52 protein-coding genes and 4 pseudogenes (1 of these 56 only partly in view) are annotated in these 55392 nt (G+C 72.0%); 16 read left to right on the forward strand and 40 right to left on the reverse strand.

All coding sequences use genetic code 11. From position 1 onward, the window contains the following. Nucleotides 1-162 precede the first annotated feature (162 nt). Genes ACFWR9_RS19635 through argC form a run of 5 tightly spaced genes read right to left on the reverse strand, consistent with a single transcriptional unit; the run spans nt 163 to nt 5020 of the window. The gene (locus ACFWR9_RS19635; protein ID WP_064726981.1) at nt 163-702 is read right to left on the reverse strand and encodes an arginine repressor; all 540 of its coding nucleotides are present in this window, start codon (nt 700-702) and stop codon (nt 163-165) included. 7 nt (nt 703-709) lie between these two features. Next, a complete protein-coding gene (locus tag ACFWR9_RS19640; protein ID WP_383843572.1) occupies nt 710-1939 on the reverse strand; it encodes an acetylornithine transaminase in 1230 nt (409 codons plus the stop codon). Next, complete coding sequence (gene argB, locus ACFWR9_RS19645; RefSeq protein ID WP_383843575.1) at nt 1936-2835, reverse strand: acetylglutamate kinase; 900 nt, start codon at nt 2833-2835, stop codon at nt 1936-1938. Before argB ends, ACFWR9_RS19640 begins: the two co-directional genes overlap by 4 nt. Further along, the gene (gene argJ, locus ACFWR9_RS19650) at nt 2832-3983 is read right to left on the reverse strand and encodes a bifunctional glutamate N-acetyltransferase/amino-acid acetyltransferase ArgJ (protein WP_383843578.1); all 1152 of its coding nucleotides are present in this window, start codon (nt 3981-3983) and stop codon (nt 2832-2834) included. The genes argB and argJ overlap by 4 nt, the downstream gene beginning before the upstream one ends. Continuing rightward, on the reverse strand, nt 3980-5020 hold the full coding sequence (gene argC / locus ACFWR9_RS19655) for an N-acetyl-gamma-glutamyl-phosphate reductase (protein ID WP_383843581.1): 1041 nt from the start codon (nt 5018-5020) through the stop codon (nt 3980-3982). The genes argJ and argC overlap by 4 nt, the downstream gene beginning before the upstream one ends. A 61-nt stretch (nt 5021-5081) precedes the next feature. Between argC and ACFWR9_RS19660 the strand changes: the two are divergent. Beyond that, a pseudogene (locus ACFWR9_RS19660) lies at nt 5082-5219 on the forward strand (IS5/IS1182 family transposase); the annotation flags it as partial. Between the two features lie 17 nt (nt 5220-5236). Here the strand turns inward: ACFWR9_RS19660 and ACFWR9_RS19665 are convergent. Beyond that, entirely contained in the window at nt 5237-5527 is a 291-nt protein-coding gene (locus tag ACFWR9_RS19665; protein WP_383843811.1) for a hypothetical protein, read from the reverse strand. On the opposite strand from ACFWR9_RS19665, the gene ACFWR9_RS19670 reads away from it, so the two are divergent. Together ACFWR9_RS19670 and ACFWR9_RS19675 are read left to right on the forward strand one after the other, a co-directional pair. Beyond that, entirely contained in the window at nt 5463-5960 is a 498-nt protein-coding gene (locus ACFWR9_RS19670) for a hypothetical protein (RefSeq protein WP_383843790.1), read from the forward strand. The genes ACFWR9_RS19665 and ACFWR9_RS19670 overlap by 65 nt on opposite strands. Then, nucleotides 5875-6231, forward strand: coding sequence for a hypothetical protein (locus ACFWR9_RS19675; protein WP_383843814.1), 357 nt, complete (start codon nt 5875-5877; stop codon nt 6229-6231). The genes ACFWR9_RS19670 and ACFWR9_RS19675 overlap by 86 nt, the downstream gene beginning before the upstream one ends. 132 nt (nt 6232-6363) lie before the next feature. On the opposite strand, the gene ACFWR9_RS19680 is transcribed toward ACFWR9_RS19675, so the two are convergent. Further along, on the reverse strand, nt 6364-7761 hold the full coding sequence (locus tag ACFWR9_RS19680) for an MFS transporter (protein WP_383843584.1): 1398 nt from the start codon (nt 7759-7761) through the stop codon (nt 6364-6366). 104 nt (nt 7762-7865) lie between these two features. Here ACFWR9_RS19680 and ACFWR9_RS19685 point away from each other — a divergent pair, with 104 nt between their 5' ends. Further along, nucleotides 7866-8474, forward strand: coding sequence for a TetR/AcrR family transcriptional regulator (locus ACFWR9_RS19685; protein ID WP_383843586.1), 609 nt, complete (start codon nt 7866-7868; stop codon nt 8472-8474). Nucleotides 8475-9102: 628 nt separating this feature from the next. On the opposite strand, the gene ACFWR9_RS19690 is transcribed toward ACFWR9_RS19685, so the two are convergent. The 8 genes from ACFWR9_RS19690 to ACFWR9_RS19725 are packed head-to-tail and all read right to left on the reverse strand — an operon-like array spanning nt 9103 to nt 17460. Continuing rightward, the gene (locus ACFWR9_RS19690; protein WP_383843793.1) at nt 9103-10524 is read right to left on the reverse strand and encodes an NADH-quinone oxidoreductase subunit N; all 1422 of its coding nucleotides are present in this window, start codon (nt 10522-10524) and stop codon (nt 9103-9105) included. A gap of 5 nt (nt 10525-10529) precedes the next feature. Next, nucleotides 10530-12038 (reverse strand): NuoM family protein, encoded by a 1509-nt coding sequence (locus ACFWR9_RS19695; RefSeq protein ID WP_383843589.1) that lies wholly within the window; start codon nt 12036-12038, stop codon nt 10530-10532. 5 nt (nt 12039-12043) lie between these two features. Next, nucleotides 12044-13894, reverse strand: a complete 1851-nt coding sequence (locus tag ACFWR9_RS19700) for an NADH-quinone oxidoreductase subunit L (protein WP_383843592.1) — start codon at nt 13892-13894, stop codon at nt 12044-12046. Beyond that, entirely contained in the window at nt 13891-14196 is a 306-nt protein-coding gene (gene nuoK, locus ACFWR9_RS19705) for an NADH-quinone oxidoreductase subunit NuoK (protein WP_383843595.1), read from the reverse strand. The genes ACFWR9_RS19700 and nuoK overlap by 4 nt, the downstream gene beginning before the upstream one ends. After that, nucleotides 14193-14762 carry an NADH-quinone oxidoreductase subunit J gene (locus tag ACFWR9_RS19710; protein ID WP_383843796.1) on the reverse strand — a complete coding sequence of 190 codons (570 nt, stop codon included), beginning with the start codon at nt 14760-14762 and terminating at the stop codon, nt 14193-14195. The genes nuoK and ACFWR9_RS19710 overlap by 4 nt, the downstream gene beginning before the upstream one ends. Before the next feature lie 7 nt (nt 14763-14769). Continuing rightward, nucleotides 14770-15714, reverse strand: coding sequence for an NADH-quinone oxidoreductase subunit H (locus ACFWR9_RS19715; protein WP_383843598.1), 945 nt, complete (start codon nt 15712-15714; stop codon nt 14770-14772). After that, the gene (locus ACFWR9_RS19720) at nt 15707-17119 is read right to left on the reverse strand and encodes a hypothetical protein (RefSeq protein WP_383843601.1); all 1413 of its coding nucleotides are present in this window, start codon (nt 17117-17119) and stop codon (nt 15707-15709) included. Before ACFWR9_RS19720 ends, ACFWR9_RS19715 begins: the two co-directional genes overlap by 8 nt. Continuing rightward, the gene (locus ACFWR9_RS19725; RefSeq protein ID WP_383843604.1) at nt 17110-17460 is read right to left on the reverse strand and encodes an NADH-quinone oxidoreductase subunit A; all 351 of its coding nucleotides are present in this window, start codon (nt 17458-17460) and stop codon (nt 17110-17112) included. The genes ACFWR9_RS19720 and ACFWR9_RS19725 overlap by 10 nt, the downstream gene beginning before the upstream one ends. Nucleotides 17461-17675: 215 nt before the next feature. On the opposite strand from ACFWR9_RS19725, the gene ACFWR9_RS19730 reads away from it, so the two are divergent. Continuing rightward, the gene (locus ACFWR9_RS19730) at nt 17676-17891 is read left to right on the forward strand and encodes a heavy-metal-associated domain-containing protein (RefSeq protein WP_383843607.1); all 216 of its coding nucleotides are present in this window, start codon (nt 17676-17678) and stop codon (nt 17889-17891) included. Nucleotides 17892-18111: 220 nt separating this feature from the next. Here ACFWR9_RS19730 and ACFWR9_RS19735 read toward each other — a convergent pair. Continuing rightward, nucleotides 18112-18354 (reverse strand): annotated as a pseudogene (locus tag ACFWR9_RS19735) (MFS transporter); the annotation flags it as partial. Further along, nucleotides 18351-19925, reverse strand: coding sequence for a DHA2 family efflux MFS transporter permease subunit (locus ACFWR9_RS19740; RefSeq protein WP_383843610.1), 1575 nt, complete (start codon nt 19923-19925; stop codon nt 18351-18353). The gene ACFWR9_RS19740 and the pseudogene ACFWR9_RS19735, both read right to left, overlap by 4 nt. Before the next feature lie 109 nt (nt 19926-20034). Between ACFWR9_RS19740 and ACFWR9_RS19745 the strand changes: the two genes are divergently transcribed. Further along, nucleotides 20035-20682, forward strand: coding sequence for a TetR/AcrR family transcriptional regulator (locus ACFWR9_RS19745; protein ID WP_383843613.1), 648 nt, complete (start codon nt 20035-20037; stop codon nt 20680-20682). 80 nt (nt 20683-20762) lie between these two features. On the opposite strand, the gene ACFWR9_RS19750 is transcribed toward ACFWR9_RS19745, so the two are convergent. Next, nucleotides 20763-21602, reverse strand: a complete 840-nt coding sequence (locus ACFWR9_RS19750) for a helix-turn-helix domain-containing protein (protein ID WP_383843616.1) — start codon at nt 21600-21602, stop codon at nt 20763-20765. 158 nt (nt 21603-21760) lie between these two features. On the opposite strand from ACFWR9_RS19750, the gene ACFWR9_RS19755 reads away from it, so the two are divergent. The 3 genes from ACFWR9_RS19755 to ACFWR9_RS19765 all read left to right on the forward strand — a co-directional run bounded on the left by ACFWR9_RS19755 (nt 21761) and on the right by ACFWR9_RS19765 (nt 24288). Next, nucleotides 21761-23206 (forward strand): MFS transporter, encoded by a 1446-nt coding sequence (locus ACFWR9_RS19755; RefSeq protein ID WP_383843619.1) that lies wholly within the window; start codon nt 21761-21763, stop codon nt 23204-23206. Between the two features lie 533 nt (nt 23207-23739). Then, nucleotides 23740-24075, forward strand: a complete 336-nt coding sequence (locus ACFWR9_RS19760; RefSeq protein WP_383843622.1) for a hypothetical protein — start codon at nt 23740-23742, stop codon at nt 24073-24075. A 36-nt stretch (nt 24076-24111) separates the two neighbouring features. After that, nucleotides 24112-24288, forward strand: coding sequence for a hypothetical protein (locus ACFWR9_RS19765; RefSeq protein ID WP_383843625.1), 177 nt, complete (start codon nt 24112-24114; stop codon nt 24286-24288). 24 nt (nt 24289-24312) lie between these two features. On the opposite strand, the gene ACFWR9_RS19770 is transcribed toward ACFWR9_RS19765, so the two are convergent. Continuing rightward, nucleotides 24313-26784: an alpha-L-arabinofuranosidase C-terminal domain-containing protein gene (locus ACFWR9_RS19770; protein WP_383843628.1), complete on the reverse strand. Its 2472-nt coding sequence runs from the start codon at nt 26782-26784 to the stop codon at nt 24313-24315. Nucleotides 26785-26923: 139 nt separating this feature from the next. Between ACFWR9_RS19770 and ACFWR9_RS19775 the strand changes: the two genes are divergently transcribed. Further along, nucleotides 26924-27433: a DUF6314 family protein gene (locus ACFWR9_RS19775; RefSeq protein WP_383843631.1), complete on the forward strand. Its 510-nt coding sequence runs from the start codon at nt 26924-26926 to the stop codon at nt 27431-27433. On the opposite strand, the gene ACFWR9_RS19780 is transcribed toward ACFWR9_RS19775, so the two are convergent. The 4 genes and pseudogenes from ACFWR9_RS19780 to ACFWR9_RS19795 all read right to left on the reverse strand — a co-directional run bounded on the left by ACFWR9_RS19780 (nt 27339) and on the right by ACFWR9_RS19795 (nt 30185). Continuing rightward, on the reverse strand, nt 27339-27959 hold the full coding sequence (locus ACFWR9_RS19780) for a histidine phosphatase family protein (RefSeq protein ID WP_383843634.1): 621 nt from the start codon (nt 27957-27959) through the stop codon (nt 27339-27341). The genes ACFWR9_RS19775 and ACFWR9_RS19780 overlap by 95 nt on opposite strands. 73 nt (nt 27960-28032) lie before the next feature. Then, nucleotides 28033-28278 (reverse strand): annotated as a pseudogene (locus ACFWR9_RS19785) (GNAT family N-acetyltransferase); the annotation flags it as partial. 218 nt (nt 28279-28496) lie between these two features. Next, nucleotides 28497-28691: pseudogene (locus ACFWR9_RS19790) on the reverse strand (GNAT family N-acetyltransferase); the annotation flags it as partial. A gap of 54 nt (nt 28692-28745) precedes the next feature. After that, a complete protein-coding gene (locus tag ACFWR9_RS19795; protein ID WP_383843638.1) occupies nt 28746-30185 on the reverse strand; it encodes a PLP-dependent aminotransferase family protein in 1440 nt (479 codons plus the stop codon). On the opposite strand from ACFWR9_RS19795, the gene ACFWR9_RS19800 reads away from it, so the two are divergent. Then, nucleotides 30184-31110: a DMT family transporter gene (locus tag ACFWR9_RS19800; RefSeq protein ID WP_383843641.1), complete on the forward strand. Its 927-nt coding sequence runs from the start codon at nt 30184-30186 to the stop codon at nt 31108-31110. The two genes, ACFWR9_RS19795 and ACFWR9_RS19800, sit on opposite strands and share 2 nt — an antisense overlap. Nucleotides 31111-31140: 30 nt before the next feature. Further along, nucleotides 31141-31335 (forward strand): DUF1918 domain-containing protein, encoded by a 195-nt coding sequence (locus tag ACFWR9_RS19805; protein WP_122617272.1) that lies wholly within the window; start codon nt 31141-31143, stop codon nt 31333-31335. A 32-nt stretch (nt 31336-31367) separates the two neighbouring features. Here the strand turns inward: ACFWR9_RS19805 and ACFWR9_RS19810 are convergent, their stop codons facing one another. Beyond that, entirely contained in the window at nt 31368-32624 is a 1257-nt protein-coding gene (locus ACFWR9_RS19810) for a glycoside hydrolase family 10 protein (protein ID WP_383843648.1), read from the reverse strand. Nucleotides 32625-32800: 176 nt separating this feature from the next. Here ACFWR9_RS19810 and ACFWR9_RS19815 point away from each other — a divergent pair, with 176 nt between their 5' ends. Beyond that, entirely contained in the window at nt 32801-33673 is an 873-nt protein-coding gene (locus ACFWR9_RS19815; RefSeq protein WP_383843651.1) for a 3-hydroxybutyryl-CoA dehydrogenase, read from the forward strand. A gap of 217 nt (nt 33674-33890) precedes the next feature. Here the strand turns inward: ACFWR9_RS19815 and ACFWR9_RS19820 are convergent, their stop codons facing one another. From ACFWR9_RS19820 to infC, 9 genes are all read right to left on the reverse strand, one after another. Next, nucleotides 33891-34454: an NUDIX domain-containing protein gene (locus ACFWR9_RS19820; protein WP_383843654.1), complete on the reverse strand. Its 564-nt coding sequence runs from the start codon at nt 34452-34454 to the stop codon at nt 33891-33893. Nucleotides 34455-34586: 132 nt separating this feature from the next. After that, nucleotides 34587-35927 (reverse strand): transcriptional regulator, encoded by a 1341-nt coding sequence (locus ACFWR9_RS19825; RefSeq protein ID WP_383843657.1) that lies wholly within the window; start codon nt 35925-35927, stop codon nt 34587-34589. Between the two features lie 459 nt (nt 35928-36386). After that, nucleotides 36387-38909 (reverse strand): phenylalanine--tRNA ligase subunit beta, encoded by a 2523-nt coding sequence (gene pheT, locus ACFWR9_RS19830; protein ID WP_383843660.1) that lies wholly within the window; start codon nt 38907-38909, stop codon nt 36387-36389. Then, a complete protein-coding gene (pheS, locus tag ACFWR9_RS19835; RefSeq protein ID WP_383843663.1) occupies nt 38909-40030 on the reverse strand; it encodes a phenylalanine--tRNA ligase subunit alpha in 1122 nt (373 codons plus the stop codon). Before pheS ends, pheT begins: the two co-directional genes overlap by 1 nt. Before the next feature lie 170 nt (nt 40031-40200). Continuing rightward, nucleotides 40201-41349, reverse strand: a complete 1149-nt coding sequence (locus ACFWR9_RS19840; RefSeq protein ID WP_383843665.1) for an ATP-binding protein — start codon at nt 41347-41349, stop codon at nt 40201-40203. Nucleotides 41350-41399: 50 nt separating this feature from the next. After that, the gene (locus ACFWR9_RS19845) at nt 41400-42248 is read right to left on the reverse strand and encodes a TrmH family RNA methyltransferase (RefSeq protein ID WP_383843668.1); all 849 of its coding nucleotides are present in this window, start codon (nt 42246-42248) and stop codon (nt 41400-41402) included. A 205-nt stretch (nt 42249-42453) separates the two neighbouring features. Further along, nucleotides 42454-42837: a 50S ribosomal protein L20 gene (gene rplT / locus ACFWR9_RS19850; protein ID WP_004002577.1), complete on the reverse strand. Its 384-nt coding sequence runs from the start codon at nt 42835-42837 to the stop codon at nt 42454-42456. A 98-nt stretch (nt 42838-42935) separates the two neighbouring features. Then, on the reverse strand, nt 42936-43130 hold the full coding sequence (gene rpmI, locus ACFWR9_RS19855) for a 50S ribosomal protein L35 (RefSeq protein ID WP_003977225.1): 195 nt from the start codon (nt 43128-43130) through the stop codon (nt 42936-42938). A 108-nt stretch (nt 43131-43238) separates the two neighbouring features. Beyond that, entirely contained in the window at nt 43239-43916 is a 678-nt protein-coding gene (gene infC / locus ACFWR9_RS19860) for a translation initiation factor IF-3 (RefSeq protein WP_383843799.1), read from the reverse strand. Between the two features lie 383 nt (nt 43917-44299). Between infC and ACFWR9_RS19865 the strand changes: the two genes are divergently transcribed. Next, entirely contained in the window at nt 44300-44656 is a 357-nt protein-coding gene (locus ACFWR9_RS19865) for a DUF1844 domain-containing protein (protein ID WP_125493101.1), read from the forward strand. Here the strand turns inward: ACFWR9_RS19865 and ACFWR9_RS19870 are convergent. Continuing rightward, a complete protein-coding gene (locus tag ACFWR9_RS19870; RefSeq protein ID WP_383843672.1) occupies nt 44647-45441 on the reverse strand; it encodes an SseB family protein in 795 nt (264 codons plus the stop codon). The genes ACFWR9_RS19865 and ACFWR9_RS19870 overlap by 10 nt on opposite strands. Nucleotides 45442-45518: 77 nt before the next feature. Here ACFWR9_RS19870 and ACFWR9_RS19875 point away from each other — a divergent pair, with 77 nt between their 5' ends. Beyond that, on the forward strand, nt 45519-46343 hold the full coding sequence (locus ACFWR9_RS19875; protein ID WP_383843675.1) for a hypothetical protein: 825 nt from the start codon (nt 45519-45521) through the stop codon (nt 46341-46343). On the opposite strand, the gene mycP is transcribed toward ACFWR9_RS19875, so the two are convergent. Next, a complete protein-coding gene (gene mycP, locus ACFWR9_RS19880; RefSeq protein WP_383843678.1) occupies nt 46328-47524 on the reverse strand; it encodes a type VII secretion-associated serine protease mycosin in 1197 nt (398 codons plus the stop codon). The genes ACFWR9_RS19875 and mycP overlap by 16 nt on opposite strands. After that, entirely contained in the window at nt 47521-48555 is a 1035-nt protein-coding gene (locus ACFWR9_RS19885; protein WP_383843680.1) for a hypothetical protein, read from the reverse strand. Before ACFWR9_RS19885 ends, mycP begins: the two co-directional genes overlap by 4 nt. Nucleotides 48556-49963: 1408 nt before the next feature. On the opposite strand from ACFWR9_RS19885, the gene ACFWR9_RS19890 reads away from it, so the two are divergent. Then, complete coding sequence (locus tag ACFWR9_RS19890) at nt 49964-51166, forward strand: amino acid deaminase/aldolase (protein ID WP_383843683.1); 1203 nt, start codon at nt 49964-49966, stop codon at nt 51164-51166. Nucleotides 51167-51184: 18 nt separating this feature from the next. Here the strand turns inward: ACFWR9_RS19890 and ACFWR9_RS19895 are convergent, their stop codons facing one another. The 4 genes in view from ACFWR9_RS19895 to ACFWR9_RS19910 are tightly spaced (at most 37 nt apart) and all read right to left on the reverse strand, a layout consistent with a single transcriptional unit that may run on beyond the window. Then, complete coding sequence (locus ACFWR9_RS19895; RefSeq protein ID WP_383843802.1) at nt 51185-52213, reverse strand: DUF2510 domain-containing protein; 1029 nt, start codon at nt 52211-52213, stop codon at nt 51185-51187. A 37-nt stretch (nt 52214-52250) separates the two neighbouring features. Continuing rightward, nucleotides 52251-53033, reverse strand: coding sequence for a 3-oxoacyl-ACP reductase (locus tag ACFWR9_RS19900; protein ID WP_383843686.1), 783 nt, complete (start codon nt 53031-53033; stop codon nt 52251-52253). Continuing rightward, nucleotides 53030-54460 carry an aldehyde dehydrogenase family protein gene (locus ACFWR9_RS19905; protein WP_383843689.1) on the reverse strand — a complete coding sequence of 477 codons (1431 nt, stop codon included), beginning with the start codon at nt 54458-54460 and terminating at the stop codon, nt 53030-53032. The genes ACFWR9_RS19900 and ACFWR9_RS19905 overlap by 4 nt, the downstream gene beginning before the upstream one ends. Nucleotides 54461-54468: 8 nt before the next feature. Then, on the reverse strand, nt 54469-55392 hold the 3' portion of the coding sequence (locus tag ACFWR9_RS19910) for a glutamine synthetase family protein (RefSeq protein ID WP_383843692.1). Its footprint extends 441 nt past the window's final position; 924 of the gene's 1365 nt are visible here — the last part of the coding sequence; its start codon lies off the right edge, out of view; the stop codon is at nt 54469-54471.

A 55392-nucleotide genomic window follows, 5' to 3' on the forward strand; every position in this document is an offset into this window, starting at 1 on the left:
TGCACGCACTCTCGCCGCACCGGGCGCAGAGCCAAGTACACCCAGTACGAGGCTCTACGCCCGGCACGCCGAGAGCACGCACCTGACGCCGCGAGGCCGCCCTCCGGGCGACGACGGGAATTGTCAGACAGGCCCTAGCGCCCCCAGCGCCCCGGCACCCGCTCAGTGGCCGTTCTGCGCCAGCCGCAGCAGATGGTCGGCCAGCGCCTGCCCGCCCGTCGGCTCCCGGCTGATCAGCATCAGCGTGTCGTCGCCGGCGATCGTGCCGAGGATGTCGTGCAGCTCCGCCTGGTCGATGGCCGAGGCGAGGAACTGCGCCGCACCCGGCGGGGTGCGCAGGACCACGAGGTTCGCCGAGGCCTCCGCGGAGATCAGCAGCTCCGCGGAGAGGCGCCGCATCCGCTCCTCCTTCGCCGACTCGCCGAGCGGCGCCCGCGGGGTGCGGAAGCCGCCCTCGCTGGGCACCGCGTAGATGAGGTCGCCGTCGGTGTTGCGGATCTTCACCGCGTTCAGCTCGTCCAGATCGCGGGAGAGCGTCGCCTGGGTGACGGTCAGCCCGTCGTCGGCGAGCAGCTTCGCCAGCTGGCTCTGCGAGCGCACCGCCTGCCGGTTGAGGATGTCCACGATCCGCCGGTGGCGTGCGGTGCGGGTCTGCGGCAGGGCGGGCCCCGCCGTCTGATCGTGCTCCTGCGCCTGGCTCATCGTCGTCTCATTCTCCGGATCGTCCGTCCCCGTGGGCCGCGTGGGCCGCCTGGTCAAGGATGCCGGGCAGGGCCCCGAGGAAGGCGTCCACCACGTCGTCGCCGAGGTTCAGCGCGGGCATCAGCCGTACGACATCGGGGGCGGGCGCGTTCACCAGGATTCCGGCGTCCTGAGCCGCCTGCTGCACCTGGGGCGCGAGCGGCTCGGTGAGCACGATACCCAGGAGGAGTCCGGCGCCCCGGACGTGCCCGGCCAACGGGTGGCCGAGAGCCTCGACTCCGCCGCGGATCCTCTCGCCCTGCCGCTTCACGTTGTCCAGCAGACCCTCGTCCGCGATCGTGTCGAGGACGGCGAGTCCGGCGGCACAGGCGACCGGGTTGCCGCCGAAGGTCGTGCCGTGCTGGCCGGGCTGGAGGAGATCGGCGGCGCGTCCGAAGGCGACCGTCGCGCCCAGCGGCAGTCCGCCGCCGAGGCCCTTGGCGAGGGTGACGACGTCCGGCAGGACGCCCTCGTGCGCCTGGTACTCGAACCAGTGGCCGGTGCGGCCGACGCCGGTCTGCACCTCGTCCAGGACGAGGAGCGCGCCCGTGGCGGCGGTGATGGCGCGGGCGGCCTTCAGATAGCCGGGCGGCGGGACGACGACGCCGTTCTCGCCCTGGACCGGCTCGATGACGACCAGGGCCGTCTCCTCGGTGACCGCCGCCGCCAGGGCCTGCGCGTCCCCGTAGGGCACGTGGGTGACGTCACCGGGCAGCGGCCGGAACGGCTCCTGCTTGCCGGGCTGGCCGGTCAGCGCCAGGGCGCCCATGGTGCGGCCGTGGAAGCCGCCCTCGGTGGCGACCATGTGCTGCCGCCCGGTGAGCCGGCCGATCTTGAAGGCGCCCTCGTTGGCCTCGGCGCCGGAGTTGCAGAAGTAGACCCTGCCGTCCCGGCCGAAGCGCTGGAGCAGCCGCTCGGCGAGGGCGACGGGCGGTTCGGCGATGAACAGGTTGGAGACGTGGCCGAGGGAGGCGATCTGCCGGCTCACCGCCTCCACCACCGCCGGGTGGGCGTGGCCGAGCGCGTTGACCGCGATGCCGCCGACGAAGTCCAGGTACTCGTTGCCGTCGGCGTCCCAGAGCCGGGCGCCCTCGCCGCGCACCAGGGGCAGGCGGGGCGTGCCGTAGTTGTTCATGAGCGTGCCCTGCCAGCGCTCGGTCAGCTCCGCGTTGCCCGCGGCGTCCCCGGTGTTGCTCACGACTCCCCCTGTTCGTCCGGCACGACCATCGTGCCGATGCCCTCGTCGGTGAAGATCTCCAGCAGGATCGAGTGCTGGACCCGGCCGTCGATGACGCGGGCGGTGGTGACGCCGTTGCGTACGGCGTGCAGGCAGCCCTCCATCTTCGGCACCATGCCGGACGACAGGTCGGGCAGCAGTTTCTCCAGCTGGGACGCGGTGAGGCGGCTGATCACCTCGTCCGAGTGCGGCCAGTCCTCGTAGAGGCCCTCGACGTCGGTGAGGACCATGAGAGTCTCGGCGCCGAGCGCCGCAGCGAGTGCCGCAGCCGCCGTATCAGCATTGACGTTGTAGACATGGTGATCGTCCTCGGAGCGGGCGATCGAGGAGACGACCGGGATGCGGCCGTCGGCGAGCAGCGCCTCGATGGCGCCGGTGTCGATCTCGGTGATCTGTCCGACCCGCCCGATGTCGACGAGCTCGCCCTCGATCCGGGGCTGGTGCTTGGTGGCGGTGATGGTGTGCGCGTCCTCGCCGGTGAGGCCGACGGCGAGCGGTCCGTGCTGGTTGAGCAGCCCGACCAGCTCGCGCTGGACCTGCCCGGCCAGCACCATCCGTACGACGTCCATGGCGTCCTCGGTGGTGACGCGCAGGCCGGCCCTGAACTCGCTGACGATGCCGTGCCGGTCGAGCGCGGCGCTGATCTGCGGGCCGCCGCCGTGCACGACGACGGGCTTGAGGCCGGCGTGGCGCAGGAAGACGACGTCCTGGGCGAAGGCGGCCTTCAGGTCTTCGTCGATCATGGCGTTGCCGCCGAACTTGATGACGACGGTCTTGCCGTGGTGCCGGGTCAGCCAGGGCAGCGCCTCGATGAGGATCTGCGCCTTGGGCAGCGCGGTGTGCTTGCGGGTGCTCATGAGGAATACGCGCTGTTCTCGTGGACGTAGTCGGCGGTGAGGTCGTTGGTCCAGATGGTGGCCGTGGCGTCGCCGGCGGCGAGGTCGGCGATCACGTGGACCTCGCGGTAGCGCATGTCGACCAGCTCGCGGTCCTCGCCGACGCCGCCGTTCTTGCAGACCCAGACGCCGTTGATGGCGACGTTCAGCCGGTCGGGCTCGAAGGCGGCGGAGGTGGTGCCGATGGCGGAGAGCACGCGGCCCCAGTTGGGGTCCTCGCCGTGGATGGCGCACTTGAGGAGGTTGTTGCGGGCGATGGTGCGGCCGACCAGGACGGCGTCGTCCTCGCTCGCGGCGTTCACGACCTCGACCTTGATGTCCTTGCTGGCGCCCTCGGCGTCCCGGATGAGCTGCTGCCCGAGGTCGTCGCAGACGGCCCGTACGGCCTCGGCGAAGTCGTCGTGGGCCGGGGTGACGCCGGAGGCGCCCGAGGCCAGCAGCAGCACGGTGTCGTTGGTGGACATGCAGCCGTCGGAGTCGACGCGGTCGAAGGTGACGCGGGTGGCGGCGCGCAGCGCGGTGTCGAGCGCGCCGGCCTCCAGGTCGGCGTCGGTGGTGAGGACGACGAGCATGGTGGCGAGGCCGGGGGCCAGCATCCCGGCGCCCTTGGCCATGCCGCCGACGACCCAGCCGTCCTTGGTGACGACGGACGTCTTGTGCAGGGTGTCGGTGGTCTTGATGGCGATGGCGGCCTTCTCGCCGCCGTGCTCGGAGAGCTGACCGGCGGCCGTCTCCACGCCCGGGAGCAGCTTGTCCATGGGCAGCAGTACGCCGATGAGTCCCGTGGAGCAGACGGCGACCTCGCCCGCGCCGGTCCCGAGCACCTCGGCGACCTTCTCGGCGGTGGCGTGGGTGTCCTGGAAGCCCTTGGGCCCGGTGCAGGCGTTGGCCCCACCGGAATTCAGGACGACGGCGGACACCTGCCCGCTCTTCAGCACCTGCTCGGACCACAGGACCGGCGCGGCCTTGACGCGGTTGGAGGTGAAGACGCCCGCGGCGGCGCGGCGGGGACCGGTGTTGACCACGAGGGCCAGGTCGGGGTTGCCGCTCTCCTTGATCCCGGCGGTGATACCGGCCGCCGTGAATCCCTTTGCTGCCGTCACACTCACGGGGCGACTCCGATCGTCGTCAGTCCGGTGGTCTCGTCGAGACCAAGGGCGATGTTCATGCTCTGGACGGCACCGCCCGCGGTGCCCTTGGCCAGGTTGTCGATGGCGCCGATGGCGATGATGCGGCCCGCGGCGGCGTCGTACGCGACCTGGACCTGAACGGCGTTGGAACCGTAGACGGACGCGGTGGCGGGCCACTGGCCCTCGGGCAGCAGGTGCACGAAGGGCTCGTCGGCGAAGGCCTTCTCGTAGGCGGCGCGGACGGCCTCGGCGGTGACGCCGGACTTCGCCTTGGCGGTGCAGGTGGCGAGGATGCCGCGGGGCATCGGTGCGAGGGTCGGGGTGAAGGAGACGGAGACCGGCTCACCGGCGACCGCGCCGAGGTTCTGGATCATCTCGGGGGTGTGCCGGTGCAGGCCCCCGACGCCGTACGGCGACATGGACCCCATGACCTCGCTGCCCAGCAGGTGCGGCTTGGCCGCCTTGCCCGCGCCGGAGGTGCCGGAGGCGGCGACGATCACGGCCTCGGGCTCGGCGAGGCCGGCGGCGTAGGCCGGGAAGAGGGCCAGGGACACGGCGGTCGGGTAGCAACCGGGCACCGCGACACGCTTGGACCCCTCCAGCGCGGCGCGGGCACCCGGCAGTTCGGGAAGCCCGTAGGGCCAGGTGCCGGCGTGCGGGGAGCCGTAGAACCTCTCCCAGTCGCCGGCGTCCTTCAGCCGGAAGTCGGCGCCCATGTCCACGACCAGCACGTCCGGCCCGAGCTGCTCGGCGACGGCGGCGGACTGGCCGTGCGGCAGCGCGAGGAACACCACGTCATGCCGACGGCCCTGCCCGGCGAGCACCTCGGGCGTGGTCGCCTCCAGGACCCGGTCGGCCAGCGGCAGCAGATGCGGCTGCAGCGCGCCGAGCCTCTGCCCCGCGTTGGAGTTGCCGGTCAGGGCGCCGATCTCGACCCCGGGGTGCGCGAGAAGCAGACGCAGCAGCTCACCGCCCGCATACCCACTCGCTCCGGCCACCGCCGCACGTACCGCCATGACGTCCTCCATCCTTGATGGCATGACTATACGTACTGCTGCACGTTTATGCAATCCGATCTGGACCATCGAACGGACGATGGCCTGGCTCGCCGGCTGCCGCCGCCTCCACCGACGCTACGAGCGCAAGGCCGACCACTTCCTCGCCTTCACCAGCATTGCCTGCACCCTCATCTGCTACCGCAGGCTTACCGAATGAGATGACGTCTAAGGACATCAGTAGATAACAGCCAAGGGACGACGGTCGACGCCCGGCGCATTGGGCGTTGCGGCGCGGTCGATGCGGAGGGCAACGATGGGAAGTTCAGCTCTGACCTGGACGTTTGCTGCGGTTTCCGCAGTCGTGGCCGTCGTGAGCACGGCCCGGTTGGCCGCAGCCGACAGCAGAGAGGCCCGGTTCGCGGCCGCCGGCGACCTCGTCATGGCCGGTGGCATGGCCGCGATGTTCCTGCCCACGACGGCGATCGGCTTCGGGGACCACAGCTTGTGGTGGGTGGCGGCGTTCACCGGCATCGGCCTCGGTGGCCTGGCCTCTGCCGTACACCAGGCTCGGCTGCACGGCTGGCGGCACGGCCGCCGCTGGACACATCACATCATCGGCAGTGCCGCCATGGTGATCATGACACTCGCCATGCCGGGCACTGACTCTCAGCCGGTCTTGGCTCTCGGCGGGCACTCGATGGCCGGGATGGCCCACGGGCATGGGTCCACCGGGACGACGGACGCCATGGCCGCCATGGCCGGCATGGAGGGCATGGAGGGCATGGAGGGCATGGACCACTCTGGGACGGCCGCCCACGGTATGACGTACAGCGCCGCCCACAGCGCCTCGGTCGGTCGGGGACTCCGTTGCTGTGTGGCGTGTCGTACTGATCGCGCTCGCCGTGTACTTCCTGATCTCGATCGTCGCGTCCGTGTGGGCGCGGTTCCGCGGCACTGACCGCCGGGCGGATGTGGGCCACCGCGCGAGCAAGGCCCGCTGGGCGCGGCGGCTGCTCGCCCTGCCCGACGCAGTCGTGTTTTTCGCTGCCTCCCTGGCCATCTCCGTCTGGGACAGGGCCCGGCAGGGAGGAGACAAGCGCCGGGCAGACGCAGCAGCAAGCAAGCGAAGTCGCCGTCGCCCACCGGGTACCTCACCGGGGGCGGCCCTGACGGCCCACGTCGGCATGGGCGGCACGATGTGCGCCATGCTCGTCATGATGGCCGCCTGACCCGTCAGGCGCCGTCCTCCCCACCGACCTGACAGTCACAGCCCCCTCTGTTCAGCCACGCGTCCGGGGAGTGGCCCCGGTCTGCGACGCGGGATTGCCCGGCAGCCGATGGGCGTCCGGCAGCGTCTCGGCTTACTCATTGGTGGACGGGATCAGCCACACTGCGACGGCGGCCGAGACTGCGGCGATGGCCGTGGCCGTGAGGAAGGCGTGGTCGAAGCCGGCTGCCGAGGTGGCGCCGGTACCGGTGGCGATGCTGGCGGCTGCGGCGCTGGAGACGACTGCGGCACCGGCCGATGCGCCGAACTCGTGGAAGGTGCTGACGATCGCGGAGGTCACACCGGCCTCGTGAGGGGCGACGCTGCCCAGCGCGGTGGCCGAGGCAGCGACGAACAACGCGCCCAGTCCGGCCGCGGCGATGCTCACGCCGGTGACCATGACGGCGGTGCCGGACCAGAGCACCGGGACGAGAAATCCGGCGGCTGCGACTACCAGGGCCACCGCTGCCAGGGCCCGGGCTCCGAGGCGTCCCATCACACGGCCGGACGCGGTGGCGGCGGCCATGGTCACAAGCGCCACCGGCAGGAACAGCACCCCGGTCATCAGGGCGCCCTGGTCCTGGTGGTTCTGCAGGTAGAACGAGCCGAGGAAGAACACCCCCACCATCAGGGCCGTGGCCACCGCGATCACGAAGACGCCCGCCACCACCGGCCGCCGGCCAAGCAGACGCAGGTCCATCAGCGGCGCAGCCGCCCGGCGCTGCCAGACGGCAAAGACGGCGTAGGCGATTGCCGAGACGGCGAACAAGGCGAGTGTGCCGGTGTTGAGCCAGCCGTGGTCGCCGCCGCGGATCAGTGCGTAGATGAGGGCGCCGGTGGCCGCGGCGACCAGGGCGGCGCCGGGCACGTCGAGAGATCCGGAGGCCACCCGGGGAAGGTCGGGCAGCATCCGGGCGAGCGTGACGAGGACGATCAGGCCGACGGGGACGTTGACGAAGAACACCCAGGTCCAGCCCGGCCCGGCTGTAATCAGCCCGCCCAGCAGCACCCCGAGGGCCGCGCCGCCGCCGCCGAGCGCCGACCAGATGCCCAGTGCACGGTTGCGTTCGTCGCCGTCGAACAGCCGCACCACCACCGACAGTGCGGCGGGCGAGAGCATCGCGGCGCCTACTCCCTGGACGATCCGGGCGGCGAGCAGCAGGGGCGCGCCGGTGGCGAGTCCGGCGGCAAGGGATGCGGCGGTGAAAACGGCGAGTCCGGCCAGGACCACCCGCTTGGCGCCGAACAGGTCGGCGGCCCGGCCGCCGAGCAGCATCAGGCTGCCGAAGGTGAGGGCGTAGCCGCTGACCACCCAGGTCAGGGCAGCGCGGTCCAGGTCCAGCTCGGCGCCCATGTGAGGCAGGGCGATCGCGACCACGGTGATGTCGAGGATCAACATCAGCTGGGCCAGCCCCAGCAGGCCCAGGATCGGCCAACGCCGTGCATTGGGCGCTTCCGGTGCGGGTGCACTGGTGGTTTCCGTGTCACTCATGACGTCACCCCTCATCGATAAGCCGTACAGTCCTGTTCAGGTTAAGTCACATGTGAGCGTAAGCCAAACAGTGCTGTACGACTTATTCGGGTAGGGTGTGGGCCATGGGCAGCAAAAGCACCACCAAGCGCGCCGACGCCCTGCGCAGCATCGACGCGATCGTTCAGGCAGCAGCCGAGTGCCTGGGGCGAAACCCCGAGGCGAGCCTCAGCGAGATCGCACGCGCCGCGGGCGTGGGCCGAGTGACGCTGTACGCGCACTTCGCCTCCCGGGCGGACGTCGTCGAAGCGGCGATGATCCGCGCCATCGACCGGGGCAACGAGGCGCTGGACGCGGTCGATCTCACCGGGGATCCCCTCGTCGCCCTGGCGCGTTACATCGAGGCCAGCTGGCACCTGGTGGACGAGGCGCGTGCCCTGCTCGTCGCAGCGCAGAGAGAACTGCCCGCAGGGCGTATCCGTGAGCTGCACAGCGGCCCCGCTGCCCGGGTCGAGACGCTCGTCGCCCACGGCCGTGCCGAAGGGGTCTTCCGCACGGATCTGTCGATCGCGTGGCTGGTCAACGTCCTGCACTCGGTGATGAACAGCGCCGCTGACGAGATCCGCGCCGGCCGTCTCACCTCTGACCGCGCCGCCGCGCACATCACCGCCACAGTGCTCGCCGCCTTCACAACACCGGGAAGGCCGGTACCGGACCCCGGTCCCGCAGCATGACAGCGGCGCCCCTCGCAGGTGGGGGCTTGGCAGTGACGCTGATTACGCAAGCCGGAAGACGGATTAGGAGAGGGAACCAGGAGCTCTGAGGCGGGCGATGGCGTCGCGTCGGCCTCCTTCACCTCATGTCCCCGTCCCCTTCCGCCTTTGGCCACGGCGTCCCGTACGCACATTCCTGGCCGGTGCTCGTCGGGGCGTGAGGGGGCGCGCCAAGGCCATCGCTCGAGCGAGAAGGGCGGTCAGCGGCTCCTGCCGACGGACCAGCAGCGCATGCGGGAACAGCGCGATCAGCCGCACGGTGCGGACCGCCAAACAGACGGACATCGGGTCCATGCCGCTCGGAAGATCATGTACCGGTGACGTTGTGGACGACGCCTCGGTCCCGTGGTCTGTCATGGCCTCGATCTGGGCCTGTGGCTCAGCGGCTGCGGCCTCCTCGGCCGTGCCGTGCTGGTGCGTGCCTGCGCTTGCCGACGTGGCGCCGCTGCTCATGCCGTGCCCGGACGACCCTTCCGGGTGACCCATCGTGTGCATGGCGAACACGCCCAGCATGAGCATGACGACAAGCAGGAGGTGCCCGAAGGCCCCACTAGTTGGTTGGCACAACTCGGCGGCCACCCACGGCTGATCAGGGCGCGAGCTGCCCGCCCAGTACGTCAAGGACGGTCCCCGCGACCAGCCCGAGTACCACGGATCCCGTGGCCGCCCCAAAGGCGATCACCGCGGCTGTCCGGGATGTCGTACGGGTGTCACCCGCGGGTTCGCGCGACAGCAACGCCGGTCCGATCCAGCGCAGGTAGTAGAAGAGGGAAGCCACGGTGTTGACGGCTGCGACGACAGCCAGCCAGGTGTAGTCACCGTCGACGGCCGCGCTGAAAACCTCCAGTTTGCCGAGGAAGACTGCCGTCGGGGGCGTGCCCACGAGGCCCAGCAGGCAGACGACGAGCGAGGCCAGCAGGGCCGGGTGCGCCCGTGCCAGACCTCGGTAGTCGTCGATGGCCTGCGCGTCAGGGAGTGCGCAGACGACTGCGAAAGCCCCCAGGTTGGTCAGCGCGTATCCAGCCAGGTAGAACAGCAGCGCTTCCTGATCGAGGTCGGTGCGTCCGGCGACAGCCACCGGGAGCAGGAGATAGCCGACCTGGCTGATGGTGGAGTACGCGAGCAGTCGTTTGACGTCCTGCTGGAAGAAGGCTGCCAGGTTGCCCAGAGTCATCGAGGCGACCGAGAGCACCGCCACCAGGTCGGCCCAGGGCAGGTCGGCGTCGGCGAGCGGCACGGCGGCGAGCCGGTAGAGGGCCGCCAGGGCGCCGATCTTCGGGATGGTTGTGAGGAAGGCGGCCACCGGGGCCGGGCTGCCCTGGACGGTGTCCGGTACCCAGAAGTGGCCGGGAACGCCTCCGGCCTTGAACAGGACACCGGCGAGCAGGGCAAGCGTGCCGACCGCCACCAGTCCGCCCGGTGCCTCAGCGAGCTCGGAGCGCAGCATGGGGTACGCGGTTGCCCGCCCGGCGGCGAGCAGGACGGTGATGCCGGTGAGCATCAGGACGCCGAGGAGCGCGCCTACGACGTAGTACTTCAAGGCCGCCTCGGTACCAGGGCTGTCCTTGCGGAATCCGGCGAGCGCGTAGGCGGGCACGCCGGCCAGCAGGTAGCCGGCTGCGAGCAGCAGCAGGTCTTGAGCTCCGGCCAGTACGAGGGCACCCACAGCGGCGAGCTGGAGCAGGACGTAGAACTCGGTCTCGCGCGGGTCGGCGTGCATGCGCGGCATTGCGAGCGCGAGGACGAGCACGGTGCCGCTCAGGATGACGATCCTGCTGGTGGCCGTGACCGGATCGATGGCGAAGGAGTCACCGAAGGCCGTCTCCACCGGTCCGGCCGCGGCGATCGCGGCAGCCACGATCCCCCCGATGCAGGCTGCACCCGCCAAGGCCCCGGTCAGCCACTGACGGCGACGTGGCAACCACGCTCCGAGCAGCAGGCCGAGCACCGCGGAGGCAGCCAGGAGCACCTCGGGCAGGAGGTCGAGGGGGTTCTCGTTCATCCCGGTCATCTCGTTCATCGCGCGAGCAGCTCCAGCACGGCGCGGGAGGCCGGTTCGATGACGTCGAGGACGAATCGGGGTACGAGGCCGAGAACGACTCCCAAGGCCAGCAGGGGGACGATCGCGAGCGCTTCGTGGAGGCGAAGGTCGGGGAACGGCCGGTCGGCACCGGGCGCGGCGGCGGGCAGCTGCAGCGGCCCGAGGAAGACCTGCTGCAGGGCACGCAGGAACAGGCCGGCGGTGATCAGGATCCCGAGCACGGCAAGGCCGGTGGCGACCGGCTCCGGTCCCAGGCTCCCGGTGAGGATCTGGAACTCGGCGATGAAGCCGGAGAAGCCGGGCAGCCCGAGCGAGGCGAAGGCGGCGACACCGGTCAGCGCGGCGAAGACGGGCGCCCGCTCGGCGACACCCGAGTACGCGGACATCTCATACGTGCGTCCGCGTTCGTACAGCACGCCGGACAGCAGGAACAGCGCGCCGGTCAAGAGGCCGTGACTGACCATTTGGAAGACCGATCCGGTGACGGCCAGGCGGCGGGCTTCTTCCTGGCCGGCTCCGACGGCCCCTGCCGCGCCGATCGCCAGGATGATGTAGCCCATGTGGTTCACGGATGTGTAGGCGACCATCCGCTTGAAGTCGCTCTGGGCGAGGGCGACGAGCGCTCCGTACAGCACGGAGACCACGCCGACGACGACGAAGACGAGCGCGTAGTCGCGCCAGGCGTCGGGCAGGACGGGCATGGCGATGCGCAGGAAGCCGTACGTGCCCATCTTCAGCAGCACGCCGGCGAGGATCGCCGACCCGGCGGCGGGGGCGTCGGTGTGGGCGGGCGGCAGCCAGGTGTGGAAGGGCACGGTCGGGGTCTTCACCGCCAGCCCGACTGCGATGGCGAGGAGGACCAGGGCTCCGTAAGCGGAGCGTCCGGCCAGGGGGTTGGCGCGGGTCAGTTCGACGATGTCGAAGGTGTGCGGGTCTGCGGCCAGGTAGAGGCCGATGAAGCCGAGCAGCAGGGCGAGGGAGCCGAGGAAGGTGTAGAGGAAGAACTTCAGTGCGGCGCGGGCGGCGTGCTTGTGTCCCCATCCGGCGATGATGAAGTACATCGCCACGATGGACAGATCGAAGAAGACGAAGAACAGGATCAGGTCCAGGGCCACGAACAGGCCAAGGCACGTCGTCTGCAGGAAGAGGAACAGCGCCGCGAACTCCCTGACCCGCCGCGTCTCGCGCCACGCGTACAGCGCGCAGGCGAGGAACAGCACGCAGGTGACGGCCACCAGTGGCAGGGACAGTCCGTCGACGCCGACGTGGTAACTGATGCCGGCACTCGGGATCCAGCGGGCCCGGGTCTCGTACTGCATGCCGCCATCGGCCCGGTAGCCCGCCCAGACGATCACGGTCAGCGCCAGCTCGGTGGCGGTGGTCGCCACCCACGCCGACAGGAACAGGACGCGGGGCGCGCTGCGGGGCACGCACAGCAGGAGGGCCGCCATGGCGGTCGGGAGCAGGACGATGGCCGTGAGCACGGCGGTCACCTCACGAGGACGAGGACGACGGCGAGGACGGTGAAGGCGGCGACCGCCTGGGCGAGATACTGGTGCAGCTGCCCCGTCTGCGGTCTTCGCGCCAAGCGGCCGAGCACCCGGGCCCCGTCTGCCACGCCTTCCACGGCGCCGTCGACGAGCCGCTCCACCTGGGCGTTGGTCCATTGAGCCAGCCGGACCGACCCGCGGGCGGTGCCTTCGACGGCGCGGTCCAGCACCCGGTCGTCGAAGGCGGCAAGCGCATCGGCAAGTCTCATGACCGGGCGCACGAGGAACGCGCGTGCCGCGTTCTCCAGGCGCAGCCAGTCCACGCCCCAAGAGGTGATCCGGTGGGGCACGCTGAGGAGTTGAGGGCCGCAAAGCCAGACCACGGCCGAAACGGCGACCGCGAGTGCACCGGACAGCGCCAACTCCCAGATGTGCGGTTCGGGTTGTGCCTCGTCGCCGAGCACGCGCTCGACGGCGTCCCGTACGGGTGGGAAGGACGTGACGGTCAGAGCAGCAGAAGCGACGGCCAGAGCCGCGAGCGGCACTCGCGTCGCAAACGGCAGCGGCTCCGTACGGTCGTCCGTCGCGGCAGCCGGCTGCCAGACGAACCACAGGGCCTTGGCGCTGTAGACCGCGGAGATGGCAGCGGCGGCCATTCCGGTGACGTACAGCGCAGCGGTGTCTTCCAGGGCGCCGGCGAGGAGTACGTCCTTGGCCGCCCACAGTGCCAGCGGGGGGACTCCGGCGAGGGTCAGCGCGGCGACGCTGAAGGTGATCCCTGCTGTGCGGTGCCGCCGGGCCGCGCCGCGCAGGGCGGGAAGTGCTTTGGTGCCGAGGGTCGTCAGCCAGGCGCCCGCGACGAGGAAAGTGAGGCACTTCGCGGCGGCGTGCGCGATGAGCTGGAGGGTCCCGCCGGTGACAGCGCCGGTCCCGGCGGCGAGCACCATGAAGCCGATCTGGGCGCAGGTGGAAGCGGCGAGCAACTGCTTGAGGTCGCTCTGCGCCACGGCGACCATGCCGAGCACGACCGCCGTCACCGCACCCGTCCACGCGACGACAGGCCCGCCCCACCCGGACGCGGACAGCAGTGGCTCCAGGCGAAGCAGCAGATACGCCCCGGCCACGACCATGGTCGCCGAATGCAGCAGGGCGGAGACCGGGCTCGGGCCCTGCATGGCCCTGGACAGCCAGAAGCTGAAAGGAAGCTGGGCCGATTTACCGAAGGCGGCCGCGATGACGCCGACGGTAACGACCGTGGACCAGGCGCCCGTCGTGGCAGGGAGTTCGTCGAGGGCGAGGGAGGGGGCCTGTCCGCTCGCCAGCGCCGCCCCGGCAGCCAGATAGAGGCCGAGGTCGGCGGCGCGGGTGGTGAGGAAGGCCGTGTTGGCGGCATCGCCGCGCTCGGGGTCGCGCCACCAGTAGCCGATCAATGCCCAGGAGGTGGCGCCCATGACCTCCCACGCCATGAGCAGGATTGGCAGTGTGGTCGCGGTGACCGTGGTCAGCATCGCACCGCTGAACACCAGCATCAGTCCGAAGAAGCGGGCACGGGCCTCTGACGGTCCGATGTCCGTGACGCTGAACAGGAGGACGGCCGCGGTCACCGCCGTGACTGTCACGACCATGAGGCCCGACAGCCCGTCGACCGCGAGCTCAGCGGGGAGCCCTTCGAGCAGCGGCGCCTCGGTCCGCGGGTGCTCGAACGCCACCACGACAGCCAGGCCGAACGCGGCGACGGACGTGCCGACCGCGACGCCGGGGGCGTACCGGTCAGCCGGGCGGCCAACGACCGCCAGCAGCATCCCCACCGTGAGCGGCAGCGTGACGAGAGCCCACAGCAGCGCGCTCACTCCTTCAACTCCGCCGCCATGTCGGTCATGTCGACCTCACGCGCTCGGAACAGCGCCGTGACCACGGCGAAGCCGATCGCCATCTCCACCGCCATGACCGTGACCGCGAGGACCACCAGCACCTGTCCGTCGGCGGCCGCCGGGGCGACGTAGCGCCAGACCGCCGCCGCACCGACGATGACGCCACCCAGCATCAGCTCCAGACCCATCATCAGCATCACGATCGACTGCTGGGTGAGAGCGCCGAACAGGCCGATGCTGAACAGGGCTGCGGCGAGCAGCAGAAAGACTTCAAGGTTCACCGGCCCAGCCCTCCCCGTACGGGGTCCTCGGCGGTACGTGCCTTCAGGTCGTCGCCGTACCGGTCGTAGCGGCCCCGGCGAGTGGCCAGGACGACGGTGGCGACGATGGTGGCGAACAGGGTGAGTCCCAGGGTCATCATGGTGAGCATCTGCGGCCCCATCAGCGACAAGCCCAGATCCATAGTGGGATCGTCGGATGGCCTGCCGCGCTGAGACGGCCAGGGGGCGAGCAGGATGCCGACGGCGAGCACGGCGAAGACCGCCGCGCAGATCAGGGCCGCGCCCTTCTTGTTGTGCAGCATGGTCATCGGCATGAGCCCGGCCGGGTTCATCATGTACATCACCATGAAGACGGCCATGATGGCCATCTCGATGGTCATCATCAGCACGATCACGACCCCGAGATAGTCCAGCCCGAGCAGCAGGACCTCACCGCCCACGCACAGCAGCGAAGTCAGCAGCGCGTACGTCGCACGGGCCATCGAGTCGAACCGGAACACCATGACGCCACTGGCCACCGCCGAGGGGGCCAGCACCCAGAAGATCACGTCGTCGAGCACGGCCATCATCTCCTCATCGGTTCAGGATGACGACGGCCACGACCAGCGCCTGAAGCAGCGTCAGCGGCACCAGCACCATCCATGCCGGCTCCATGTACCGATCCATCCGCAACGTGGGCAGCAGACGGCGCCCGGCCACCAGCAGCGCCAGCACCGCCGCGGTTTTCAGCAACGTCCACGCCCAGCCCGGCAGCAGCGGTCCGTGCCCTCCGCCGAGGAACAGCGGCACGCTGAAGCCGGCCGTCACCACGAGCAGCAGCCACCGCCCGCCCAGGAACACCAGCCGGTCCACGCCCGCCAGTTCGGCGGCGGCGCCGCCGGCCGCGTCCCGCGACAGCGGATGTTCGAACGGTCCCCAGAACGCCATCGCGAGCGCGCTCAGCAGATAGACGACGAACGCCACAGGCATCCACACCGCGAACCACAGCCCGTCCTGGGCCGCGACCACGTCCCCGACCCGCAGGGACTCTGCTCCGAGAGCGGCGGTGGTGATCGCGAACATGTGCGGAAGTTCGTACGCCAGCCCCTGTGCGAGAAACCTGTACCCGCCGATCAGCGACAGCGCCGAGTTCGGCCCCCAGCCCGCCAGCCACACCGCCGCCCAGGCCAGCGCCTCCATGGCGTTGAACCACACGACACCGACCGACGGATCGCTCACAGCACGGAAGCCCCACGGCAGTACGGCACCCGCCAGCACCGCGGCCACCGGAACCAGCACCACGCCCAGCTTTCCGAGCGGCCGATCCGCGGCCGTCGTACGACGCGGCTGCTGGACGAGCAGCCGCAGGGCTTCCCGTAACGGGGCCACGGCACGTAGCCCGGCCTCCCGGACGCTGTCGGCGGGACCACGCTCGGCCGACCCGGTGAGGACGGCGTCGAACCCGGCCGTGACCACAGCGGCCACGGCCAAGGCGGCTGGAAGGACGACGGTTGCCCACAGGGGCACGGCGTCAGACATGGGCCGCCCCGGGCACGGGCGCGAGCGCGAGTTCCTCGATGTCGGGGTCCAGGCTGGCGACGATGATCCGTGCGCAGGCGAACTCGGCGCCGGTCAGCAACTCCGGCAGGGTGTCGAGCAGCGCACGCGACGGCGGCTGCGATCTGTCGAGCCGTCCGCGCGGGCCGCTGAGTTCGTCCGGCGTCAACAACCGTTCGTCGTCGAGCCCTTCGAGGCAGCGCTCGATCTCGCTCAGCCACATCCGCAGCCGGTCGTAGGCGTCCCCGTCCGCGGCGAGCGCCGGCCCGGTCACTCCTGCCGCCTGTGCTCTGGACGACGACAATTCCCCCAGCCCGGTGATCGACCAGCGCAGGGTGCGCGATCGCTCCACCCTGCGCAATGCTCCGCGCAGGCTCCTGCTGATCCCCTCACGAGACGCCCCCGCCAGCAGCTCGTCCCGCAGCCGGCGGAACCGCGCTGCGACGTCGCGCCAGCCGACGACTGCCAGAAGCCGTCCCGCACTGTCCAGGTGCGACTCGCAGCGCCGCCGCGCGGCACTGCCCCTGGTGACCTCCTCGCCCTGCGCGGCCCGCAGCCACGGCTCGTCCCAGAAGGGCAGTCGAAGGCCGGAAGGCACGGGGAGGTGATCCAGCTCGACACCTTGTACGACGTCTCCTTGCAGGGTGAGTCGGAGAATGAGCCCCATGGGCCAGTCCGTCAGGCCCGGGCCAATGGGCACGTGCAGCTGGTCGAGCCTCAACTCGTCCCGATCGTCGCTCCGTTCGGCCATCGGCAGCCCTGCCACCTCACCCGTGGCGTGCATGTGGTGCCCCATGTGATCCATTGGGCCGGAATGATCTTGGTGATCCATGTGGGCCGCATGGTCGTCAGGTTGGTGGTTTTCGTGGCCCTCATGGTCGGAATGGCCCGCCTGGTCGCCGTGGCCATGATTGGTGGAGTGGTTGTGATGCCCTTGCTCGTCTGGAGCATCGGGCCCGGAACTGCCGTGGGGTACGCCATGGTGGTGGGCAGGTCCGTGCCCGTGCTGCCCGTCGTGCGCCTCACTCGTCGCAGCCTCCGGGCGGTTGCCCGTGTCGGCCTCACCCGGGGTCGCCGCCCTGTCCGTCAGACCGCTCCTCGCCGTGTCGAGCGCGCGTGCGACCTGCCCGGCTTCCTGCACCACGATCCGCACGGCCGGCTCCGGCATCGACCGCTGGATGCCATCCAGCCACTCCGCGCCCTCCGACTCCGGGGCACCGCAGATGACCAACAGGTCTGCGTCGGCAGGGGCGTCCGCCACCGGCCACCCCTGCCGACGCACCTCGGCCTCCACCGCCAGCCGGACTTCCGTCGCACCGGGCAGTGCGACCGCCAGCACCGCCGGGCGTTGCATCGCGGTACGCCGCAGCAGGCTCCTCAGATCCACCTCAGGGCCCCCTCGCGCCAGGCGTAGGCCACTGCAGCGAACAGGATCCCCAGGAAGAGGAACATCTCCACGACGGCCGTGGCGCCCACCTCGGAGACGACCTTCACCCACGGGTACATGAACAGCATCTCCATGTCGAAGGCCAGAAAGATCATGGTGACCGCGTACCAGCGCACGTGAAACCGGGACACCGCGTGCTCGCCCGGCTTGAGCCCCCCGGCGAACGGACCGGTTTCGAGGGGGGTCCGCACTGCCGCCAGCCAAAGCCCCAGTCCGTACAGGGCGGCCAGACCCGCTCCGACCACACCGAGAAGGACCAGCATCGGCTGCCACGCGTCCATCCCGCCCGACCTCCACTCTCGGCGTCATGCCGCATATGGTGCGCGACCGGCTGGTTCAGGCCCTGCAGGCAGGGCCCATGGCATGGAGTGAGGCGACTCAAGTTCTCATCCACCAAGGCCATGAGTGGATGAGGGTGCCACCGGGAACACTCACACCGATGGACGCATTACCCCCTGGGGGTATCATGTGCCCCCTCTTCGGAAGGAGCAAGCTCATGGTTCAGAGCGTGTACGACGTCAAGGGCATGACCTGTAATCACTGCGTCCAGGCCGTCAGTTCCGAGGTGAACGACCTGTCCGGAGTCAAGGAGGTTCAAGTGGATCTGCCGTCGGGCAAGGTCACGGTGACCAGCGAGCAGCCGCTCGATCCCGCCGCCGTCGCCGCCGCAGTCGACGAGGCCGGCTACGAGCTCGGCGGCGAGTGCCGGTGAACCGGCGGGCGAAACTGCTGCGCCGGGCCGTCGGCCATCCGGTAGTCAGGCTCACGGCCGCGGCGCTTCTACAGGCCGCGGCCTCCCGCCTCACCGACCCCGGAGAGGCGCCGGCTCGGAAGGCCTGTGCATGCGGCGATCACGCCCGCCCCGCTACGGCCTGAGCAGCGTCGCGCCCGTTCGGGGCACCGTACTCCGGGCGCGGACACTGCGCCATGACACCGCGCCGCATCAACCCACCGAAGCAGAGGGTGTAGGCGGTGACTACCCAGGTCAGAGCCTCCCGGCCGAGGTCGAGGTCTGCCGCCATGTCGGGGAGGGCGACGTTCACAACGGTGACGTCGAGGATCAGCATGAACTGCGCGATGCAGATCAGTGCGAGGGCTGCCCAGCGGCGGGGGTCCGCGGGCTGGTCGTGGTCGTGTGCGGCCGTATGCGGCGCACCGGCTGGCGAGTGGGTCATGACGAGTCCTTCGGGCGAGTGGTTTCGGTCGGGCCTGCGCCACGGGAGGGCGCGAGCAGGAGAGCGAGGACCGCGCCCGCCGCGGTGACAGCGGCCCCGGCGAACATCGCCGGCCCCATGCCGTCGACGAACGCGTGGCGGGCGGCTTCGGCGAAGGCGGCTCCGGCCTCGCCGGGCAGCCGCTCTGCGAGGGCGAGCGCGGTGCCGAGAGAGTCCTTGGCGGAGTCGAGGAGTCCTCCGGGGAGGGAAGCCGGGATGCGGTCGAGTTCGCCGCGGTAACGATCGGACAGCAGGCTGCCCATGACGGCGACTCCGCTCGCCGCACCGAGCTGGATGGCGGCGCTGTTGGTGGCCGAGCCCACGCCGAGGTCCGCTTCCGGCAGTGAGCCGACGATGGCGTCACTGGTCGCGGTGATGACGAATCCGGCGCCGGCGCCCAGCAGGAGCATGGCCACGAGGGCCCGGCCGTAGCCCTCCGTCGCACCGGTGGTGCCGAGCACCGCCGCGGACGCGGACAACAAAGCGAGTCCGGCGGCCGACACCGTACGCATGCCGAGGCGTGGCGCGAGGACGCCCGCCAGCGGTCCTGCGACCAGTAGGGCGAGCGCGGCGGGGCCGAGCCGCAGCCCTGTCTGCCCGGCGCTGTAGCCGAGGACGAACTGGAAGTGCTGTACGGCCACGAACAGCGTGCCGATCAGCGCGAACGAGCCGAGCAGGACCAGCAGGTCGCCCGATGCGAGCGCACGGTGCCGGAAGATGCGCAGCGGCAGCATCGGGGACGGGGACCGGCGCTGCCAGACGACGAAGGCGGCGAGCAGCAAGGCACCGGCCGCGAACGCCGTCAGCACGGCGGAACTCGTCCAGCCGCGGTCGGGCCCTTCGATGACCGCCCACAGCACGCTCGCCACGGTCAGGACGGACAGCAGGGCCCCGGCCGGGTCCAGCCGCCGGCTCTGAGGGGCACGGGAATTGGGCACGAACAGGGCGGCGGCAATCAGGCCCCCGATACCTATGGGCAGGTTGATCAGGAACACCGATCCCCACCAGTAGTGGCTCAGCAGCCAGCCGCCGACCATGGGTCCGATCACCGTCCCGACGCCGACCGCCGCCGACCAGATGCCGATCGCCTTGGTGCGTTCGGCACCGCTGGGGAAGACGTTCCCGATGACGGCGAGCGTGGCGGGCATGATCAGCGCCTCGCCGACGCCCATGGCTCCGCGGGCGAGAACCAATGTGGTGACGGATCCGGCATACGCGGCGACGACGGACGCCGTTGTGAACAGAACCATGCCGGACATGAAGATCCACTTGCGGCCGAGACGGTCCGCCAGGCTGCCGCAGAACAGCACCAGGCTGCCGGACATCAGCGCATAACTGTCGACGATCCACTGCAACTGGCTCGTGGACGCGCCGAGTTCGCCGACGAGAGTCGGCAGGGCGACGTTCAGCACGGTGGTGTCGAGCCCGACAACCAGCAAGCTCACGCTGACGACGGCGAGGGTGAGCCATCGCCGGACCGGCGGATCGGCGGTCTGCGGTGAGCGGGCCATCGAGTGAGTCACGGAAGGCACGAGGTCCCCTTTCTCGTGCACGGTCTCGCTCGACCGCACATAACTGAACCATACTGTTCAGTTCATGTGAACTCAACCGTTCAGTTCAGATGGGTGCTAGGGTCGGCTCATGAGCGTGGACAGCGTCAAACAGCCCCCCAGCGGACCCCGCGCGGAGCTCAAGCGGCAGGCCATCGTGCGGGCCGCCCGCGACCTGTTCCTGCAGGAGGGATTCGGCGTCGGAATGGACACCATCGCCGCCGAGGCCGGCGTGTCCAAGGTGACCGTCTACAACCACTTCGGCAGCAAGGAAGCTCTGTTCACGGCGGTCATCACGAACGCGCTCGACGAGCCTCTCGCCGGTGAGTCGTCGGCCGCGCTGGAGGGCCTGGCCGAGGCCGAGGACCTTCGGGCCGCTCTCGTCGAGGCCGCCCGCGCCTGGGTCCAGGCCGTCCGCACCAACCACGAGGTCACCGCTCTGCGCAACCTCGTCGCAGCCGAGCTTCACCGCTTCCCCGAGCTGGGCGAGGCCTGGAGGCACCGCGGCACGGAAAGTCACCACCCCGCAGTCGCCAACGCCCTGCATGCCCTCACCGAGCAGGGCCGACTGAGGATCCCCGACCTACAGGTGGCGATCATCCAGTTCTACGGGCTCCTGGTCTTCCCTCACATGGTCTTCAGCTCCTACGGCACGCACATCGACGACGACGTGACGGACCGTCTCATCATTGGCGGCGTCGATATGTTCCTGACCCACTACGGTCGACGGGACGCGTAGGGGCCCATCCGCGTCGATGCGCTGGAGCGACGCGACGACAGGGAGCCGGTCCGGCGACGGGGCGACGCAGGGCAGCCTCCTCACAGAGGAGCGGAGGGCCCGCCCGGTCCCCTCTCCTTCTCGACTGGCACCACGCTCGTACAAGAGGCCTCAAACGCAGCGTCCCCGTTGAGGTAGCCCCTCGGGGATGTGCCGACCGTTCGGCGGAACGCCGCGAGAAATGCGCTCGGTGTCGCGTATCCCACGGCGTGTGCGACCCGCGACACGGATCGGCCTTCCGCGAGAAGGGGAAGGGCGGCCCGAAGCCGCATATGAGTTCGCCACCGATCGAAGCTCATGCCCGTGTCCTGGACGAACAGCCGCGTCAGTGTGCGTCGACTCACCCCGATGTCCCGTGCGTGGACGTCAAGGCTGCGCGCATCTGCGGGATCGGCGAGCAAGGCGTCGGCCACGGCGCAAACGCGCTCGTCGACGGGGCGTGGGACCTCGATGGGCAGGGTCGGCAAAGGGTGCAGCAGGTCCAGTACGACCGCCTCGGCTCGCAGCCGTACGTCATCGGGCAGGTCCTGCCGGTTGAGGTGGTGGATCAGGTGGGCCAGCAGGCCGTCGACGCCGACTGGCGTGGGATCTTTCCAGTCCAGAGAGCAGCGGTCCGGTTCAAGGTAGAGGCTGAGCAGCACGGCGTCGCGGGTCGCGCCGGTCCGGTGGATGACCCCCGCGGGCAGCCACAGCGCCCGGGTGGGCGGCAGGACCCAGTACGTGTCGTCGACGGCAACGCCGAGCACACCCCGTGGCGTCCAGGCCAGCTGGTGCTGCGGGTGACTGTGCGGGGCTGTCCACTGCCCCGACGACAGGGGGAAGTTTCCGACGACGATCGCCCCGACTCCGGGTGGGACAGTGCCGGCGGCGGCTTCGGTCATGGGCCCAGCGTATGTCCTCAACGTGATACTGCATGGCCTCGTAGCGGATTGTGGCCAGCTCCGGCCGGTACATAGCGTCGTCTCATGCCGACCAGCCACTCGTTCCAGAGGCGCCAGCGCGGTCCGCACCGGCTGGCCACGCCGACGGGATGCCCGTCATGACATCAACTTCAGCCCCTGCCGCCATCACGGGCCACCGCCGGTCGGCGCTGGCTGTGCTGTGCCTGGTGCAGTTCATGCTCGTCCTGGACGACAACGTGGTGAGCGTCGCCCTCCCCAGCCTCCGGGACGATCTCGGCTTCAGTACCGCGGGCCTGGCCTGGGTCGTCAACGCGTACTTTCTCGCCTTCGGTGGGCTGCTGTTGCTCTTCGGCCGGGTGTCCGACCTGCTGGGCCGACGACGCGTCTTCCTCAGCGGTGTGGCGCTGTTCGGTGCGGCGAGTCTCCTCTGCGGGCTGGCCCAGGAGCCGTGGCAACTGGTGGCCGGGCGGTTCGTCCAGGGTGCGGGCTCGGCCATGGCCAGCCCGGCTTCGTTGTCGTTGATCACGCTCCTGTTCCCCGGTACCGAGGAGCGTGCCGAGGCAATGGGCGTCTGGGGCGGCATCGCCGGTCTGGGCGGCACTATGGGCCTGGTGATCTCGGGTGCACTGACCGGCTTCACCTCCTGGCGCTGGATCTTTCTGATCAACCTCCCTGTGGTGCTTCTGGCCCTTGTGCTGCTCCCGCGTCTGGTCGCCGAGAGCCGGGCCACCCGCCAGGCCGGCCTGGACGTGCCTGGCGCGGTACTGGGCACCGGCGCCGTCGTGTCCCTTGTCTACGGTCTGCTCCAGGCCGGCGAATCGGGTTGGGGCGACCTGGCCTGCGTCGGGCCCCTGCTCCTTGCCGCAGTCCTGGCCGTCTCGTTCCTCGTTGTCGAGTCACGCACGGCGGAGCCACTGGTGCCGTTGGCGTTCCTGGCCTCGCGGATCCGAGCCGTCGCCAACGGCGCGACGCTGCTGTTCTCCGCCGCCATGTACGCGATGGCCTTCCTGCTGATGGTCCACGTGCAGACGGTGCTCGGCTACGGCCCGCTGAAGGCCGGCGTCGCCTACCTGCCCTACTGCGCCGGGATGCTCGCGGGCATGTGGCTCTCCTCCCGCGCGGTGATCAGGCTGGGGATGCGGAGGACTCTCGTTACGTCGTTCCTGATCAGCTCAGGCGGGCTGCTTCTGTTGTCCGGCGTGGCGCCGAGCGACAGTTACGCATCCGGGGTGCTGCCCGGCATGCTCGTCACGAGTCTCGGATGCGGCCTGAGCCTGCCCGTCCTGACGGTCGCGGCGGTTTCCGGCACCACCGAGGAGAACGCCGGTCTCGGCTCGGCCGTCCTCAGCTCCGTTCAACAGGTGGGCGGTGCTGTGGGCGTGGCGGGGCTGGTCACTCTGGCCGCACGTCACAGCGACACCCTGGCCGAGTCAACCGACCCGCTGCACGCCGCGACGGAAGGCTTCTCTCTCGCGCTGACCGTCACTGCCGTCCTCCTCGTGATCGGCGCCGCCCTCATCGCCACGCTGCTCACAAGCCGCGACTCGGGGTCCGCAGTTGACGCGCGCGACACTCCTGCCTGACTGGGGCGGGCGCCGCCGTGTCTTTCTCGAGGCTCTGACCTCGTCCGGGGCACGTAGCGGTCGGCTCGAAATGGTCCAGGGGTGGGGCGCCGTGTGGTGCCCCACCCCCTCATCGACGGCTGCCTCGCCGAGACCGGCCTGATCATCAACCCCTGACCGCAGACGACACCACGAGTTCAACCTCAGTAGCCTGCTGGCCTGGGGGTGCACCCGGGGTTCCGACACCCTCTTCTGGGACACCTCCGTCTCGGCCGATCCGGACGAGTGGACGGTGGTCGTCCGGCACCAGGGCTCCGTGCCGGGGAGCGGCCTGCTGGACTGGCACGCCTACGACCTCACCCTCACCGAGTACCTGCGCCACGCCGTCCGGGACACCTGGGAGCTGCCCTCCCCGCCCGGCCCGCTGATGGGCCCCGTGACCGGCAGCGTCGCCCGCACCGCTGCCGACGGCCGCGCCCTGGACTCCGCCGGCGGCGGTCCCTCCCCGGCTGACCGACGGGCAGCGGCGCTTCGCCCTGGAGACCGGCACCGGAATGGACGCCCTGCGCCTGCTGTCACCGCCGCCCGAGCGCCCCTATCTCGGCGGCGGCACCTGGGAGGGGCTGTTCGCGGAGCTGGGCACGCGGCTGCCGGACGAGTACGTGCGGCTGATGGACCTGTACGGCGCCGGCAGCTGGAGCGAGTACCTGCGCTTCCTCACCCCCCTGCGGACCGGTGAGCGACGCTTCGCCACTCATGTCGAGACGGTTCTCGGCGCGTACCGCTCGCACCGGGACAGGTTCCCGGAGTCGTACCGGCTCACCGCCTGGCCCGAGCCCGGTGGCCTCCTGCCCTTCGCCAACTCCATCGACGCCGACCACCTCGGATGACTCACGGAGGGCGACGACCCCGACGCATGGCCGCTGGTGGTGTGGCCGCGCCACGCCCCTCAGGGGCCGCCCCTGGAGGGCGGCCTGGTCGACACCCTGGTCGCCTGGCAGCGCGGCAGCCTCGTCACCCACGGGCTGGCGGGCCTGGACGAGGACGACGACCCGTTGGAGTTCGCGGGGTTCGAGGCCTGGGACGACCGCGCCTACTGGTGAGACCGTCCCAGGCCGTCCGGCCGGCTACCGCTGCCTGATCCGCAGGAACGTCACCGAATTCGCCGGGAACGTGTACGTGAACTCGCTCGCCACCCCGGAGAACGTCGACCGCACCGGGGTGACCGGGGTGTCCGTCTCCGTGTTCACCGCGTCCTGGTCCGCGGCCAGCGTGGTGACGCGGGCCTTGGAGGCGACCTTCGCTCCGCCGAGGTCGACCGCCGTGCGGGCCGCCGTGGCCTGGGCGTTGACGACCTTGACGATCAGGTCGCCGGTGCGCGCGTCCTCCGTGACGACTTGGCGGAACGGCTCGGCCGGCTTGTCGGTGAAGCTGCCCCACTCCTCGCCGTCGAGGGAGAGAGTCACCTGGCGGCCCCGCACCTTGACGTCGATGTCGTAGGCACGGCCCGTCTCGATCGAGCCGGCCTTCGACAGGAGCGTCGACTTGCCGCCGTCCGCGGCCTGTTCGACGGCGGACCGCGTGTTGTTCCAGCCGCCCAGGTTCCACCAGTAGTAGTTGCCGGTGTCCTTGACGCCGAAGGCGACGAGGAAGCCCTCCTTGCCCGCCTTCTTGGTGGCCCTGACGTGCAGGTCGTAGTTCTGCCAGGCGGGGTCGCCCGCCGTGACCATGGTGTCCTCGGCGGCGGTGTCCGTCTGGACGTAGGCGCCGTCCTGGACGGTCCAGCTGCCCGCGCCCGTGTGGGTCCACTGCGAGGCGTCACCGGCGAAGTCGTCGGACAGGAGGGTCCGCCCGTCCGCCGAGGTCACCTTCACGTCGTCGTACGCCGCGCTGGTCGCCCACGTCGACAGGCCCACGGCGCCGGTGATGGGGCCGCCGGCGTCCGGAGTACTCGTCGCCGTGGACGGGACGACGTGGTCGCCGGTGTTGTTCATGAAGAGCTTCTGGACCTCGTAGTTCGCCGAGCCCCAGGACGCGTGGTTGTTGAACCAGATCATGTCCGGGCTCCACTGCACGTAGTCCTCGTTGGCGAGCAGCGGGGCGTAGGAGGCGAGCTCGACGACGTCCGCGTTGCGTTCGAGGCCGGTCATGAAGGCCGCCTCGGACAGGGCGTTCTTCCAGGCGTTGCCCTGGGAGGCGTATTCGCCGAGGAAGACCTTCGGACCGCTCCGGTCGTAGGAGTCGTAGCGGTCGTTGTTCTGGAGGAACCACTGCGGGCTGTTGTAGTAGTGCTCGTCGACCATGGCGACGCCTGCCTCGCGGTTCAGCTGCCATGCCGTGTCGAAGGTGGTGCCGGAGTCGTCCGGGCCGGAGTTGGAGACGACGGTGATGTCCGGGTACTCCGCTTCGATGGCGGCGCGGAACTCCTTGAAGCGGGCCATGAACTCCCTGGGAAGGTTCTCCTCGTTGCCGACGCCGATGTGGGTGAGGCGGAAGGGCCTGGGGTGGCCCATTTCGGCGCGCTTGGCGCCCCACTCACTGGTGCGGGGGCCGTTGGCGAACTCGATGAGGTCCAGGGTGTCCTGGATGTGCCGCCGCAGCAGCGCGTCGTCGTCGACCGCCTGGTTCTGGCCGCAGCCGGTGACCAGGGCGGGGACGACGGGCAGGGGCATGGCGCCGATGTCCTCGGCGAAGCGGAAGTACTCGTAGTAGCCGAGGCCGTAGCTCTGGTTGTAGCCCCAGAAGTTGGCGTTGGTCGCGCGCTCCTCGACGGGGCCGATGGTGTCCTTCCACTGGTAGCTGCGCTCGCGCTGCCAGCCGCTCGCCTCGCTGTAGTCCTCCATGGAGCCGGTGTTGACGAGGCAGCCGCCGGGGAAGCGCAGGAAGCCGGGGCGCAGGGCCTCGATCTTCTCGGCGAGGTCCTCGCGCAGGCCGTTCGGCTGGTGCTTGTAGGTGTCGCGCGGGAAGAGCGACACCATGTCGAGGGCGGCCGGGGCGGCGGTGGTCACGGCGAGCCTGCCGCGGTCGCTGGTGCGGGTCGCGGTGAAGGTGGCGGTGTACTTGCGCCACTCGCCCTTCGCGGCCACCTCGCGCACCTTCGCGAGCGTCCCGGCGGCGTCCCGGAGGGTGACGGTGAGGGTGGTGCCGCCGGCGGCGCGGGCCCACACCGAGAAGTCGTACTTCTCGCCCTCGTCGACGTGGACGCCGGTGTTGTAGCCGCCGTTGACGACCGACGCACCGGCACCCAGGGAGAGGTAGTTGCGGTTGCGCTCGTTGAGCCGGCCCGCGTCGTCCAGCACCCGGGCCGGGCCGTCGGCCGTCCAGGAGGTGAGCGGCGTGTACGAGGCGTGATCGGCGGTGGAGTACTCGAAGGACCGGTTCTGCACCAGCTCGGCGTAGAGGCCGCCGTCGGCGGCCCGGTTGATGTCCTCGTAGAAGACGCCGTACATCGTGTCGTCGATCGCGGCGCCCCGGGCGGACGGGTCGACGGTGATCGTGTAGTCGGCGGCGGCCTCCGCGCGTGCCGGGGACGGCAGCAGGGCCGAGGCCGTCAGGAGGGCGGTGACGCTGAGACCGAGTCTCCAGCGGGTGCGTGACATGGATACTCCGCGGCTCTCACTAGGTTGTTCGAGATATCGGACGTTGGTCAGCACTTCGAACGGCAAGATAGGGAGGTGACCGGAGTGCGTCAATGGGTCACGCAGCAACCAGTGGGCCGGGGCCGGAAAGCGAGTGGAAATGGGCGAGTTGTGGCCGGTGCCGGACGTGCTGGCGTATCTCGCGGGCCGGTGGCGCACCGAGCGCACGGTGCGGGACCTGGCGAGCGGCGCGGAGGGCCGCTTCGAGGGGACCACCGCGTTCGACGCCCTGACGGAGGGCGGGCTGCTGAGCCGGGAGTCCGGCGCCTTCACCTGGCAGGGCGTGACCCGGCCCGCGGAACGGACGCTGCGCTACGCGCCGGGGAGCGCTCCGGGCACCGCCGACGTGCGCTTCGCGGACGGCCGCCCCTTCCACGGCCTCGACCTGACCTCGGGACGCCATGTGGCCGGCCATCCGTGCGCCGCCGACCTCTACCGCGGCGAGTTCACCGTCCAGGGCCCAGGCCGCTGGCGGACGGTGTGGCGGGTGGGCGGCCCGGCCAAGGACCTGCTGCTCACAACGGATTATCTTCGTGAAACGCCGGATGCGCGGCCCACTGCGGAGGGGTTCCCTCGAAACGCAGACTCCAGCGGCCCGCCCGCCCCGTGACCGTGGTCGCCGACAGGGGCCGCACGTCCAGGTTCCAGTAGGTCGCCGGCGGCGCCCGCAGCGCGTAGACCAGCGCGGCCCGGATCACGGAGGGCTCGGCCACGGCGACGATGCGGTCGCCGTCCTCGCCCGGGCGGGTGTCGAGCCAGCCGCCGACCCGGCTGATGAAGACCAGCAGCGACTCCCCGCCGTGCGGGGCCGACCACGGGTCGGCGAGCCAGGCGTCCACCGTCCCCGGCTCGCGGGCCATGGCCTCGGCGAGCGTCAGCCCGCGCCAGCGGCCCATGTCGCACTCCCGCAGGGCGAGTTGGACCAGCGGCGCGCAGCCGAGGGCGTCCCCGGTGGCGCGGCTGCGGGGCGTGGGCGAGCAGTAGCGCAACTCGGCCGCCGCCAGCGGCAGCAGGCTGCCCGCGGCGCGCAGCACCTCGTCCCATCCGGCCTGGTCCAGCGGGCGGTCGTCGTCGAAGCGCTCAGCGAGCAGCGGTGAGCTGCGTGCGGAGGCGACGAACGTGACCCGAAGCGCCATGCCGTGATGGTGGAGCGCAAAGGTGACCAGGTCAAGGGGTGTTACCTGGGGGCTACGCAGGATGCACCGCTGGTCACGGCCCGGAGGTGGGCGCCATCCACTGGTCGGGCCGGTCCAGCGCGGTGAAGCCGAGCTTCTCGTAGACCCCGTGCGCGTCGTGCGTGGCCAGCAGGATCCTGCGCAGCCCGTACGCCCTCAGGTGCTCGCGCACCGCCGCGACCAGTGCCGAGCCGAGGCCCTTGGCGCGCATGGCGGGGTCGACGTACACGTCGCACAGCCACGCGAAGGTCGCCAGGTCGATGATGACCCGGGCGTGGGCCTGTCCGGCGGATCAGGCCGCGGGAAAGCTGCGTTGCCTGATCGGCCCCGGTGAGCGGGGTCTGGTGCGTGCAGCTGCGAGGCGGAGGAGGGCGACAGGGCGGAGCCCTGGCAACCGACGACAACGCCGCTGGGGGTACCTCCCACGCCCTTAAGGCAGTGGGGGAGCGCGTGCCGGACCCCGCGTCCGCGGCAGGATCCGCCGGACAGGCCCAACGCCACCCGCTCCCCCGACAGGGCGTCGTAGACCCCGAAGTCGAGTGAGCCCTCGATGGCCCGGTCCTGCTTCTCGCGGGGCCGCCCGAGGGCCCAGTACGCGTCGGTGGAGAGCCGGTGGTGCACGCGCTCCGCGCCGATCCGCCGCGGGTCGGTGGACATCTCGTAGCCCTCGGGCAGTCTCGGGGTGTGGGTCATGCCGGGATGCTCGCAGGGCCGGTGAGACCGCGTCGACCGGATATCGCACCGGGGTCAGCCACCCCACATCTCCGTGCAGGCGGTGCGCAGCCGGCGTACCCCTTCGGCGATCTCGCCGGCGCCCGCCACCGCCGCGAAGCTCAGCCGGAGGTGGGCGGCGGGGGGTTCGGCGCTGAAGTAGGGACGGCCCGGGGTGATCGCCACGCCCGCGCGCAGGGCGGCCGCGGTGAGCGCGACCTCGTCGGTGCCGTCGGGCAGGCGGAGCCACAGGTGGTAGCCGCCGGACGGGATGTGCGGCAGCGACACCTCGGGCAGGTGCAGCCGCAGCGCGGACGTCATCGCGTCCCGCCGGTCCTTCAACTCGGCGGCGATGGCGCGCAGATGACGCGGCCAGGCGGGCGACCCGACGAGTTCCAGCGCCGCCTCCTGGAGGGGCCGGGGCACGAAGAAGGTGTCGACGACCTGGATGGCCCGCAGCCGCTCCAGGACCGGCCCGCGCGCGGCCAGCGCGCTGACCCGGAAGCTGGGCGAGGTCGCCTTGGTCAGCGAGCAGACGTGGACCACGACGCCGTCCGGGTCGTCGGCGGCGAGCGGCGCGGGCAGCGGTCCCGCGTCCTCGTGCACGAGCCGCCGCACGAAGTCGTCCTCCACGACGAAGGCGCCGGCCGCCCGCGCGATGCGCAGCACCTCACGGCGCCGCTCCGGGGCGAGCACGGCACCGGTCGGGTTCTGGAACAGGGGCTGGCAGACGAGGAGGCGGGCACCGGTGGCCCGGAAGGCGTCGGCGAGCAGGGACGGGCGGACGCCGTCGGCGTCCACGGGGACCGGCACCGGACGCAGTCCGGCCGCCCGCGCGATGGCCAGCATGCCGGGGTACGTCGGGGACTCGACCAGCACGGGGGTGCCGGGCGGGGTGAGGGCGCGCAGGGCGGTGGTCAGCGCGGACTGCCCGCCCGCCGTGATCAGCACCTCCGCTGCCGTGATGGCCCCGCCGATCCCCCGCGCGAACCACTCCCGCAGCTCCGGCAGCCCCTCCATCGGCGGCCGCCCCCACGCACCGGGCCGCCGCCCGGCGCGCGCCAGGGCCGCGGCCATCGCACGCTCGGGCTGGAGCGACGGGTGCAGGTAGCCGCCGTTGAACTCCACGACGCCGGGCGCCGGGGCGGCCAGCGAGACCAGCACGCCCGAGGCGTCCACCGTGCGCGGTACGAGGTCGGCGGCGCCGTCGGCGCTGAGCGCGACCTCCTGCCAGGAGGTGTCCCCGGCGGGTGCGGCCGTGGGGCGCGGCCGGGCGCGGAAGGCGCCGGCGCCGGGCCGGGTGACGACCAGCCCCTCGGCGGCCAGTTGCGCCAGGGCCCGGGAGACGGTCACCGGGCTCACCCGGAACCGGTCGACGAGGGACCGGCTGGACGGGAGCTTTCCGCCGGGTGAGTAGCGGTCGAGCTCTCGTCGCAACTCACTCACCAGGTCAGCGACACTGCTACGCTCTTGCATGAGAGCACAGAGTAGCGCTATCGCACCGTCCGGGATAGCGGTCGGAGATCCGGAGGCGAGCACCGGCGGCCGGTCCTCCGGCACGCTCCAGGCCGCGCTCGGCGTCCTCGCCTTCTCCCTCACCTTCCCGGCCACCGCCTGGGGCCTGGAGGGCTTCGGCCCCTGGTCCCTGATCGCCGTGCGCAGCATCCTGGCCGCGGTGATCGCCGGGGGCTGCCTGCTCGTGCTGCGGGTGGCGTTCCCCGAACGGCGGCACTGGGCCGGCCTCGCGGTGGTCGGCGCCGGGGTGGTCCTGGGCTTTCCGCTCCTGACCACGCTCGCGCTGCAGACGTCGACGACCGCGCACGCCGCCGTCGTGGTCGGCCTGCTCCCGCTGACCACCGCGCTGTTCTCCGCCCTGCGCATCGGCACCCGGCCCTCGCGCACCTTCTGGCTCGCCGCCCTGGCGGGTGCGGCGGCCGTGATCGCGTTCACGGTGCAGCAGAGCGGCGGGGCGCTGACCTCGGCCGACGCCTATCTCTTCGCGGCGCTGCTGGTGTGCGCGGCCGGCTACACGGAGGGCGGCCGGCTGGCCCGGGTGATGCCGGGCTGGCACGTGATCGGCTGGGCGCTGGTGCTGTGCCTGCCGCTGACGGTGCCGATGGCCGCGGTGGCCCTGTCGTTCGAGCCGGTGCAGCTGACGGCGCACAGTGTGACCGGGCTGCTGTGGGTGGCGGCGGGCTCGCAGTTCCTCGGCCTGGTCGTCTGGTACCGGGGCATGGCGGCCATCGGCATCCCGAAGGCCAGCCAGTTGCAGCTGGCGCAGCCGCTGCTCACACTGGTGTGGTCGGTACTTCTCCTGGGCGAGCACCTGACGGTGGCCGCTCCGCTGACGGCCGCGGCGGTACTGGTGTGCATCGCGGTCACCCAGCGGGCCCGGGGCTGAGAGCGGCACACAGGCGAGGAGGCCTCACGCATGCACGCAATGAAGGGCGACCAGCTGGTGCAGCACGGCCGGGTGGTCGGTGAACACGACAAGGTCGGCGAGATCGTCGAGGTCCTGGGCGAGAAGGGCTCTCCCCCGTACCGGGTCCGGTTCGAGGACGGGCACGAGGGCGTGTGCTCGCCCGGCCCCGACACCGAGATCCGGCACCGGGAGATCCAGCTCTAGGGCATCCTCCGGGGCATCGGATCCGGAGCGGCTCAGCGCGGGGCGGCGGCCGGCAGGGTGTAGTGGTCCGCCGCCACCCGCGCCATCGCGCCGCCCCGGTCCTCCGCCACGTCCTTGGCGGAGAAGAAGACGTGTCCGCGCACCTGCGGGTAACGCGCGGCCAGCGCGACGTGCCGGGACAGTTCGGCCGGGTCCTGCCAGGCGGCGGGCTGTGCCGGGTCCCCGGCCTTGTACAGCGCCTCTCCCACGTACAGCTGCGTCCGGCTGCCCTCGGCCACCTCGGCCCACCAGGGGAGCAGCTTCGCGTAGTCCGCGCCGTTCTGGCCGATACTCCAGTACAGCTGCGGCACGACGTAGTCGATCCAGCCCTCGCGCACCCACTTGCGGGTGTCCGCGTACAGGTCGTCGTACGTCTGGACACCCGCCCGGGTGTCCGAGCCGCGCTGGTCGGTGGCCGCGTTGCGCCACACCCCGAAGGGGCTCACCCCGAAACGGGCGGCCGGGCGGACCTTCTTGACCCGTGCCGCGGTCTCGCGCACCAGCCGGTCGATGTTGTCCCGCCGCCAGTCGGCCCGGCTGCCGAAGCCGGCGCCGGCGCCGAAGGTGCGGTAGGCCACGCCGTCGTCGAAGCTCTCGCCCGCCACCGGATAGGGGTAGAAGTAGTCGTCGAAGTGGACGCCGTCCACGGCGTACTTCTCCACCGCGTCGAGCATCGCGTCCTGGACGAAGGCCCGGACCTCGGGCAGCCCGGGGTTGTAGTAGAGCTTCCCGCCGTACGGCACCACCCACTCGGGGTGCTGGCGCGCGGGGTGGGCGGGCACCAGTCGGCTCGGGTCGTCGTGCAGGGAGACGCGGTACGGGTTGAACCAGGCGTGCAGCTCCAGGCCGCGCGCGTGGGCCTCCTTCACCGCAGTGCCCAGCGGGTCCCAGCCCGGGTCGCGCCCCTGGCTGCCGGACAGGTACTGCGACCACGGCTCGTACGGCGAGGGCCACAGCGCGTCGGCCGTCGGCCGCACCTGGAGGATCACCGTGTTCAGACGGTGCCGGACCGCGTTGTCCAGGTGCTCGACCAGTTCCGCGCGCTGCTCCGAGGCGCGCAGCCCGGCGCGGGTGGGCCAGTCGCGGCCGGCCACCGTGGCCAGCCACATGCCCCGCATCCCGGCGGCGGCGCGGCGCACCGGCGGTTTCGACGCGGAGACCGGCGCCGCCGACGCCGCGGGCGCCATGGTGAACGCCGACACCGCCGACACCGCCGCCACCGCGAAGGCACGACGCGAGACACCGCCCATGGGGAGACCTCCTGAACGCTGGGGATCCGCACCCTCACGGATCGTGTGTGGGGCCTCAGCATGCCCGACCCGGGAGACGGATCCGTGACCATTCGGGGGTAACGTGCTCGATCGGAGCAGGCGCCGGGGACCCCGGTGCGCCTGCTACCAGCCTTGAAGTCAGCGAAAGGGACGATGTGACCGGCATCTCGGGAGATATCGCACGCGTCGGCGTGGTGGGCTGCGGCCAGATGGGGGCGGGCATCGCCGAGGTGTGCGCCCGCTCCGGTCTGGAGGTGATGGTCGCCGAGACCACGGGCGAGGCTCTGGAGATCGGCCGCACCCGGCTGTACAACTCGCTGGCCAAGGCCGCCGAGCGCGGCAAGATCACCGAGGAGGAGCGGGACGCCACCCAGACGCGGCTGAGCTTCACCACCGATCTCGGCGAGTTCGCCGACCGTGACCTGGTGATCGAGGCCGTCGTCGAGAACGAGCAGGTCAAGACGGAGATCTTCCAGGTGCTCGATCAGGTCGTGACCCGGCCGGACGCGATCCTGGCCTCCAACACCTCCTCGATCCCGCTGGTGAAGCTGGCGGTCGCCACCTCGCGGCCCGACCACGTCATCGGCATCCACTTCTTCAACCCGGCCCCGGTGCAGCAGCTGGTGGAGCTGATCCCCGCGCTCACCACGTCCGAGGGCACGCTCAGCCGGGCGCAGCTGTTCACCGAGAAGGTGCTCGGCAAGCACGCCATCCGCGCCCAGGACCGCTCCGGCTTCGTGGTGAACGCGCTGCTGATCCCGTACCTGCTCTCCGCGATCCGGATGTTCGAGTCGGGCATCGCCAGCCGTGAGGACATCGACAACGGCATGGAGATGGGCTGCGCCCACCCGATGGGCCCGCTGAAGCTGGCCGACCTGATCGGCCTGGACACGGTCTCCTCGGTGGCGTACTCGATGTACGAGGAGTACAAGGAACCGCTGTACGCCGCTCCCCCGCTGCTCCAGCGCATGGTCGACGCGGGCCGCCTGGGCCGCAAGAGCGGCTCGGGCTTCTACTCCTACGGCTGATTACGCGCAGCTACCCCGTACGAGCCCGGCACCTCAGGTGGTGCCGGGCCCGCGGCTTTCACACGGCGTGTGCGCCCCGGTCCCGCATATGCCGCCCGCACACTCTCCCCACGCGTCCACCAGGCGAGTTGAGTCGAGGGCGGGCACGCCCTGCTCTCCCACCGCACCGAGGAGACCGCCAAGGAACTGGAGTGGCGGTCTGGCAGGCCCTCGGGCGCTAGCCGGCGCGGCCGAGGGCGGGCGGGGTGTCCTGTCCGAGCCTGAGGTGGTGCAGCAGGAGTAACGCGGCCGCCATGTTGGCGGCCGGGACCTCCCCGCGGGCGACCAGGTCGGGAACGAGCTTGAGCGGAATCCACTCCCGGCGGTCCGACTCGAAGTCGTCCACGGGGTGCCCGACGTACGCGCCCTCGTCGGCCCAGTAGACGTGGTGCCGGGCGTCGGTGAGCCCGTTGGACGGCTCCACGCTCATCAGGTGGCGCAGCGGTCCCGGCCGCCAGCCGGTCTCCTCCTCCAGCTCCCTGGCCGCCGCAGCCGCGACGTCCTCGCCGTCCTCGACGACGCCGGCCGCCAGTTCCCAGCCCCAGCTGTCGGTGATGAAGCGGTGCCGCCACAGCAGGAGGACCTCGTTCGCCTCGTTCACGACCGTGGCCACGGCCACCGGGCGCATCCGTATGAGGAAGTGGTCGAGATGCCGCCCGTCCGGTAGTTCGACATCGGCGAGATTGACGCTGAACCAGCGATTTGCGTACACATTTTGTTCGCTCTGTTTCGTCCACTGCACGGTTCTGCCACCTTTCTTGGAGTAGGTGGCAATATCGCAGCAGCAGCGTCCCGGCAGCAGGCGCACGGCGGCCGCTCACGGCGCAGTGGTGGGCGCAGTGGTGGGCGCGGTGTGCCCCGAAGGGCGGGCGGATCACAGCGGTACGCGCAGTGCCCCGTCGATGAGTTCGGCGGCCTCGGCCGTGCCCGCGCAGCCGCTGCGCACCAGGTGCTCGCGCACCGCGCGGAGTCGGTCGCGCAGGCGCTGGGACTCCATGCCCCGGGCCTGTTCGGCCATCTGCACGGCGGTGGCCACCGCCTTGTCGGCGTTGCCCTGGCGCAGCTCGATGGTGCTCAGCATGGCGAGCCGGTGCACCCGGCCGCGGTCGTGCGCCGGATTGTCGACGGCGGCCGCGGCGTGCTCCCCGGCCGCCGCCAGTTCCCCGAGGCTCAACAGGGCCTCGGCCACTTGGACGTTGACCAGTCCGGGCTGGACATAGCCGGTCTCGTCGGGTTCGTAGCCGCGCCGGATGCGTTCGGCGGCCTGCTCGGCCCGCCGGATGCAGGTCAGCGCGCCGCTGCCGTCGCCGAGGTGCGCGTACGCCTTCGCCTGCATCGCGTACAGGTCGGAGGCGAGCGCCGGAGTGATGTGCCGGCCCGCGGCGCGCAGGGCTGCCTCGGCGAAGGCAACGGCCTGCCGGTGCTCGCGCATGAACAGCGCCTGGTTGACCAGCAGCGCGATGACGTAGGCGCCGAGCCCCTGGTCGCCGCTGGCCTTGGCGAGCCGCAGGGCCTGGTGGAAGTAGCGCTGCGCGAGGCCGTGCGCGTCGGAGTCGTACGCGCAGATCCCGGCGACCGCCACCAGACCGCCGGTGGCCCGGTGCAGTTGGCGTCCGGTGGCGTCGGTGTAGCCGCCGCGCAGCAGCGGCGCGGCCTCGGAGTTGAGGAAGCCGACGATGCGGGCGCGGGTCGCCATGCCGCCGGCCTTGCGGTACATCTGCTCGTAGTGGGCCCGCGCGCAGCGCAGCATCTCCAGGTCGGCGGCGGTCACCCGGTGCCGCCCGCCGCGGGAGACGTCCACGTCCTCGGGCGGGTTCTCCCACTCCCAGACCGGCATCACGGCGGGCGTGCCGGTGAGCGCGGGGGCGCCGAGGATGTGCGGGCGCCGCTGCTGGTCGGAGCGCCACAGGGCGGTGGCGCGCTCCACGAACCCGGAGAGCGAGCCGGTGTGCGGGGCGGCCGGTTCGCCCGGCACGCCGAGGCCGATGTCGTCGAGGGTGACGGGGCGGTGCAGGCGGGAGGCGAGGACCTCGCAGATCAGGTCGGGCACCTGGCCGCGCGGGCGCTGCCCCTTCAACCACCGTGCGACGGCGGTGTGTTCGTACCTCAGCGCCAGCCCGCGGGCCCGTCCCGCCTGATTGACGTGCGCGGCCAGTCCCGCGTGCGAGATCCCGGCCTCGTCCAGGATCGCGTCGAGCAGGGTGTTGGGCTGCATGGGTGCCCCCCGGTGCCGCGGTGACTCGGTGCCGACAGCGTAGTGTGCCGGGCTTCACACGGGGTGTGAACGGAGTACGCGCATCCGCAGCGTGTGCGCACTGTCGCGGAGAGTTCCGGGCCGGTTGACTGAAGGGCCTCGAAAGAGGCCGGCCGGGCCGCCGGCTCCCCCTCGTACAGTGCGGCGGCCCGTATCCACGCCGTCCGCCCAGCTGCCTGCCCGACACTCCGTGGCGGGGCGGACGGCTCCGCCGGTTTCGCGGAGAGTTGCGGCGCGTTTTCGGCTGCGGGTGCGTCGTGGTTGCTCGCGCAGTTCCCCGCGCCCCTTGAGGGGCGTCACCTCGACGCCGACAAGGGGCGCGGGCCTGTGACATCTGCGGCTCCGCCGCGTGGGCGCGACCAGCCACCGACTACCCGCGGCCGCCAACCGGCAGAAGCCCCCCGCCCCTTGGGCGCACCGCTAACTACGCAGCACCGCTCCGGCCCGCTCGCCCGCGAGGGCAACCGCCGCATCCCGCGCAGCCGACGCCTCGTCGACCGTCAGCGTCCGGTCCCCCGCGCGGAAGCGCAGCGCGTACGCCAGGGACTTGCGCCCCTCACCCAACTGCTCCGCGTTGTCGTAGACGTCGAACAGCCGGATGGACTCCAGCAGTTCACCCGCCCCGTCCCGCAACGCCGCCTCGACGTCCGCCGCAGGCACGAACGCGTCGACCACCAGGGCGACATCCTGCGTGGCGACGGGGAACGTCGAGATGCCCGGCGCCTGCGGGGTGTCGTTCCCGGCCCGCGCCACGGCGTCGAGGTCCAGCTCCATCGCGCAGGTCCGCGCGGGCAGGCCGAGCGCCTTGAGCACCCGCGGGTGCAGCTCACCCGCGTGCCCGACGACCCGCTCCGTGCCGTCGACCGTGACGATCAGCTCGGCGCAGCGCCCGGGGTGCCACGGCCCGTACTGTCCCTTGCGGAGGATCAGGTCGGCGCCGGCCTCCCGGGCGACCAGGCGCCCCGCCTCGACGGCGTCGGCCCAGTCGGCCGGACGGCCCTTGCCCCACCAGCCGGCCTGCTCCTGCGCGCCGGTCAGGACCACCGCGACGTGCCGCGGCTGGTCGGGCAGCGCGGCGTCCAGCGCGGCGAGGTCGTCCTCGCCGGGCCGCCGGTCGACGGGCAGGTTGGCGGCGACCCGCCGCTCGTCGCGCGGGTGGAAGACCAGGCCGGTCTCGAAGAGCGCCAGGTCGTGCGAGCCCCGGCCGTCGTTGCGGCGCAGCGCGCCGAGCAGCCCCGGCAGCAGCGTGGTCCGCAGCGCGGGCTCCTCGTCGCTGAGCGGGTTGACCAGCTTGACGACACGGCGGGCCGGGTCGTCGGCGTCCAGCCCGAGGTGGTCGAAGACCTGCTCGCTGACGAACGGGTAGTTCAGCGCCTCGACGTAGCCCGCGCCGGCCAGGGCCCGGCCGACCCGCCGGTGCAGCCGCTGCCGGGAGGTCAGACCGCGGCCCGCGGAGGGCCTGGGCAGGGTGGAGGGCAGGTTCTCGTAGCCCTCCAGCCGGATGACCTCTTCGGCCAGGTCGTTCGGGTCGGTCAGGTCGGGCCGCCAGGACGGGACGGTGACGAGCAGTTCGTCCTGGCCGTACACGTCGCAGCCGACCTCCTGGAGGCGCCGTACGACGGTCTCGCGGCCGTACGTGACACCGGCGACCTGGTCCGGGTGGTCGGCCGGGACGCTGATGGTGTGCGGTGCGGAGGGGGCGCTGATCTCCGTGACGCCGGCCTCGGCGGTGCCGCCCGCGAGCAGCACCAGCAGGTCGACGGTGCGCTGCGCGGCGGCAGCGGCGGCCTGCGGGTCCACGCCGCGCTCGAAGCGGCGGGAGGCCTCGGAGGACAGCTTGTGCCGGCGGGCGGTGCGCGCGATGGAGACCTGGTCGAAGTGGGCGGCCTCGACGACCACGTCACTGGTCGCCTTCCCACCGTTCTCGGCGGCACCGTGGTCCGCGATCTCGGTGTCGGCGCCGCCCATGACGCCGGCGAGGCCGATCGGGCCGCGGTCGTCGGTGATGACGAGGTCCTCGGCGTGCAGCTTCCGCTCGACGCCGTCGAGGGTGACGATCTTCTCGCCCTCCTCGGCCCGGCGCACCCCGATGGTGCCCTGGACGAGGCCCCGGTCGTAGGCGTGCAGGGGCTGGCCCAGCTCCATCATGACGTAGTTGGTGACGTCGACGGCCAGCGAGATCGGGCGCATGCCGACCTTCTGGAGGCGCCGCTGGAGCCAGATCGGGGAGCGTGCCTCGGCGCTGAGGCCGGTCACCGTGCGGGCGGTGAAGCGGTCGCAGCCGGTGGGGTCGGCGATCTTCACCGGGTAGCCGTAGGCGTTGGGTCCCGGCACGTCGATGAGGGCCGGGTCGCGCAGCGGCAGGCCGTAGCCGATGGCGGCCTCGCGGGCGACGCCGCGGATGGACAGGCAGTCGCCGCGGTTGGCGGTGACGGCGATGTCCAGGACCTCGTCGACCAGTTCCAGCAGCTCGATGGCGTCCTTGCCGACCTCGGTCTCCGGCGGCAGCACGATGATGCCGTGGCTGCCGTCGTCGCCCATGCCCAGCTCGTCGCCGGAGCAGATCATGCCGTGGGACGTCTTGCCGTAGGTCTTGCGGGCGGAGATCGAGAAGCCGCCGGGCAGGGTGGCGCCGGGGAGGACCACGACGACCTTGTCGCCGACGGCGAAGTTCCGGGCGCCGCAGACGATCTCCTGCGGCTCACCGGTGCCGTTGGCCTGTCCGACGTCGACGGTGCAGAAGCGGATCGGCTTCTTGAAGCCCTCCAGCTCCTCGATGGTCAGCACCCGGCCGACCACGAGGGGGCCCTTGAGGTCGGCGCCGAGGTGCTCGACGGTCTCGACCTCCAGACCGGCCGAAATCAGCTTGGCCTGCACGTCGCGGCCGGTCTCGGTGGCCGGCAGGTCGACGTACTCCCGCAGCCAGGAAAGCGGGACCCGCATCAGATCTCCATCCCGAACGGCCGGGTGAACCGGACGTCGCCCTCGACCATGTCTCGCATGTCCTCGACGTTGTGGCGGAACATCAGCATCCGCTCGATGCCGAACCCGAAGGCGAAGCCGCTGTACTTCTCCGGGTCGATGCCGCAGGCGGTGAGCACCCGCGGGTTGACCATGCCGCAGCCGCCCAGCTCGATCCAGCCCTCGCTGGAGCAGGTGCGGCAGGGCCGGTCGGGGTTGCCGACGGACGCGCCCTTGCAGACGTAGCAGAGCATGTCCATCTCGGCGGACGGCTCGGTGAAGGGGAAGAAGTTGGGCCGCAGCCGGGTCTTCATCTCCGCGCCGAACAGCGACTGGACCATGTGGTCCAGGGTGCCCTTGAGGTCCGCCATGGTCAGGCCCTCGTCCACGGCGAGCAGCTCGACCTGGTGGAAGACGGGGGTGTGCGTGGCGTCCAGCTCGTCGGTGCGGTACACGCGGCCGGGGCAGATCACGTAGACCGGCAGCTCGCGGTCGAGCGCGGAGCGGATCTGCACGGGCGAGGTGTGGGTGCGCAGCACGACGCCGGACTCGGTGCCGCCGTCGGGGCCTTCTACGAAGAAGGTGTCGGCCTCGCCGCGGGCCGGGTGGTCCGGGCCGATGTTGAGGGCGTCGAAGTTGAACCACTCGGCCTCGGCCTCGGGGCCCTCGGCGACCTCGTAGCCCATGGCCACGAAGACGTCCTCGATGCGCTCGGAGAGCGTGGTGAGCGGGTGGCGGGCGCCGGCCGGTACCCGGTCGTGGGGCAGCGTGACGTCCACGGCCTCCTCGACCAGTACGCGCGCGTCGCGCTCGGCCTCCAGTTCCGCCTGGCGGGTGGCCAGTGCCTTGTTGACCGCGCCGCGGGCCATGCCGACCCGCTTGCCCGCGTCGGCCTTGGCCTGCGGGGGCAGGGCGCCGATCTCGCGGTTGGCCAGCGCCAGCGGAGAGGCCCCGCCGGTGTGGGCGACCTTGGCCTCCTGGAGCGCGTCGAGGGAGTCCGCGGCGTCGAAGGCGGCGAGCGCCTCGTCCCGCATGCGCTCGATCTCTTCCGGTTTCAACGCCTCGACCTCGACAGGGTCGTACGACTTATTCGGTGCCGACATCTCTTCCCGTGCTTCCGATTGGCTGGCTGGAACGCCCCGTCTACGGTCCGGAGACGGGGCTGGGACGCTTCGTCTGCGGATCTGGACGCAAAGGTGCCAAAGACCGAGTCTAACGGGGCTGTGGAACGCTGATTACGCCCGTGGGGGTCGTCGGCCGTCTCAGGTGATGCTCAGCTGAGATACGCCGGTGCCGCCACGGGCAACGTAAATCGGAACTCGGCGCCGCCGCCGGGGGCGCGGCCGACCGTGATGGTGCCGCCGTGGGCCTCGACGATGCCCTTGACGATGTACAGCCCGAGGCCGGTGCCACCGCGCTTGCTGCCCCGCCAGAAGCGGGTGAAGACGCGGTTCATGGACTCCTCCGGGATGCCGGCCCCTTCGTCGCTCACCGTGACCGACGTGGCTGCGCTCTCGCCGTACTCCCCTTCGCGGGGGGACGCCGTGGACGTGATGTCAATGGTGACGGTTCCCTCGCCGTGCCGCACGGCATTTTCCAGCAGGTTGCTCAGCACCTGGTCGACCTTGTCGGGGTCGGCCCACAGGTCGGGCAGCGGCCGGCCGAGGCGGAGCAGGAAGCGGTCGGCCTGCTGGCCGGAGGCGACGTACGCCTGGATGTGCCGGCCGACGGCGACGCCGATGTCGACGGGCTGGCGGCGGACCTCCAGCCGGCCCGAGTCGATCCGCGAGATGTCCAGCAGCTCGGCGATGAGCCGGGTGACCCGGTCGGCGTCGGCGTCGACGGTCTCCAGCATCAGCCGCTTCTGGTCGTCGGTGAACCTCTCCCACTTGGCCAGCAGCGTCGCCGTGAAGCCCTTCACGGAGGTGAGGGGCGAGCGCAGTTCGTGAGCGACGGTGGCGATCAGCTCGGCGTGGCTGCGTTCGGTGCGACGGCGCGCCTCGGTGTCACGCAGGGTGACGACGACGCGGTGGACGGGGCCGAGGCGTTCGGCGCGGACGTAGCGGGCGGAGACCAGGACCTCTCGGCCGCCGGGGAGCAGGAGGTTGCGCTCGGGCTGGCCGGCGCGGATGGCGAGGCCGCCGTAGGGGTCGGTGAGCTGCCACCAGCGCCGGCCCTCCAGGTCCTCCAGGGGCAGTGCCTTCTCCAGCAGCCGGCCGAGAGCGTCGGCGGCGGGGACGGCGGTGATGCGGGCGGCGGCGGCGTTGAAGCAGACGACGCGGCCGCGCTCGTCGGCGACGACCAGGCCGTCGGGCAGCTCGTCCGGATCCAGGCCGAGGCCGGCGAGATCACCGGGGGTGCGGGGCGCGGGCGGACGCGGCGCCCCCCGGGCTCCCGGCGCGCTGCTCGTGCCGACACTCATCCCCGTATCCCACCTCTCAGCCGCGCGGGGGCCCTGGGCAGGTCACCCTACTAGGCGTTGGTGACGGAGCGGCACCCTCCGGCGGCGCGCTGTGCACGCGCCGACGCGTAGAGACATACGGCGGCGGCGGTCGCCAGGTTCAGACTCTCGGCCTTCCCGTGGATCGGGACGCGCAGGACGGCGTCGGCGAGGTCGCGGGTCTCCTCGGGGAGCCCCCATGCCTCGTTGCCGAACACCCAGGCGGTGGGGCCGCCCATGGTGCCCGCGTCCAGCTCGGCGTCGAGGTCGTGCTCCCCGGCGCCGTCGGCGGCGACCACCCGGACCCCGGCGTCCCGCAGACCGGCCACGGCCCGCTCGACGGGGACGCCGACGGCGACCGGCAGGTGGAACAGGGAACCCACGGAGGCGCGTACGGCCTTGGGGTTGTACAGGTCGACGGAGGCGTCGGTGAGGACGACGGCCTCGGCGCCGGCGGCGTCCGCGCAGCGCAGCACCGTGCCGGCGTTGCCGGGGTCACGGACGTGCGCGAGGACCGCGACGAGCTTGGGGCGGGCGGCGAGGATCTCGTCGAAGGGGGTGTCGATGAACCGGCAGACCCCGACCAGGCCCTGCGGGGTGACGGTGGTGGAGATGTCCTCGATCACCTGCTCGGCGGCGAGGTGCACGCGCACTCCGGCCTCACGGGCCGCCCCGATGATGTCGGCGTACCGCTCGGCGGCCTCGACGGTGGCGAACAGCTCGACCAGCGTGTCCTCGTACCCCGCGGCCTCCCGCACGGCCTGCGGCCCCTCGGCCAGGAACAGCCGCTCCTTACTCCGAAAGTTCCGCTTCCCCAGCCGCCGGGCGGCCAGGACACGGGGGGACCGGGGGGAGATCAAGTCGGGGGCAGCGGGACGCACTCTTCTCACCTTCACAACTAAATCGACGCGGGCTGAGGCGCCCCTCAAGGGGCGCGGGGCGGCATCGATATGCGGCTCCGCCGCGTGGGCGCGACCAGCCACAACGAACCCGCACCCGAACGACGGGCCGGACGGCAACTGAAGGACCCGCAGGCTTCTACAAGCCTGCGGGTCCTTCAGTCACTCGGCTCAAGCCGGCGCAGCGTCACGCCGCCTTGGGCGCGTTCACGTCGCTCGGCAGCGCCTTCTGCGCCACCTCGACCAGCGCCGCGAAGGCACCGGCGTCGTTGACGGCCAGCTCGGCGAGGATCTTGCGGTCGACCTCGACGTTGGCGGCCTTCAGACCCTGGATGAAGCGGTTGTAGGTGATGCCGTTGGCGCGGGCAGCGGCGTTGATGCGCTGGATCCACAGCTGGCGGAAGTCACCCTTGCGCTTCTTGCGGTCGTTGTAGTTGTAGACCAGCGAGTGGGTGACCTGCTCCTTGGCCTTGCGGTACAGGCGCGAACGCTGACCGCGGTAGCCGGAGGCCTGCTCGAGGATCGCCCGGCGCTTCTTGTGGGCGTTGACTGCCCGCTTGACGCGTGCCACTTGTTAACTCCTTGTAGCGGGGCCGCGGGTGATCCTCACGCGGCCCGGTATCGATGGGGTCCCGGTCCTGACGTACGGCGCTCAGTGGCGCCCGTACGTCACTTGCCGAGAAGCTTCTTGATCTTCGCGGCGTCGCCCGGGGCCATCTCGGCGTTGCCGGTCAGGCGGCGCGTCACGCGGGACGACTTGTGCTCGAGCAGGTGGCGCTTGCCGGCGCGCTCACGGAGCACCTTGCCGGAGCCGGTGATCTTGAAGCGCTTGCTGGCACCGCTGTGCGACTTGTTCTTCGGCATAGCGCCGTTCTCTCCTCGTCGGTGGCACTCCGGTGCCCGGTCGTGAAACCGGGCACGGTGGAGCGTCGCTTGTATCGGTTGGTCCTGGGGACTCGCGTCCCCCGGGGGTCACGCCTCGGCGGGTTCCTGGGCCGGAGCCTCGGCGGATTCCTGGGCCGGAGCCTCGGCGCCCTCTTCGTCGGCCTCCGCGGCGTTCTGCGACTTGCCGGGGTTGGCCTTCGCGTCCGCCTTGCGCGCTTCCTGCGCCTGGCGGGCCTCGGCCATCGCCTCGGTCTTCTTCTTGTGCGGACCGAGAACCATGATCATGTTTCGGCCGTCCTGCTTCGGGTTCGACTCCACGAAGCCGAGGTCCTGGACGTCCTCCGCGAGACGCTGCAGCAGTCGGTAGCCCAGCTCGGGGCGGGACTGCTCGCGGCCGCGGAACATGATCGTGATCTTGACCTTGTCGCCCTGCTTGAGGAACCGGACGACGTGACCCTTCTTGGTGTCATAGTCGTGCGGGTCGATCTTCGGCCGGAGCTTCATCTCCTTGATGACCGTGTGCGCCTGGTTCTTGCGCGCCTCACGGGCCTTCATGGCCGACTCGTACTTGAACTTCCCGTAGTCCATGAGCTTGCAGACAGGCGGACGGGCGTTCGCCGCGACCTCGACGAGGTCGAGGTCGTACTCCTGCGCAAGCTCCAGGGCCTTGGCAAGCGGAACAATCCCGACCTGCTCGCCGCTGGGACCGACAAGTCGCACCTCGGGAACGCGAATCCGGTCGTTGATGCGGGGCTCGGCGCTGATGGATCCTCCTCGGTAGCACCACGCGACGGTCTGGCAAACAGCCGCGTAACGTCTGTGTTCGATAGACCTAACCGCGCCGGCGCACGAAAAATGCCCCGGACGATCACAGGCGGGGCTCCTCGAACTACCGGAGCACCGCCGCGTTGACCGCGGGGCGCGATTTCGGGCCGGTCACCGCCGCTGGGAGGGGACCGCCTGACCGGTGACCCGCCGTCCGGAGGACGGCCAGGTGGGAGATCGGAGCCTCCACTTGTGGGCCGGATCCGCTGCCCTGGGGGCGTGCGTGTCCGACCGGTCGTTACACAAGGTTAGCAGCTCGGCGGGGGAAGGGCTAACCGAGACCGAGTGGGGCCGGATCGCCCGCTGCGCCTATCGTGTCCGGCATGAGTGACACCCCGCCTGAGACGCCCGACTTCGACGCCATGACCCGCGACATCGCGGAGGTCCCCGCGGTCGAGGTGATCGTGACGGTCGCCGTCAACCTGATGAGCGCCGCCGCCGTGAAGCTGGGGCTGACCGAGGAGGGCGAGGCGCACAAGGACCTGGACGAGGCGCGCAAGCTGGTGCACGCGCTGGCCGGTCTGCTGGACGCGACGGCGACCGAGATCAGCTCCTTCCACGCGGCGCCGCTGCGGGACGGCCTGAAGTCGCTCCAGCTGGCCTTCCGCGAGGCCTCGCTCGTCCCGGACGAGCCGGGCCAGGGTCCGGGCGAGAAGTACACGGGGCCCGTCTACCGCTGACCCCGTTCCCGCACGTACAAGGGCTCGCCCGGCGGCGTGGACCCGGCCTGCAGCAGTGCCAGGTCGAGGCCGCGCACCAGGCGGGCCCTCAGTGTCTCGTCGGCGGCCAGCCGCTCGGCGACGGCACGGGCGGCCTTCGCCGGGTCGTCCTCCGCCGGATCCAGGACCAGCGCCAGGGTGCCGTCGGCCCGGCCCCGCCCGAGGTGCGCCCGGAGCACGGCCGGCTCCGCGGCCAGGACGGCTCGTACGGCGTCGGCGACGGCCGGGTCGGCGAGCGGGTCGGTCGTCGTACGTCCCTCGGCCAGCGCCAGCAGCACCGCTCCGGTCAGTTCGAACGGCACCGGTCCGGCAAGATCGAGGACGACCGTGTCCGCCTTCTCGTGCGCGGCGGCCTGCAGCGCCTGGTGCACGGGTACGGCGACGGGGCGGGCCGCGGGGTCCCAGCGGGCGAGCGACGCGGTGGACGTGAAGGCGGGCAGCGCGGTGCGGCCGCCGGCCTTCAGCGTGGGCACCGCCATGTCACTGGTCTTCTCGCGGCGCAGCCCGCCCTCCCGTCGCCCACCACCGCCCTTCCAAAGAGCTTCGCGCCCCTCTTGACTGTCCTCCTCCACCTCACCGAGGACGGCCACGACGGGCACCAGCAGCCGGGCGCCCTTGAGCGCCTCCAGCACCGGTGCCAGGGCGGTGCGGTCCTCGGCCCAGGCGGCGAGCGCGGCGTCGAGCCGGGGGTCGGCGGATCCGTCGTCGTCGGAGTAGCCGGAGTCGGGGATGTTCTTGTTCACCACGGTCCCCGACCCTAGTTCAGGGTGTCAGCAGCTCACTGCGGACCCCCGCGAGGGCGAGGAGGCATCGGTGGACAACGGTGGAGAAGGTCGAGTCGGTCGTGGAGCGTGGCGGGCGGCTGGCCGCGGCGATGGCGTCGGTGGCCGTGACGGACGGCGCCGAGGTGTCCGTGGCGGTGCTCGACCCGGCCTCCGGCGTGAGCGCGTCGTACGGCACGGGTCTCTTCGAGACGGCGAGCATCGTCAAGGTCGACATCCTGGCGGCGCTGCTGCTGCGGGCGCGGGACGCGGGGCGGGTGCTGACCGTCGCGGAGCGGACGCATGCCGTCGCGATGGTCGAGAGCAGTGACAACGACTCGGCGTCGGCGCTGTGGCGGGCGATCGGCGGGGCGCGGGGGCTGGACGCGGCGAACGAGCGGTTCGGGCTGACGCGGACCGAGGGCGGCGAGGGGACGCTGTGGGGGCTGACGCGGACGACGGCCGTTGATCAGGTCGCGCTGCTGCGGCAGTTGTTCGTGGCGGACGGTTCCGAGCTGAGTGGGGCCTCACGGGCGTATGTGACGGGCTCGATGGGGCGGATCACCGACGGTCAGCGGTGGGGTGTGTCGGCGGCGGCGGACGGTGCGGACGGTGCCCGTCGTTCCGCGTGGGCGCTGAAGAACGGCTGGCTGCCGCGCAGCACCACCGGACTGTGGGTGGTCAACAGCATCGGGCGGGTCAGCCCGGGCGGTCACGACCGGCTGGTGGCGGTGGTGTCGCGGGGCAGCGCGACCCTGGCGGAGGGGATCTCGCTGGTCGAGGCGGCGGCCCGGGCGGCGGTGTCCGTCTTCGCCGGGGAGGGTGAGGGGAGCCGCCGGGCGGGCGACGCGGGTGGCGGGGCGGGGCGGGATCAGAAGTCGTCGTAGCGTTCGCGACGGCCGCGCCACAGGACCACGGCGGCGACCACGAGGACGCCGCCCGCGCCGCCGGCCAGCGGGGCCGCCCAGGCCGAGGTGGAGTCGTCGGAGCCGTCGGTGTCGGGGCCGGAGCCGAAGTACTTGTCGCCGTACGCCGCCGCGTTCAGACCCTCCGGCTTCAGCTGTCCGGCCGCCTCGATGGCGGCGGCGGGGTCGACGAAGCCGAAGCCGCGGGAGTCGTCGCGCCCCTCGGCGGGGGCGTTGCGGGCGGTGTCCTCCAGCAGGGCCTTGACCTGGGCCGGGCCGAGGTCCGGATGGGCCGCCTTCACCAGGGCGGCGGCGCCGGAGACGAAGGCCGAGGCGGCGCTGGTGCCCCAGCCCTCGTAGTACCGGTGGTCGGGGTCGGCGATGATCACGTCGACGCCGGGGGCGCTGACCGTGGCGTACCAGCGACGGGTGGAGAAGGAGGCGCGGGTGCCGTAGCGGTCGACGGCGGTGGCGGCGATGACACCGGGATAGGCGGCCGGGTAGGAGACGTGGTCGCCCTTCTCGCCGCCGTTGCCCGCCGAGGCGACGACGATCACGCCCTTCTTCAGGGCGTACTGGATGGCCTCGTCCTCGGCGGGTTCGGGGTGCGCGGAGGCGGAGTCGTCGCCGAGGGAGAGGTTGATGATGTCGGCGCCGTTGTCGGCGGCCCAGCGGATGCCCTCGGCGAGGGCGTTGCCGCGGGTCTTGCGGGCCTTGGCGCGGGAGGGGTCGCCGTACTCCAGGATCACGCGCAGGGGCATGATCCTGGCGTCCGGGGCGACGCCCATGACGCCGTCGGCGTTGCCGGCGCCGTGTCCGTGCCCGGCGATGATCCCGGCCATGGCGGTGCCGTGCCGGGCCCAGGCGCGGTCGCCCTCGCCCGCGCCGAAGCCGACCAGGTCCTTGCCGGTGCCGACGTTGCCGGCCAGGTCGGGGTGGTCGGCCTCCACGCCCGTGTCCAGGACGGCGACGGTGACGCCCGCGCCCTTGGTGGTGCGCCAGGCGTCCTGGGTGTGCAGGGCGTCCAATGCCCACTGCTGGGCGCGGATGCCGTCGGCGTGTGCGGCGGGCGCGGGGACGAGGACGAGGGCGCCGGCCAGGAGGAGGCTCAGGGCGCCGCCTGCCCGGCGGGTGCGGCGGGTGTTCACCTGGGGTGCGTTCACGACGGGTGCTCCGTGGCCGGGCCTACGTTCTTGCGCAGGGCGCGTTCGACGCGGTCGGCGAGGCCCTTCGCCTCGTGGCCGAGGCCGGCCTGGGCGGGGGCGGACGTGGCGCCGGACTCCATGGCCTCCTCGGCGGGCTGGGGATCGTCGACGGTGCGGGCGTCGGCCCAGCCGGAGACGGCGTAGACGACGACGGGGGCGTCGGTGAGGACGGAGACGGTCCAGGCGGCCCGCTGCCGGGCGCCGAACCCTGCGGCGGGGGTGTCCTTGGCGGCGTAGGGCAGCGGCATGAGGTCGTCGCGGCCGCCCAGGCCCTCCTTCTCGAACCGTTTCGCCAGTGAGGTCATGGCGGCGGCGTCGGCCTTGGTGAACAGCATGCCGACGGTGGTGACGTGACTCCGGGTGGCGTCGGTGTACGTGGCGCGCAGCAGGCGCCGGCAGCCGACCGGGTCGAGCACCTTGGCGAGCAGTCGGTCGAAGGCGGCGGCGCAGTCGCCGTCCGGGGCGACCGCGACGCGCGTCCAGGTGCGGTCGGCACCGCCGGGTCCGGCGCCCTGCCCCCGCACGGTGGGCGGGAACAGCTGGTCGACCGGCACGCTGTGCCACAGGTCCCCGGCCTCGGCGAACGCGCTGCGCGCGCCACCGTCCCCGGAGTCCCCGGCGAGCCAGCTGCCGGTGACCGCGCCGGTGAGGAGCCCCACGCCGAGCACGAGACAGACGGCGGCGGCGAGGGCCTGCGGCCGCAGCCGGCCGCCGAGCGGGCGGGGCCGGGCGAGCCCGTCGTACCCCTCGGGCCGCCCGAACGACACCCGGGGCCGCCCGTCGCCGGGCACCACCGGGGCGCTCCAGGACAACGCGGGGTCGGGACCGGAGTCGTGGCCCCCCACCGGCTCCGCCGGCACGGGCCGCAGCCGCCGGGTCGTCTCGGAGGGGGTCTCCTCGGGAACGCCGGGACGCTGGGCAGGCGGCCGGGGTGCGCCGACCGGCCGCAGGCCCTCGGCTACACCGGGACCCTGCGCCGTGGGCGCCACCGGGCCGCGAGACGGGTCCTGGGGCGCCGGGGCGCTCCGCGGCGGCGCGCCCGGCACAGTGCCTGCGGGGCGCGCGGCGGGCACCCCTGGGCGCGCGGCGGGCGTGTCCGGGCGCGCGGCGGGCGCCGCCGCACGCCTGACCGGCGTCTCCGGGCGCGCGGCGCCCCGAGTCGGGGCATCGCTGCCGACGGTGGGCGGGGCGTCGGGAAACCGGGCGGAAGCCTGCGGCGCGGCGTCCTCGGGGACCCGGGCAGAGCCTCGCGGCCCGGCGTCACGCCCGACAGAGGGCGGAGCATCCGGGAACCGCGCGGACGCCCGCGGCTCGGCCTCACGCCCGACCGACGGCGGAGCATCCGGGAACCGCGCCGAAGCACCCGGCTCGGCCTCACGCCCGACCGACGGCGGAGCATCCGGGAACCGGGCGGAAGCGCGCGGCGGGGGTACGTCCCGTGTGCCGCGTGAGCGGTCGTCGAGGCGGAGACGGGGGTACGGGGGCTGGGTGCGCCCGGAACCGTCGATGTCCGGGGATGTCTGTTCGGCCGACGAGGTCCGCCGGCCCGGGGTCTCGCCGCTCCCCCGGAGGGCCGACTCGGCGCCGATGTCCCCGGGCGGGGTCTGCGGGCGCCGCCCGGGCGCGGTATCCGACGTGGCCGACGGAAGCCCACCGGCTCCGGCCGCGTCGGTGTCGTACGACGCGGGCGTCTGGGCCGGGCGGGGCGGGATCTGCGGACGGGCCGCCGCGCCCTTGAGATCGGCGGTGCCGGACCCGGACGCGGTGGCCGCCGAAGCCCCCGCACCGCCCGCGACCGCGTCGGACCCCCGCGGGGGCGACGCAGGGCGCGGCGGCGCGGCGGGGCGGGTAGGTGCGCCGGGGTGTCGGGGGGCGTCGGCCGGAGGAAGGTCCGTTACGGGGCGCGGCGGAGTGCCCGAGCCGGACGCGGTGGTCGACCGCGGATGCGACGGAGCGCCGGGGGGTCGGGGGGCGTCGGGTGGCGTTGCCGGGTGCCGTGCCGTGTCCTGTCGGCCAGGGGCGGCGTCGGGGCCCTGCTGGGGCGGTGGTGGGTGGTCGCCCGGTGGGGCGGTGGGGCGGGGCGGATGGGAGGCGCGGCGCGCTTCCGTGCTCATGCACCCCCCGTTTCTCGGGCCCGGGCCGTTCTCCGACGCGGGCCGGTGATGTCTCCTGCCCCGGCCCGGTGTCGGACCGATCCGTCCCGGGCACGCATACCCGCACGGGCGGACCGCCATCCCGGCGCGAGCCCGGGGGCCCGGCCGCCCGGGGTCGTTCCGCCGTGCGTGCGCGTCACTCTACGGCGTGACCCCGCCCGGCGGGGAACCAGTCCGCACGCCCGTGGCATTGGCCCGGAACGTCCCCCTACCCTGCGGTAATCCTGTCTGGCAGGCTGCGGTCATGACTGCGCGCGCCGCCGACCGGGCCCGTTACGACCGGGCCACCGCCCATCTGGACGCCCCCGTGGCCATCGTGGATCTGGAGGCCTTCGACGCCAACGCGGACGACCTGGTCCGCCGGGCCGGCGGCAAGCCGGTCCGGGTGGCCAGCAAGTCCGTACGCTGTCGTGCCCTGCTGGAACGCGCCCTGGCCAGGGACGGTTTCGCCGGCCTCATGTCGTACACGCTGGCCGAGTCCCTGTGGCTGGCCCGCTCCGGTTTCGAGGACGTGTTGCTCGCCTACCCGTCCGCGGACCGCGCCGGGTACGCCGAACTGACCGCCGACCCGAAGCTCGCCTCCGCGGTGACCGTGATGGTCGACGACGCGGCGCAGCTGAACCTCATCGACGCGGCCCGCGACGGCGGCCGCGAAGTCGTGCGGGTCTGCCTGGAGTTGGACACCTCGCTGCGGCTGCTCGGCGGCCGGGTGCGGGTCGGCGCCCGCCGTTCCCCGCTGCACTCCCCCGCCGAGGTCGCCGATCTGGCCCGGGCGGTGGCCCGCCGCAAGGGGTTCGAGGTCGTCGGTGTCATGGCGTACGAGGGCCATGTCGCCGGGGTCGGGGACACGGTGGCCGGGCGGCCGCTGCGGTCGCGCGCGGTGCGGCTGATGCAGGCCGCCGCCCGCCGGGAACTCGCCGAGCGCCGCGCCGCGGTGGTGCGGGCCGTCCGCGCCGTGGTGCCGGGCCTGGAGTTCGTCAACGGCGGCGGCACGGGCAGCGTGCAGCACACGGCCGCCGAGGACGCGGTCACGGAGATCGCCGCCGGCTCCGGCCTGTACGTACCGCGGCTGTTCGACAACTACACCTCGTTCACCGGGCGTCCGGCGGCGCTGTTCGCGCAGCCCGTCGTACGGCGTCCCGGCGTCGGGGTCGTGACCGTGCTGGGCGGCGGCTATCCGGCCTCCGGCGCGGCCGGCGCCGACCGGCTGCCGGTGCCGTACCTGCCCGAGGGGCTGGGCTACGACCCCCAGGAGGGCCCCGGCGAGGTGCAGACGCCGCTGCTCGGCTCGCCCGCCGACGACCTGCTGATCGGCGACAAGGTGTGGTTCCGGCACGCCAAGGCCGGTGAGCTGTGCGAGCGGTTCGACGCGCTGCACCTGGTGGAGGGGGACGCGGTGACGGCGACGGTCCCGACGTACCGGGGCGAGGGGCACACCTTCCTCTAGGCCCCGTCAGTCCGCCCGTCAGTCCGTCGGTCCGATGCCGCTGCCCACGCCGCCGCCCGTGTCCGCGTCGCCGATGGGCCGGATGCCCTTGGTGATCCTGTCCATGTCGGCGAGCGGCGGCCCGTCCTCGCCCGCGTCGAAGACGTAGCGGACGAGGATCGGGGACTCGGTGCCGACGGTGGAGGGGAACACCAGCGACTGCACGTAGCCGCCGGGGCCCTTGGCCGTCTCCACCCGCCAGCGCACGTAGTACCCCGCGCGCCCGGCGACCGCGACCTGCCCGGACGCCACCTCCTCGTGCGACTCGATGCCGCCGAACGGCTTGTTGCCGACCAGGTCGCGGTCGTACGCGTCGTCGGCGGCGTCCTCGATGTCCTGCTGGGCGAGGGTCTTCGGGGAGGACTCGGCGTTCGACGTGACGGTGCGGGAGACGACGAGGCCGTGCCGGCACACGCCGCCGTCCGCCGGGCAGTCGTAGGTGCCGTCCGTGGTCATCATGACGTCGTCCTCGGCGACGTGCTCGGGCAGGACCCAGCCGTCCGGTAACGGGAAGGTGACGCCGTTGAGCTGGTCCTCGACCACGGCGGGGTCGTCGGCGGAGGGTTCGGAGGCGCTGGGCGACGGCTCCTCGGTCACCGGCGCGGGGTCGGTGGCGGTCGCGGTGACGGGCGGGGCCTGCGTCTCGGGGCCGCCTCCGTCGTCCTCGCCCAGGACGAAGACACCGGTGACGATCGCGGCGACCAGCACGGCCGCGGCGACGGTGAGGGCCACGGCCTTCCCGCGTCCTGTGCCGCCCGGCTGCCCCTGCCCACCGCCCGAGAACAGCGGCACGGTCGACGGCCGGCCGGGCTGCGCCTGGGGCACCGGGTGCTGGGCCGCGGCCGCGCCGTACCCGGTGGTCGCGGGTGTGCCGTATCCGGTGGTCCCCGGTGCGCCGTACCCGGTGGCCCCCGGCGCGCGCCGGTGCTCGGTCCAGGCCGTGCCGTCCCACCAGCGTTCCTGGTGGGTGGCCGACGGGTCGCGGTACCAGCCGGGCGGCGGCGTCATGCTCATTCCGGCACTGTAGGACGGAGCGCGCGGTGATCTACAGCGGTGTGACGTACGCCCCGGAAATCCCGCCGTCCACCAGGAAGTCGGTGGCGTTGACGAAGGAGGAGTCGTCGCTGGCCAGGAACGCGACGGCGGCGGCGATCTCCTCGGCCTCGGCGAACCGCCCGACCGGAATGTGTACCAGGCGGCGTGCGGCCCGCTCCGGGTCCTTGGCGAACAGCTCCTGGAGGAGCGGGGTGTTGACCGGGCCCGGGCAGAGCGCGTTGACGCGGATGCCCTCCCGGGCGAACTGCACGCCCAGTTCCCGGGACATGGCGAGGACGCCGCCCTTGGACGCGGTGTACGAGATCTGGGAGGTGGCCGCGCCCATCCGGGCCACGAAGGACGCGGTGTTGATGATGGAGCCCCGGCCCTGGCGCCGCATGTAGGGGATGGCGGCCTTGCAGCACAGGTAGACGGAGGTGAGGTTGACCTCCTGGACGCGCTTCCACGCCTCCAGGCCGGTCTCCAGGATGGAGTCGTCGTCGGGCGGCGAGATGCCGGCGTTGTTGAAGGCGACGTCGACGCTGCCGTAGGTGTCGTACGCGGTACTGAACAGTGTCTCGACCTGTTCCGGGTCGGTGACGTCCACCCTGACGAAGGTCCCGCCGACCTCCTCGGCCGCCGCCTTGCCCCGGGTCTCGTCGACGTCGCCGCAGACGACGTGCGCGCCCTCGGACGCCAGCCGACGGGCGGTCGCGAGGCCGATGCCGCTGCCGGCTCCGGTGACGACGGCGGTACGGTCGACAAGCCTGCGGCAGACGATATCTTCGCTCACTGTGCGGGGCCCTCCGTGCTCGACGAGGCGGTGCTGATGAAGACGTTCTTGGTCTCGGTGAAGGCGGTCAGCGCGTCCGGGCCCAGTTCGCGGCCGAGCCCGGACTGTTTGAACCCGCCGAACGGGGTCCAGTAGCGCACGCCGGCATGGGAGTTGACGGACAGGTTCCCGGCGCGGACGGCGCCCGAGACGCGCAGGGCGCGGCCGACGTCCCGCGTCCACACTGAGCCGGACAGGCCGTAGTCGGTGGCGTTGGCCAGGCGGATCGCGTCGGCCTCGTCCTCGAAGGGCAGCACGACGGCGACGGGCCCGAAGACCTCCTCGACGGCCACGCGCGCGTGCGCGTCGACGCCGGTGAGGACGCTCGGCGGGAACCAGAATCCGGGGCCGCCCTCGGGGGCCTTGCCGCGGATGCCCTCGGCGCCGTCGGGGACGTAGGAGCGGACGCGGTCCAGTTGGGCGCGGGAGATCAGGGGGCCCATGTCGGTGCTCTCGTCGGCCGGGTCGCCGACCCGGACGGAGTCGATCGCCGGGGCCAGGAGGGCGAGGAAGCGGTCGTACACCGGGCGCTGGACGAGGATGCGGGTGCGGGCGCAGCAGTCCTGGCCGGAGTTGTCGAGGAAGGACATGGGCGTGGCGGCCGCGGCGGCCTCCACGTCGGCGTCGGCGAAGACGATGTTGGGGCTCTTGCCGCCGAGTTCGAGGGTGACGGGCTTGAGGAGCGCGGCGCCCTTGGCGGCCACCCGCCGGCCCACGGTCGTGGACCCGGTGAAGACGATCTTCGCCACGCCGGGGTGCGCCACGAGCGCGTCGCCCGTGACGGACCCGTGTCCGGGCAGCACCTGGAACAGCCCCTCGGGCAGTCCCGCGTCCAGGGCGAGTTCGGCGAGCCGCAGCGCGGTCAGCGGGGTCGTCTCGGCGGGCTTGAGGAGGACCGCGTTGCCCGCCGCGAGCGCCGGTGCGGTGCCCCAGGCGGCGATCGGCATCGGGAAGTTCCAGGGGGCGATGACGCCGACGACGCCGAGGGGTTCGAGGATCGTCACGTCCAGGCCGCCCGCGACCGGGATCTGCCGTCCGGTGAGCCGCTCCACTCCCCCGGCGGCGTAGTCGAGCAGGTCGCGGACGTTACCGGCCTCCCAGCGGGCGTTGCCGATGGTGTGCCCGGCCTCGCGGACCTCCAGCCGGGCCAGTTCCTCCAGGTGCTCGTCGACGGCGGTGGCGAAGCGGCGGAGCAGCCGGGCCCGTTCGCCGGGGGCGAGGGCGGCCCAGGCGGTCTGCGCCCGCGCGGCCCGTACGACGGCGGCGTCGACGTCGGCCGCGGAGGCGGCGGGGACGGTGGCGACGACCTCTTCGGTGGCGGGGTTCAGCACCCGTAGCACGTCGGGCAGTTCGGCGGAAAGGTCGGACGGATCAGACAGGTCGGACAACGGGTGCCTCACATGCGTTCGAAGGAGCGGCGCAGTTCCCAGTCCGTGACGGCGGCGTCGTAGGCGTCGACCTCGACGCGCGCCATGTTGCGGTAGTGGGCGACGACCTCGTCCCCGAAGGCGGCCTTGGCGAGCGTGCTGTTCTCCCACAGCTCGGCGGCCTCGCGCAGGGTGGTGGGGACGTGGGCGAAGTCGGCGGTGTAGGCGTTGCCCGCACAGGGTTCGGGCAGTTCCAGCCGCTGTTCGACGCCGTGCAGTCCGGCCGCCACCATGCCCGCCACCGCCAGGTACGGGTTGACGTCGCCGCCGGGCAGCCGGTTCTCGAAGCGCAGGGAGCGGCCGTGGCCGACGACGCGCAGGGCGCAGGTGCGGTTGTCGTGTCCCCAGGCGACCGCGGTCGGCGCGAAGGAGCCGGGCTGGAAGCGCTTGTAGGAGTTGATGTGGGGGGCGTAGAGGAGGGAGAACTCGCGCAGCGCCACGAGCTGTCCGGCGAGGAAGTGCCGCATGACCTCGGACATGCCGCCCTCCTGGTCGCCGGCCATGACGCCGGCGCCGTCCTCGTCGGCGAGGGAGAGGTGGATGTGGCAGGAGTTGCCCTCGCGCTCGTTGTACTTGGCCATGAAGGTGAGGGACATGCCCTCCTGGGCTGCGATCTCCTTGGCGCCCGTCTTGTAGACCGCGTGCTGGTCGCAGGTGACCAGGGCCTCGTCGTAGCGGAAGGCGATCTCGTGCTGGCCGGGGTTGCACTCGCCCTTGGCGGACTCGACGGTGAGGCCGGCGCCCGCCATCTCGTTGCGGATGCGGCGCAGCAGGGGTTCGATGCGGCCGGTGCCGAGCACCGAGTAGTCGATGTTGTACTGGTTGGCCGGGGTCAGGCCGCGGTAGTTCGCGTCCCAGGCCTGTTCGTAGGTGTCCCGGAAGACGATGAACTC

This window comes from Streptomyces sp. NPDC058534, assembly GCF_042717365.1.
Classification (GTDB): Bacteria; Actinomycetota; Actinomycetes; order Streptomycetales; family Streptomycetaceae; genus Streptomyces.

What these genes read in the sequence shown, in the direction of transcription:
- ACFWR9_RS19635 (WP_064726981.1), bottom strand. Translation starts at nt 702, where the DNA reads ATGAGCCAGGCGCAGGAGCACGATCAGACGGCGGGGCCCGCCCTGCCG.
- ACFWR9_RS19690 (WP_383843793.1), bottom strand. Translation starts at nt 10,524, where the DNA reads ATGACCGGGATGAACGAGAACCCCCTCGACCTCCTGCCCGAGGTGCTC.
- ACFWR9_RS19775 (WP_383843631.1), top strand. Translation starts at nt 26,924, where the DNA reads ATGGGCGAGTTGTGGCCGGTGCCGGACGTGCTGGCGTATCTCGCGGGC.
- ACFWR9_RS19755 (WP_383843619.1), top strand. Translation starts at nt 21,761, where the DNA reads ATGACATCAACTTCAGCCCCTGCCGCCATCACGGGCCACCGCCGGTCG.
- ACFWR9_RS19890 (WP_383843683.1), top strand. Translation starts at nt 49,964, where the DNA reads ATGACTGCGCGCGCCGCCGACCGGGCCCGTTACGACCGGGCCACCGCC.
- ACFWR9_RS19780 (WP_383843634.1), bottom strand. Translation starts at nt 27,959, where the DNA reads ATGGCGCTTCGGGTCACGTTCGTCGCCTCCGCACGCAGCTCACCGCTG.
- ACFWR9_RS19810 (WP_383843648.1), bottom strand. Translation starts at nt 32,624, where the DNA reads ATGGGCGGTGTCTCGCGTCGTGCCTTCGCGGTGGCGGCGGTGTCGGCG.
- ACFWR9_RS19680 (WP_383843584.1), bottom strand. Translation starts at nt 7,761, where the DNA reads ATGAGTGACACGGAAACCACCAGTGCACCCGCACCGGAAGCGCCCAAT.
- ACFWR9_RS19825 (WP_383843657.1), bottom strand. Translation starts at nt 35,927, where the DNA reads ATGCAGCCCAACACCCTGCTCGACGCGATCCTGGACGAGGCCGGGATC.
- ACFWR9_RS19840 (WP_383843665.1), bottom strand. Translation starts at nt 41,349, where the DNA reads ATGAGTGTCGGCACGAGCAGCGCGCCGGGAGCCCGGGGGGCGCCGCGT.
- rpmI (WP_003977225.1), bottom strand. Translation starts at nt 43,130, where the DNA reads ATGCCGAAGAACAAGTCGCACAGCGGTGCCAGCAAGCGCTTCAAGATC.
- ACFWR9_RS19670 (WP_383843790.1), top strand. Translation starts at nt 5,463, where the DNA reads ATGTTCCTGCCCACGACGGCGATCGGCTTCGGGGACCACAGCTTGTGG.
- argB (WP_383843575.1), bottom strand. Translation starts at nt 2,835, where the DNA reads ATGAGCACCCGCAAGCACACCGCGCTGCCCAAGGCGCAGATCCTCATC.
- ACFWR9_RS19745 (WP_383843613.1), top strand. Translation starts at nt 20,035, where the DNA reads ATGAGCGTGGACAGCGTCAAACAGCCCCCCAGCGGACCCCGCGCGGAG.
- ACFWR9_RS19760 (WP_383843622.1), top strand. Translation starts at nt 23,740, where the DNA reads ATGGACGCCCTGCGCCTGCTGTCACCGCCGCCCGAGCGCCCCTATCTC.
- ACFWR9_RS19795 (WP_383843638.1), bottom strand. Translation starts at nt 30,185, where the DNA reads ATGCAAGAGCGTAGCAGTGTCGCTGACCTGGTGAGTGAGTTGCGACGA.
- pheS (WP_383843663.1), bottom strand. Translation starts at nt 40,030, where the DNA reads ATGTCGGCACCGAATAAGTCGTACGACCCTGTCGAGGTCGAGGCGTTG.
- ACFWR9_RS19865 (WP_125493101.1), top strand. Translation starts at nt 44,300, where the DNA reads ATGAGTGACACCCCGCCTGAGACGCCCGACTTCGACGCCATGACCCGC.
- ACFWR9_RS19770 (WP_383843628.1), bottom strand. Translation starts at nt 26,784, where the DNA reads ATGTCACGCACCCGCTGGAGACTCGGTCTCAGCGTCACCGCCCTCCTG.
- ACFWR9_RS19800 (WP_383843641.1), top strand. Translation starts at nt 30,184, where the DNA reads ATGAGAGCACAGAGTAGCGCTATCGCACCGTCCGGGATAGCGGTCGGA.
- ACFWR9_RS19750 (WP_383843616.1), bottom strand. Translation starts at nt 21,602, where the DNA reads ATGACCGAAGCCGCCGCCGGCACTGTCCCACCCGGAGTCGGGGCGATC.
- ACFWR9_RS19725 (WP_383843604.1), bottom strand. Translation starts at nt 17,460, where the DNA reads ATGGACGCGTGGCAGCCGATGCTGGTCCTTCTCGGTGTGGTCGGAGCG.
- ACFWR9_RS19895 (WP_383843802.1), bottom strand. Translation starts at nt 52,213, where the DNA reads ATGACGCCGCCGCCCGGCTGGTACCGCGACCCGTCGGCCACCCACCAG.
- pheT (WP_383843660.1), bottom strand. Translation starts at nt 38,909, where the DNA reads ATGCGGGTCCCGCTTTCCTGGCTGCGGGAGTACGTCGACCTGCCGGCC.
- ACFWR9_RS19685 (WP_383843586.1), top strand. Translation starts at nt 7,866, where the DNA reads ATGGGCAGCAAAAGCACCACCAAGCGCGCCGACGCCCTGCGCAGCATC.
- ACFWR9_RS19710 (WP_383843796.1), bottom strand. Translation starts at nt 14,762, where the DNA reads ATGGCCGTGCTCGACGACGTGATCTTCTGGGTGCTGGCCCCCTCGGCG.
- ACFWR9_RS19805 (WP_122617272.1), top strand. Translation starts at nt 31,141, where the DNA reads ATGCACGCAATGAAGGGCGACCAGCTGGTGCAGCACGGCCGGGTGGTC.
- ACFWR9_RS19730 (WP_383843607.1), top strand. Translation starts at nt 17,676, where the DNA reads ATGGTTCAGAGCGTGTACGACGTCAAGGGCATGACCTGTAATCACTGC.
- argC (WP_383843581.1), bottom strand. Translation starts at nt 5,020, where the DNA reads ATGGCGGTACGTGCGGCGGTGGCCGGAGCGAGTGGGTATGCGGGCGGT.
- ACFWR9_RS19715 (WP_383843598.1), bottom strand. Translation starts at nt 15,714, where the DNA reads ATGTCTGACGCCGTGCCCCTGTGGGCAACCGTCGTCCTTCCAGCCGCC.